Below are 57671 nucleotides of genomic sequence, written 5' to 3'. Positions count from 1 at the left end.
CGGGAGCGACGCCGATCAATAAATTTTTTTTGTCTCCGTATGTATAATATCTCAGGGATTCCTGGTGAGAAGGATCCATTTCCGCGATTTTCTGAGGAATCAACTGTATGAATTCCACCAGGGAAATGGTGGAGATATTCTGAAACCGTAACAGGAAAATCGGCTTCCCCCGATTCTCATTGATGAAAACGGTTTTAAACTGTTCTAAGTCCCCAAAATCGAAAGACCTTAGCCTGAAGTTCTGGGAATTTGTCATTTCGCCTTCGACTTTTATCGCCATAGGAGCGGACGGTTTACCCTATCGCCCGTAGACAGGATTTTAAACGACTGTTGTTTTATGTAAAGCGGAAACGCATTACTTCATTCGAGATTCGATTTTTACCGAATTCCGAAACTCTTCTTTGTCCCTTTCCCGAATTTGAAATAGTTACGTCACCTTCTATCTCTAAAGGAACATCGAAAAGCACATCCCCTTCCACTTTGAGAGAGGTGCAGTGCACCAATGAAGGCAAGCTCAGCATTCTCTCGTTGAAGTCGTTTATCCTCTTATAATATATTTCATCCATTTGCACCACAACTTCTCCAAGGCCCGCTTTTTTTCGTTCCGGAGACATTGTAATGGAAAAATCGGAGTTTAGAGAATACGCATCCGATCTCCGAACGAGATAATCCTCGCATTTTTTTACCGGGGCGAAGCGATCCCTCGGGACTATGATTCCTCTAGCTTTGGGAAAATTCTGGATCGCGGAACCCATAGCGGTTTCCAACTGAAGGACTTCCTTCCCCTCCACTTTCTTAGGATTTACGATAAGAGACAAACGGAAATTCCCCGAATGCAATCTTTCCTTCAACGCATCTAAACGAATCCAAAGGTTATTCGTGGAGAAGCTACGGAATTTACCCAAGCCCTCGAACTCCTGCATGTGCTCCGCCGGGACTTGTGCGGTCTCCAGTAACTGGCAGTTCCGTTTTTCTCCCCCGACGATCCGCCTAAAAATGGCTCCTCCCTTTTTATCCGCGAGAGTCTTAGGAGTCATCTCCATGCAGAAATCCAGGTTTTCCTCCAGCATAAATTGGACTATGCTCGGATGTACCGTCGCTCCTAAATTATCTCCGTTGGAAACGAAGGCGATCTTGTACCCCTTCTCTAACAAGGAATCCAGGATTCCGGTTTCCTGAAGCGTAAACCAAATATCTCCGTGTCCGGGCGGACACCATTCCTCGTTTTTATCTCCAGTCACGGAAAGCGGCTGCAAGGAATCTTTTAAAAGCCGAGGAACCTTATGTTGCAGGAAAGTGCTGGGAAAAGATTGGGAAAAACGGATGCGCTTCAACTCCCGCTGACTCTGTTCGAGCGTGCTGAAACTATCCATAAAGAGAAGCGGAACCTCTATACCGTATTCTTTTCGTATGGTTCCGATTTGTCGCGCGATGATCTCGAGAAAAGACATCCCTTCCTTGATTTCTATTAGGGATTTGGGACCGGACAATCCCATACTCGTCCCTAAGCCGCCGTTTAGTTTAATCACCACCAATCGATTCAGCGCCGAATTGTCGACCCGGGCCTGGGATTCGATTTTTTCCAAAGAGATTTCATCCGCCTCAGGATCCAAATCTCCGACCTCGCTCCAGTCGACCATTCCGGTTTCACCGTTTCGGACCTCGTCCACTTTCGTTAAAAAGTCCGCGATGAACTCGTCCGAAAGTTTCTCACCGGTCATTTTTTCGCGAACCAAGCGTTCCGATTCAGCCTTCATCGAATCCATCGTAACCTTCCTTTCGCATCATACGCTTCGTCGAATTCCCCGAGTATAATCTCGTATTTTTCCTTCGCGGAAGGATCGTAGTAAAGTTTTACCTTCACCTCTCTTCCCTCCTCTCTTCTGACGGGCTTTTCGCCTTCCTCTTCGTACTTGGGAAGAAAGACGAGATAGGTATAGATGTATACCGTCTTTTTGGAAGACTTTCTGTATTCCAAAACGCCTTTGCCGCTTAAATCCCGCTTTACGATTCGGGTAAACGGAACGGGGAAAGTGGAGTTCCAGGTCGAAACCAGAATCTTATCCATCTCGGCGTATCTAGGGATATTCGAGTAGACAGGCAAGACCGCAAAGAGAAAGATTAACAGCGACTTTGTTCGTTTTCCGCACATCGTAGAGTCTACCGGCATACTGCAACAAACCCCGGATACTTCAAGCCTTTCGTATGAAAAAAACCTTTGCACTCGTACGTGAATCCTATTACTTCATCGTGGAGATTTTTTCCCTGATCTTTTCGGTCGCGACCTGTATGATCCCCGAACAGGAAGCGGACGGAAACGAAAAAGTCGACATTTTGATCGTTCCGGGATTTCTTTCCGGGCCTATATATTACAAAAAACTTACGAGAGTTTTGAAGGATGCCGGTTACAACGCGAGAATCCTGAAAATTCCCCCTTTCTTTCGCGATACGAATCGAGCGGTGAATCTTTTGGATTCCCAGTTAAGGAGTCTGCCGACCAAATACCTTGTCATCGCTCACAATACCGGCGGACTCTTAAGCTTATTATCTCCGGACACTTCGAGAAGGAAAATCGGCACTTTGATCACGTTAGGAACCCCGTTTCAAGGTACGAATCTCTTTCACTATTTCGGCCCCAAGGATTTACGATGGAAGTCCCGCCTTTTGGAAAGCCATTTCAATACGTTTCTGTTCATGGACAGGTTCCAACCTCTTGCACCTTGGAAGGAAATGTTCTTTCGTCCCAAAGAATCCTCGGAATTCGGACAAGGGCGGGATCTCTGGTTCGATGTGGTCGGTAATTTCAATCTTGTAAGGGTGGAAGAGAACCTGCGTACGATCCGGGATTATCTCCTAAAGAATTATCCCCCTGCTCCCGATTCGGCAGAAAGCCCGAATCCGAAGGGTGTTCCGACGTCGAAGCCCCGGAAAAAGGCTCCCGGTAAAAAAGGAAAGAAAAACCCGACCGCCAAAAAGAAAGGCCGAACGAGTTCGAAGCGTTAGATCGAACTCCTGAATTGGGAATAGGTATCGTCGTCGGAATCGAATCTGACTTCCGCTGCGGCAAATATGACCCCTGATAAGGATACGATACGCAAACTTAAAAGAAAATCCTGATCTTCGAAAACGATCTGACCCAAGAGAAGGTATTCAGCCCCGGCCAATCTTCCTATGGAGGCGGTCTGATCGGAGAGCACGAGTCCGCTTTCCTGGAAGGTCTGTTCCCCGATCACCCGATTCAAACGATCCCTTTCCAATAGGAGAAAGACTCCGGGCTCGAACAATTCCTTCGTCAAGCGATCGGCCAAAATCGCGCCAAGTCTGGATTTGGATCCGTCTCCGTTGATTATATTCATCATTCCTAATCTTCCCGGAAGTTTTCCGGACTGCGCGGCTATGGAAGCTTTGAATTGACTTTTGAGATCGGAAGCGACGATTTTGACCGCGGAAGGAGGGTCCGACGCTTTCCCTCTTGTTCCTAGGGAGGCGCAGCCCGAAGCGACGAGTCCGAACACTATCCATAAGTAAATTCTTCCGAAACGCATTCCGTACCCTCCTAGAAATATTTAACCAGAGTCACCTGGTTTCCTTTACTGTTGAATTTGACCAAATCGAAAGTGGACAACGTGAGAACGATTCCTCGGCCGTGCATTAGACCTTCCGAATTCAGTCTTTCCATTCCGTTTTTCATGACTCTGGCGTGGTTGAAACCCTTCCCTTCGTCCGTAATTCTTACGCCTATTCGTCCGGAGGAAAGGGAGTATTCCACTTTCACTTTCTTTCCCTTATAGTAAGGATCCTTTTGTCGTTCCTGGACGAAACGGAAATAATTTCCTTCTTCCATCGCCCTGGTCTTTTCGTCGAAACTAATGTTTAAATTCCCATGCTCGATCGCGTTGATGATCATTTCCCGAAAGCAGTTCCGCATGGAAATGATCGCAGTAGGATCGATAAAACGGAATAGGTTTGCCGTAAGTCTCTGACTGAGAAGTTCCGCATTTTGCAGATAATTGTTCGCGACGAAGACCAATTTTTCCTCGTCCACGAATCTCGCCATCAGGTCCTGGTCGGGTTCGTAAGCTCTTCCTAATATTTCCTTTTGGCCTTCGTATTCTAAAACCTGAAACTGAACCTGCAGCTCTTTCGGCTCCCCTAGATACTTCTGAAGGAACTCTGCGAGAAAACGAACGGGCTTTCCTTCCGAAGACAACTCCTCCAGTTTTTCCAGAACGAAGAGCTTTTTGTAGGCGTCCTGGATTCCGCCGGATTTGTATACGAGCTCCATAAAATTCTTGTCGACTACTTCCTGCGACTTAAAACCCAGATGCTTCCCGACGGACCGATTCGCGGCCAGGATCGTCCAGTTCTGATCTATCGAAAAAAGGAAATCCTCTTCCGCTTCGAAGAGACTTCGATACTTGGCCTCCGAAGCCTCGGCTTCCGTCCTGGTCCTATCCAATTCCTCTACGCGTGCACCCAATTCCTCGGAAAGTCTTTTGATCCGATCCGCCAATCCTAGAGATAAGAGTCCTACCTCCATCACCGAACCGATCTGAATTCCGTACAAAGTGACGAAATTATCCGGCAAAAAGCCGAAGGATCTGATCCCGAAGATGAAACTGAAGAAGATCAACACGGACCAAGCCAATAGAAAAAACCGGGCTTCTCTCCTACCTGCAAGAATACATTGCACTCCGTTAAAGATCAGAAATCCCCAGGTCAGAAACATGAGCACCAGACTAGCCATGATGGAAGCGCGGTAATTCAGAAACGCCAGAGAGGAGATCATGCCGAAAATCTGAAGCCCGAAGAGCAGATAATAAACCTTAGCCGTCTTCGGAGTATGACGGGCGGCGTCCAGGAAGGAACGGCCGAAAACGGAAGCGCTCAAGAGACCGAAAAAGATCAACAAAGGAAGACTGAAATTTCCCCATACGACGGAGTCTCTCCAGAGGTATTGGAACGAGAGCCCGTTTAAGGTGAATTGGAATAATATATAACTTAAAATGTAGATTACGTAATATAGGTAACTCCTGTCCCGAATGGAAACGAACAGGAAGAGGTTGTAAACCACCATGATCAACATGGAACCGTAATACATTCCCAAAGCCAATTGTTCGCCAAACGCGTGCTCTGCGAACTTTTCGGGAGAAAAAGCGAGAAAGGGCAACAAAACCGAGCTATTGGAGGAAATTTTGAAAAAGATTTCTCGGCGACTCGTGGGTGTTTCCGAAAAAGAATACGCGAAATTCCTATGCTCGATTTCCCGGGAATCGAATCTTCGCATATCTCCGGTGGAATTGACCGGTTCGTCGCCCTCTCTTCCGAAGTACAGATCCACGTAATCCAGCAAAGGATAATCGATTTCCAAAATCCAATCCCGTGAAACCGCTTTCGGATTGGTGACGACCAATCGGACCCAAATCGCGTCCGTAGTGTACCCTATACTATTTCGTTCGATCGGATGAAAACCGCCCTCTTTGGAGGCGGCGCGAACCTCCCGGAAACTCTTTTTTGCGGAAGGATCCTTTAGGATGCTTAAGTACGGCAAAAGCGAAACCCTACTTAGTCCTTCGCTTACGTCCAATTCCTTGACTGCCGGTTCGGAACCTAATCCTGTACAAAGGAAAAGATATAACGAAAACGCGATAAAAGAACCGAAACGATGAAAAATTTTCCGAAGGCTTCGCATCGAATTCTCCGCTTATTTTCGCCTAACCGCCTAAGATTTGGCCGAAGAACCTGGTAAAAATCTCCGACAGTTTACGGAACAATTCCGCGGTCACGATAAAGGTTCCGATACTGCTCCCGATCTGCGGAAGCATGAAGACCAGGAAGATTCGAATCACGTTGTTTTGCCAATATCCTCCGAATCTTTCGGAGTCCTCTCCGATCTTTTCGAAATCTTCCACCAAAGGCTTTCTCAACCACGATTCGGACAAGGCCGCGATCCATCCGGGCTTGATGACAGGGTTAAAATTTCCGACCGGAGCGGCGATGAATGCGAGAAGTATGGAGATCGGATGCGCTAAGGCGATCAACGCTCCGATCGCCGCCAAAGTACCTTTCACAAGCACCCATCTTATCAAAAAGTCCTGCCCGGCCTGCCTGCCGCCGAAGAGGACCAAAGTGGCGACCAGACTCAGGATGATCGCGGGGAACAAAAAGGGACGAATCTTGTCCCAAGTGCCTTTTTCGGGAAGAACGTCCAGGTGCTCCAAAGAACGGTCCTGTCCGATGTTTTTCATGATCCCCTCTAAATGCCCCGCTCCTACGACCGCAAAAATCCGTTTGCCGTGCTTCGACGCGTCGCGAATCTTTTGTGCAAGGTAGGCATCCCGTTCGTCGATGATCACATTCTTTACGGATTCGTAATGCGAAGGAAGTTGGGAAAAAAGGTCCTTTAACACGTCGTCCGATTTCATTTCCTCGATTTTTTCCGGAGAAATCTCCTCTTTCACGAATAAGGAGGTCACCAGCGCGGAGAAGAGAAGCATCCGATTCCAGAAGCCGACCTTCCACCAAGCCCTTTTTAAGGTCGTGGAAATCTCCCGATCGACGGGAAAAATCTTGGCCCCCGTACGTTCCCCTTCCTCGATCGCCTTTCTCATTTCGTCGCCGGGACGGATACTCCCGTTCCCCATTTTTTTCTGGAAGGAGGATAAGATCAGACTCGAAAGAAGAAGCCACATCTTTCTTTCCTTAAAGACCTTGAATATATCCAGCTTCTTCCAATGATCCGGATCCTTTACCGACCTCATCCTAGAGGAACAGAGTTCCACGCAGACCACATCCGGTTTCTTTTCGGTGATGATACGCGAAACTTCCTCTATACTCTTCTGGCTAATATGGGCCGTACCGAGGATCGTGATCGACGACCCGTTCAGTTCTAGAGTTCGTATCGGTTCGGGTGATGAGGCATTTTGCACGGTTACTATGGATTCCATTTCTATTTCCGGATAGTTTCATCCGATCGCAAAGAGATGAAACTCTATTTTTGTCCCAAATTACGGATTTCAGGCGTGTTTTTTCCTCTTTTCTACGTCTCTTGAAACGATGAGAAGAATCAGATTTCTTTTCAAAAAAATGATTTGAAAGGAATCCTCCCGGGAGCAAGACTAAGCGCCGTTTTCACAAGCTCTCGATTTAAGAAATAAAACCTTCACCTATGCTCAATAAGGACATAAAAATCATCAACGTAGGAATCGCCGATCTTCAGGGGGGGCAATCCCCGTCCGTAATCCGGACCACTCTGGGATCCTGCATCGGGGTCGTACTCTATGCTCCGGACAAGAAAGTCGGTGCTATGGCCCATATTATGTTATCCAAGGATCCGACGGGAAAAGACGTGGTTAAGAACCCTCTCAAATATGCGGACACTGCCCTTCCCGAACTGATCAAAAAGATGGAGGAACTGGGGTGTTCCAAGGGAGAATACCACGCTCGCCTCTTCGGAGGAGCCTCCATGTTCAAAGGGATGAGCTCGAGCTTTCTCCAAAACATAGGAGAACTGAACGTATCCGTAGCAAAGGAATTCTTAGCGAAGGAAAACATCAATCTGTTGGTGGAGGACGTGGCGGGACACGAGGGAAGGACCATCAGTTTGTATTTAGAAGACGGAAGAATCCTGCTAAAAAAAGGCGGATTCGAAAAGTACCTCTACAAGGTCAGGTAGGCGGAAATGAAGGAAAAGATAGATCAACTCTTCGAAAACGAGGCCCAGCTCCCTAAAATCTCCTCCGTAGTGAGTAGAGTCATGGAGATGGTAAGTAAACCGGATGTGATCATCGCCGATCTTGCCAAGGAAATCTCCAAAGATCCGGGCTTAACCGCGGCAGTGATCAAACTATCCAACTCCGCCTATTACAGACCGACAAAACCGGTAAAGACTGTACAGGAATCCTTGATGGCCCTCGGAATCAAAACGGTACGGGAAATCATTCTTTTAACGGAAGCCAAAGGACTCCTTAAAAAAGACCTAAAAGGCTATCAGGTCGATGGGGAATCCAACTGGATGCATTCTCTGACGGTAGCGGAATTGGCGATGCGGATCACCGTCCAAAAGAAACTGAAGTTCGACAAGGACATAGCGTTTACCGCCGGACTCCTACACAATATCGGGAAGGTCGTTCTAGCGGAGTTTTTTCCGAACGTGCTGATACAATTCAGAGCGGAATTACAGAACTACCAAGGACCCTATAAGGATCTGGAAAAAAAGTATTTCGGATACACTCACGAAGAAGCCGGGGCTCGGCTTTTAGCGAAATGGAATTTTCCGGAAGAATTCGTGGAAGCGGCCCACTTCTACACCGATCCCGACCAAGCCTCGAATTTTCCCGAACTCGTCTCCGTAATTCACATCGCCCATTGCGTGGTGATTTTGAGCGGAATGGGAATTGACATCGGAGGCTTACGCACGCCACTCTCCCCCCAAGCACTCAAGATCGTGGGAGTGACGGATAGCGACCTGCAGATGTACTATACGCTTCTTCCCGAGATCGCGAGGCATCTTGCGGAGCTAATCGCTGTTTGAAGAATATCGCGTTGATCGGCCCTAGAGGGGTCGGCAAATCCAAAATTTCCCGAAAGCTAGCCAAGATTACGGGAAGACCCATGGTCTCCACAGACATGATTGCCGTTTACGAGACGGGTGGAATCTCTATTCCAGACTTTATCCAGAGCCACGGAGGCAATTGGGGGCCTTTTCGGAATTTAGAATATGCTATATTAACTAAATTGTCCGGTTCCCGCGGGCTGATTCTAGACTGCGGAGGAGGGATCCTTTTCGATCTGGATTCCACCGGAAAGGAAATTCTAAGCGATCGCAAAGTCCGAGTTTTGCGAGAAAATTATACCGTGGTATCCCTCTCCCGCCCTACATCGGTTTTGGTGGAAAAAATCCAGAACGACCCCACTAGGCCTCCTCTTAGTTCAATTCTTTCTTATAAAACAGTCTTGGAATCGCGATTACCCAATTACAGAGCGCATTCTGATTTTCAAATTGCCTTAGAGGAACGCAAAATAGAAGAGGTCTGCGAAGAAATATTACGCAGAGCCGGCTGGCTTTGATCTAACTAAAGCGATTTGCCTTAACTTTAATCTTTGCTTACGTACTGAAGTTTCTGAAATAAGAAATCACTTTACGGGATTTTGAATTTCTCGAAATCTTCGTTAAACGACCTTGTCCAAGTTCTTTTTTTTCGAGCTTGGAACGGGGTCTTTTTTTAACACAAACACAAATGCGATGATAAAGAAACAGCTAGAGGTTGCATATGTTAGATACGGAAATCCCGAAGAAGAACAAAGCTTCATTCGAGAAACTGATCAAAGTGATACGACAGAGAAACTATAAGAAAGCGACGGAATACACTTACTTAAGATACAATCTGGACTTCCTACTCTTTGCGGACAAACCCGCGGAAAAAGTGGTTACGAAAGACGTCGAAAAATACATAGAACATTTAAAAAAGAGGAAAGTATCCTCCTCTACGATTCAAATCAATATCAGTTCTCTGAAAATGTTCTTCGAAGAAGTCCTGAATATGGACGTTTTCAACGACTTCGAAAGGCCTGCGAGAGAATACAAGGCTCCGAAAGTCCTTACGATACGCGAAATCACCGCCCTATTGGAGAAATCCGCCGACTCTCCCAGATCCAATCTGCTCGTAGGTTTGGCATATTACGCCGGTTTGCGGGTGGGGGAAATCGTACGACTCAAATGGGGACAATTCGATCTGTCTAAGAAAACCTTATTCGTGGATTCTCCTGTTCCGACGCAAAAGAGAACGGTACTTTTAGACGCCGATCTTCTGAAAATCCTAAAACGCTTCGAAAAGGAAGTGGGAGCGGAAAAAGGGACGCATCTCTTTCCGGGAAAATTCCAAGGAAAACCGCTGACTTCCCGAAACGTGGAACGTTTGATCGGAGACCTTGCAAAGGAAGCCGGAATCAAAGCGGTGGTCACCCTTTTTACCCTCAGGCATAGCCGCGCCGTCCATCTATTGGCAGAAGGGGAAACTTTAGAGGACATCCGGGATTTCCTGGGTCACAAAAGTCTCGCCACGACCGAGAGTTACCTGCCCATCCGTAAAAACCTACGGCCCCAGGTCCGCCAAAAACATATCCAAGACGCTTTAAAGGAAATCCGGAAGAAATATAGAAAATGAAATTCCGACTCGAGCGGAGCGACTTGTCCGATAGGACGATTTTGCCCATTTCGCTCTCTCGATCTGATTTCCGGAACAAAATCTTAACGATTTAGAATATTCGAATTTAACGTATTTTTTGCGTATATATCGCTCCGCGATCTTCTCCTTCGGAGAAGCAACGATTGGATACGCTTGTGAGCCGAGTCCGTTAAGGGCATTTTAGAGAAAACCAAAGCCCCCGCGATAAAAAGCGCTCCTACAAAAGGACCGAACAGAAGTGCCAAGTTCCAACCGAGATCGGGAACCTGGTCGGAAGAACCTTCCCGGTATCCGATCGATTGTAAAACGAAACCGAGAGAGGCCAATCCGAAGGCTCGTACCAATTTTGTCGCCATTTTCCAAAAACCGAAATAGGCCCCTTCCTTTTTGAGCCCGGTCACCAATTCGTCGTAATCCACTACATCGGCGACCAAAGAATCGAATAACAGAATGGACCCCGCACAAATTCCTCCGAAAAAGGCGGCGAGCAAAGGCGCTTCGTAGGAGCCGGGAGGAAAAATAGGATAGACGATTACCGTCATGATCCCTAAAAGCAGGCTCCCCCAAAAAGCGGGGGCTTTTTTTCCGTACTTGCCCGCCAAGAAAAGCCAAAGAGGAATGGAAAGAACCAGAAAAAAAACGAAAGGGAGAAGGATACGGACGACCACCTGCGATCCTTCCAACAACAATCGTTGTTTATAATATAATAAACCGATGGAAGAATTCACGGTCCTTGCCAGGGACGCGATCAAAAAGGCGACCAACAGCGGACGAAAATACCGGTTTTTAAGAACGGAGGCCAAGGATCGGAAAATTCCAGTCCGTTGCAATCTCCCGGCAGACCCCTTTTTTTCGTAAGGGAGATCTCTGCCCCGGGTCACGAGATATGACAACAAGGAAGTGACTAACAGAAGACCGCCTATCGATCGGGCGGCGAGACTTCTAGATCGGAGCAAGTCTCCTCCGTCGGCAAAAAAGGCCGGCAACAATAACCCCGACAAAAGTCCTAGATTCGCAAAGAACAACCTCCATCCGAAAATACGGTTCCGAAATTCACGATCGAAGGACAATTCTCCGCCGAGAGCGATATGGGGAACGGCGAGGACGGTCATGAAGGTATTCACCAAAGAATAGGTCGCCAAAAGATACAGAAACTTGGAGGTTTGCGTCTCCAGATTCGGAGGAGAAAAGAGAAAGTACAGGGAGAAACCGAGTAGAAATCCTCCCGCAAGAATATAGGGCCTTCTCTTTCCCCATCTGGATCCCGTACGATCGGAGAGAATTCCCATCAAAGGGTCGCTGATTGCGTCCCAAAGAATCGCGAACATCATGGCGAGACCGAACAAAGCCGGCTTCAGCCCGACCGCGACCACATAAAATTCCAAAAGATAAATCTGGGCCAGCGTCTCTACGGCCGAAATACCGATCTCCGCAGAGGCATAGCCGGCCTTAGTTCCTTCGGAGATCGGCTGTTGTTCGGAATCTAGTTTAGAGAGCATGGCCGGATTCCGAAACCGAATTCGCCTTCTCTTTTAGAAGGGCTTGTAAACGGCGATCGTAGCCGCCAGAACGCCTAAAATCGGAAGTAAGAACCACAGACTTTTGGCGGCGGAGGGTTTTTTATAAAATACGGTAAGCAAGCCCCCGAACAACAGCCAAAATCCGAACTTAGCCATGACCCAACCCGGCCAGGGCCAAATGATCCCCAATCTGGCCAACATTCCGAATCCTCCTAAAAGGATCAGGAAGAGGCCGATCCCGTGAGTCATAGCAATCAGCTTCCGAGGCGCACCTTCCTTCGTGCCTCCGTTGATCGCATGTAAAGCGATTCCTCCGAAGGCCAGGAACAAAAATAGGATTCCGAGAATATGTACGAGTTTGTATACGCTGTAAGAAATCATCCGGGATAGATTCGTTTATCGCCTTTCCTCCGGAAAGTCAAAAACGCCTATTTTTCCAGGAGATGCTGAACTCCCACCCAGTTTCCTAACGGAGGAGTTTCGATATATTCTTGGCATCGTTTTCTGTACAGAATCGCAACGATATCGTCCGGGAACACTTTCAACGCCTGCTCGAAATTCAAAAGCGCTTCCTTGAAATTTCCGACCTTATACAATATGATTCCGCGGGATACCATAGGCAAGGTTGCCTCTTTCAATTTTCGAATATGGGGGTCGTCAGCTTCGAACACTTCGTAGATGATGATCGGTTGGCTCTTTCCTTTGACCACGACCGAATCCACTTCGCGGATGGAGATATCGTCGGCGATCGTCAAACTGGAGAGAGTCTGCTGGGTGATCAGAATATCGGATTTATAGAGACTGGTAAGACTTTCCAAACGGGAAGCCACGTTTACCGTATCCCCTATCACGGTGGTATCCAGGCGATCGGAGGAACCCACCGTGCCTAACATCAGGTTTCCCGTATTGATTCCGATTCCGATCCGAACACCCCTGAGATGCCCTTCCTTCACTTCTTCTTCCAAGTCCCGAACCCTTCGTCTCATGGCGATGGCCGCGTACACTGCTCGGTCCGCTGCGGATTTTCCCACCCATCGGTCCGGAGTTTGGGTCTGCTGTTCCGCGGAAAAAAGAGCGAGAATTGCGTCACCCATGAACTTGTCCACGAACCCGTCGTATTTCTGCACAAGAGGTTCCATCCGGGCCAAGTAACCGTTGATGAAGCGGAAATTCTCCTCGGGGGTCATCTTTTCGGAGATGGTCGTAAACGACCGGATGTCGGTGAATAAAACGCTCATTTCCCGGAGGACCGAATCCCCGAGGTTAACGTCTACGGCGGAATCCTTTCCTAACACGCTCAGGAATTGCATCGGCACGAAGCGGAAAAAGGCGTTCTTTTGTCTCGCCAGTTCCAACTTCTGGTGACTCAACTCTATATTCAAATCTTCTGATTGTTTGTACAGCTCTATGAACCGGTTCGCGAGTATCGCGGTAAGAGATATAACGAAAAGCAGATATGCGAATTGCGTGAACCGGATACCTAACCGGAAAAACACCGAATCCAAAACGTCGTACACCGCAATGAACACGATGACGAAAAGACTGATCGCCATTAAGGATGCGTCTTTCTTTCTCAGATAAACCGCTTTGCCGATAAAATAAAGCAGATACCCCAAGGACGGAATGATCGATAGTTGCCAAAGTCTAAGACTGGTCATTAAGTACGAAAACGGTGCGAATAAGGAAAAAAGGAATATCGTAAAACCCCAAACGCTCATAGCAAGAATCCAGGGATTGGGAAAAGCCCTGCCGTAAAAATAATCATGGAGAAAAAGCAGGAACAAGGGAGCCAATAACGCAACCGAGCCGTATTCTATACGGGTAATGATCGCGGTGTCGGAAATCACCTCGAAACTGAGGGAAGAACGGCTCAGAGAATAAAGAGCCATAAAGATCGAGAAAATTCCGAAATAGAGGTTGTATTTGTCCGAGGACCGCTTCGAAAAAATCAGAAGGTGATATAAGCCGAAGAAAACGTAGATCGTATTTAAGCTCAAGTTCAGAAGGATTCCCGCTTCCCGCGTGAAATCGAATCCGGTGGAAAGGGAATATTCCCCATCCACGTAAAAGCCCAAATCCGGATTTTTAGGCGCGAGCAATTCCGGCAAAGGCACGGCCGGAGCGTCGCCTAACAGCCGGAAAACGAGGGTGTTCGAACCTTGCTTCAACAAACTGGAATCCACGGTAAGCCGCAGTTCCCGGACCGTTCTTCGCTGGACGATCCTTCCTTCCGAAGAAACGTGGACCTCGCTTTTTAATAAGTGACCGTTCAGAAAAATTTCCCAATTCTCTCCGATCGAATTCAAAAAAAGGGAAATCGGTTCGGTAAAGGAGGATTGTTTCGGATCCTCTTCCAATCGGAACCGGGTTTCGAGCGTGAATTCCTTGAGACCGTCGGATACTTTAGATTCGTATAAAGAATTCAGAACGATCGGAAAAGATCCGATTTTCTTGACCCCACCCTCGTTTTCGTCGAATCCGTTCTTGAATTCCGGCGCGAAACCTTCTCGAACGTACCAATCCAACCTTTTTAAATCCAGATTCTTCCAGTCTCCGGAAACGGAACCGACGCCTTCGGCGGTTACCGAAAAAGTCAGGGAGAAATATAAGAGAAAAAGTGAATGAAGGAAAGGGGGAAAGATTTTCGATTTCTGATAAAGCGACATGCGTTGTATATATGTTCCTTTTTCCGGAAAATCCGTCCGGATCGACTTCGAAAAAAAGGAAAATAAAGAGATCCGGCCTTTCCTGATTTTCGAAATTGGGGTATTCTATTGGATGAGCAAAAGCTCGATATTTCAAGTTTTTTACCGTAATTTTTTCCTTTTCCCAAATCGGAAATTCCGTACAACTATCCTGAAAAGAGGAGGAAGAAGGCAATGGTGGATAAATGGGAAGGCAAGAAACTACCCGACGTGACTCTGGAAAGCAGTGACGGGATTAGAGTACATTTACCTAACGACGCCTCCGGTTCCTGGGCTCTCCTGTATTTCTATCCTAAGGACGATACCCCCGGTTGCACCAAACAGGCTTGTTCTTATAGGGACAATCTCGAGGACTTCGGGAAGGCGGGGGCGAAAGTTTACGGAATCAGCTCCGACTCTTTGGAGAGTCATAAGAACTTCATCGGAAAGTTCGGCCTTACTTTCCCTTTGCTCTCCGACCCTCGACACGATCTCAGCGGTCCTTTGGGAGTGTACGGAGATCAGGAATGGCAAGGCCGAGTATTTAAAGGTTTGTCTCGCGACACCTTCCTCTTAGGTCCGGACGGCACGATACGAAAAGTCTGGAGAAAGGTGGATCCCACGAAGACGGTAGCCGAAACCTTGGACGAGATAGTAAAGGCGGCTCGGACCTAAGGGTGGGAGTACGATTTAACTTACACACGCACCTACCGCACCAACACTACTTACTGGTGGAAATGGAAGTCCATCCTAAAAAAAAAGAGACTCTTCTTTCCATACCGGCCTGGTCGCCTGGTTCGTATAAAATAAGAGATTATGCGAAGTCCATTCACAAAATGCGATTGGAAGACCCGAAGGCGGATTGGAGTCTGGAGCAGATCGATCTGGACACTTGGAAAGTCAACTCCAAGGGGCAGCCTTTTAAGGTTTCGTATCTGGTCTACGGCTACGAACATACCGTCCGAACGAATTATTTCACCGGAGAGTTTCTTTTACTTCATCCTCCGGCGACCTTTCTTTATCCCCGCGACGGATTGGATTCGGAAGTCGAGGTTTCCTGGAAAACCCTTTCTCCTTTTCGTTATTGCTATACCGGATTAAGAAAAAAAGAGAACGCTAAACACACATGGAAGGCTGAAAATTTCGACGAACTTTTCGACTCTCCCATTCTGCTAACCGACGAGAAAAGCCTGGATTTCGAAACCGGTTCCTGCAGATTCGAATTGATCGTTTTAGGAAACGTTTCCGGTTCCGATAAGAAAAAAATCGTAGGGGATCTGTCTAACATAGTCGGTACCCAAATCCGACTCATGGGCGGAACGGAAAACCGGAACTATTTGTTCGTGCTCGATATGACCGAGAGCACGTACGGGGGGTTGGAACATATGAATTCCAGCATCAACCAATTCGACCCTGTCGGTGCGTTTAACGGAGAAAATTATCGGACTTTATTGGAACTTTTGTCTCACGAGTATTTCCACCATTGGAACGTAAAAAGGATCCGTCCGATCGCATTAGGCCCCTTCGACTATCAGAAGCCGAACCTGACCAAAGAGCTTTGGGTCGCCGAAGGGATTACGAGCTTTTTCGACGCGTATTTTCTACTTATTTGCGGAATTTATAATCCTCAACAGTATCTGAATAAGATTTGGAAGGATGTACGGGAACTCGAGGATTCCGAAGGGGAATCCTGGATGAGTCTGGAAGAATCCAGTTTTACCGCATGGACCAAATACTACAACAGACCGAGCGATCCCAATTTCGCCAATACCGGCCTATCTTATTATACGAAAGGCGCGATCCTGGCCTTAAGTCTCGAGCTGAGAATCTTCTCGGAGACGGCAGGAGACAAATCTCTGTTAAACGTAATGCGGGAACTCTACGAGGGATATTATTTGGGAAAAGGAAGAGGCTTTACGAAGTCGGAATTCTTCCAGTCCGTCAAAAAAGCCTCCGGTTTGGATCTAAAATTGGAATTCGATCCCTTCATCTCGCAACCTACGCGAATTCCCGTGGAAAAATATCTAAGCCTGATCGGAATCGAAAGAAGTCCGTCCAAGCCGAAATTGGAGACCGGTTTCCGAGTCAAAGAGGACAAAGGAAGGTTGATCGTCAATAAGATCAACCTTTCGAAGTCGATCCGGGAAACCGATCTAAACGTAGGCGACGAATGGATCGCCGTCGACGGGATCAGGGTTCTTCCGGGGAATTTTAAAGATATTCTGAAAAAGTATAAACCCGGACAAAAGGCCGAATTTCTCGTCGCAAGAAGAGGCAACGTATTCAAACGAAAGATCAAATTCGATCAAAAACCTTCCGCCTGCGAACTCTGGATAAACGAAAAAGCGGAGCAGAACATCCTCGATTTACGGAAGAGATTCCTGACCCTGGATCTATCTTCGGAAACGGAAACGAAGAAATCGCCCAAGGCAAATTCTTCGAAAAGAATTAAATCGCGGTGATCCCCCCGTCGATAGCCCAATCCGCTCCGTTGATATAGCCCGATTCCGGTTGGAGTAAAAAAGAAATCACTCTTGCGATCTCTTCCGGTTCCGCGATGGTACCGGACGGAGTCATAGAAACGATTTTTTTCCTATGATCGTCCACCTGATCTTCCCGCACTCCCATACCGGTATTCATGTATCCCGGGCTGACGGAATTGGCAGTGACCCCGAATTTTCCCCATTCCGCGGCGATCGATTTTACGAATCCGACCAGAGCGTGTTTTGAGGAGCTATAGGCGACCGACAACGAACCGCCTTTTCTGGAAAGCGTGGAACCCACGTATACCAAACGACCGTATTTTTGTTCCGCAAGGAACGGAAGAATCTCCCGTGTGATCTGGAACGCCGAGCGGATATTGACGGAAAAAACAATATCCCATTCTTCTAATGAAACCTTAGTGATCTCCTGGTAAGGTCCTCCGTAACCGGCACAATGCACCAAGCCGCAAAAACGGCGCCCCGACATCCCGCCTTCTCCAACGGTGCCCAGAAATTCTTTGCAGGCTTCGCCGATCCTATCGGCGGAAGTCAAATCCGCAGGAAGGAAGACTTCTCCCGGTTCTATGTTTGCGGGCGGATTCCGATCCAAATTCCAAACCCGATATCCTTGCTCGGAAAGATTGTGCACCAGCGTTCTTCCTAAACCTCCGCTTCCGCCGGTAACCAAAATGGAATCGAATTCTAAAGATTTTTTCATCTAGGATATGGGACGAACGAAGCGGAAACTCCGGAGAAAATCGGTTTCCGCATTTCCGAATCGACAAGGAAAGCCGGAGTCGTTTCCCTGTTTGGTATGGAACAGTCTTTGGAACGGGTCAACCATATTCTGGAAGCCCTTCCCTACATCACGAAATACTCCGGCAAGACGGTCGTAATCAAGTACGGCGGAGCCGCGATGGCAAAAGCGGATCTGAAAGAATCGTTCGCAAAGGACGTGGTTTTACTGAAGTATGTGGGGATCCATCCGGTGATCGTCCACGGAGGCGGTCCCGAAATCAATCGCCTGTTGGACACATTGCATATTCCGACGGAATTCGTACACGGCCATCGAGTGACGGATTCGGCAACGATGGACGTCGTAGAAATGGTACTGACGGGAAAGGTGAATAAACAGATCGTTTCGATGATCCGCGCCGCAGGCGGCAACGCCGTCGGATTCTCCGGAAAGGACGGAAATCTCTCGCAAGCATCCAAAACGAAAATCGAAGTGGAAATCGAAGGAAAACCTCCCGAGTTTGTGGACGTGGGCCTAGTCGGAAAGATCGACAAGATCGATCCTACCGTGATCCTTTCCTTATTGGAAAAAGGATTTATTCCGGTGATTTCTCCGGTGGCCGAATCCGCAAACGGAGAATCTTTAAATATCAATGCGGACACTTTCGCAGGGGAATTGGCGGGGGCCTTAAAGGCGGAAAAACTCATCCTCTTGACGGACACGAGCGGAATTCTCATCGACGGAAAGTTGGTGACGGGTCTGAATCGCGCTCTCGTAAAAGACTATATCAAAAAAGGTGATATTACCGGAGGGATGATTCCGAAAGTGGATTGCTGTCTTTCCGCGATAGACCAAGGGGTAAGGAGAACTCATATCATAGACGGAAGGGTTCCCCATTCCATTTTGATCGAAATTTTCACCGATCGAGGCATCGGCTCTCTAATCGAATGACCGGGAGATAATCGGGCCGGAACGTTCGAATGTCCTTGACAAGAGCGAGGATTCGGCTGGAATACAGTTTCTCCCGAACAGAAAATCGTTTATTCGAGAAACCACTAAAACCGATCGCATGAGTTTTAAGCAGCTCTCTCTTTCTTTAATTTCGGATATCACCGCACGCATCAATTCCACGGACGATCTGGAGGAGCTGCTGGGGATCATCATAGAAACTACTAAAGACGTCCTGAATACGGAAGGATGTTCCCTGCTATTGTACGACAAAGAGGAAGACTGCCTGGTATTTCAGGTGGCCAAGGGAGACAAAGGAGAATCCCTAACGGAACTGAAAGTCCCTCGTGGAAAGGGGATAGCAGGAATCGTCCTGAGCGATCTAGAACCGGTGATCAGTAACGACGCCGCGAACGATCCTCGTATCTACAGAAACATAGACCAAGCTGTCGGTTTTACCACCAGGAATCTGATCTGCGTTCCGATGAAGGCCCAGGGAGAAATCCAGGGGGTACTAGAGGCGGTGAATTCCAACGAACGCGCGGATTTTACCTCCAAAGACATTAAAATTCTGGAATATCTCTCGGATCTTGCCGCGATCGCGATCCGAAACCGACGTTTGATCAAAGATTTGCAGGACAGAGCGAGAGAATTGGACTGCCTGTTCCAGATTTCCCAGGCAATTTCGAATATCGCCGAAATGGATCAATTCCTGAACTTGACGGTTCATTCGATTTCGGACGTCTTAGGTGCGGAACGGGTTTCGTTGATCTTCCGAAATCCGCGATCGGGTACGTTCGAGCTTTCCAAGTCGGTCGGATTCGGAATCGAAGAAGAATCCCAACTGGTGGACGAATCCCAGGGAATCCTGAACAAAATACTTTCGGAAGGAGTTCCTCTCTTGGTCCGCGGACAGCAGGATATCGATCAGAGTCTGCTAAACCCGGAAAGATACAAGACAAGATCTTTCGTATCCGTCCCTATCCGTCAGGACGGTAAAATCATCGGAATCCTAAATGCAGCCGACAAAAAGGGAGGAGATAGTTTTTCCCAACAGGATCTCTCCATCCTCAGCACTATATCCAACCAAGTCGCGGAAGCTTACAATAGCCTGCTCGTAAAGAACCAAAAAGAAAAACTGACTTCCATCAAGCGGGATATGCAGATCGCATCCCAAATCCAGTTGAATTCCTTGCCTAGCATTCCTAAAAAAATGCATCTCTTGGAGATCGAAACCGCTTACACGGCTTCCAAGGAGATCGGTGGAGACTTTTACGATCTGATCTACCACAACCCAGACGAAATCAGTCTTTTGATCGCGGACGTATCGGGAAAGGGAATCGCCGCCGCCCTTTTCATGGAATTTTCCAAAACCATCATAGCGGGAGAAGTCGCGAGAAATTCCTCCACGAGCATCAGTCTCATGGGAGCAAACCGGATCATCCAGGAAAAATCCGGATATTTTATGTTCGTAACGGTCATGCTGATCCGTATCAACATGCTGAAAAAACGAATCCGTTATTCCAGCGCGGGTCATAACGAGCAACTTTTGTACAAAGCCAAGGAAAAGAAAGTGGTCCTGCTTTCCGGAAAAGGAATGCCTCTAGGCATCAAGGAATCCGAGATCGAAGAACACGAAGTGGAATACCAGCCGGGAGATCTACTCGTATTGTACACCGACGGAGTCAGCGAGACTACGAACGAGGCGAGGGAAATGTACGGATTGGAAAATCTCGCCAAATTGATCGAACGAAACGGAGAACTTCCCGTGGAAAATCTGAAGGACTTGATCCTGGATACGACGGATGCATTCCGAGCGGATGCGGATCCGCACGACGATTACACTCTGGTTCTAGTCAGACTGAATTAGGATCTGGCGGTCATTCTTGCGGGCTGGCCTGTCGAGGCCAAAAGAGTCCGCCACAAAGTGCTCTTCGTAGGCTGGAGCACTTTCCTTTCCTGAATCGCGAGATCGATCGGCAAGTGAGTGAATACGTTATTCCAAATTCCGATGACCATATCCGTTTTTCCCGCCATACCCGCGTGAACGGCATTCTGGGCAAGGAAGCCGCAAAAAATCGAATCTTCCGGATTTGCGGGAATCGAACGTATGATATAACTGGGATCGATATACTTCACATTGGTGTCTATGTGTTCTCTCTTGAAGAACTCTATGATCTTTTCCTTCAAAAACACTCCAATATCCCCCAGTTTCAGATTTCCGGAAGCGTCTCTTTCCTCGTTTTTTCCGAAAAACTTCTGTCCGGCCCCCTCCGCGACGATAATGACTGCGTGCTTTCTTTTTAGGATACGATCCTTTAATACGTTTAGGAAAGCACCCTCGCCTTCCAAATCGAAATCCACTTCAGGGATAAGGCAGTAATTCACGTTTTGGGAAGCTAGGGCCGCGTTTACTGCGATGAAACCGGAATGTCTACCCATCAACTTCACCACACCGATTCCGTTCGGAGCGCCTTTGGCTTCCACATGCGCACACTCCACGGCTTCCATCGCTTTCGAAAATGCGGTGGAAAAGCCGAACGTCTTTTGCACGTAATTGATGTCGTTATCGATGGTCTTCGGAATTCCGATCACGGAAATTTCCTCTCTCCTCTTTTCGATCTCACGGACGATCGTTTTTACCCCTCTTAAGGTTCCGTCTCCTCCGATACAGAACAGGATTTTGACTCCGTACAAAGCCAGAGTATCGACCATATCCTCGGCCGTCTGATTTCCGCGGGAGGAAGCCAGAATGGTTCCGCCGTCCGCACCGATATGGGCGACGTTTTCCGGAGTCAGTTCGACCGGACGAGTTCCGTATTTTTTTACCAAGCCCTGATAACCGTAAGGAAAACCCAAAATGCGGGTAACGCCGTACCTATAGGTCAGTTCCATCACGACTCCTCGAATCACGTCGTTGATGCCCGGACAGAGACCGCCGCAGGTCACGATCCCGGCGGTCACATTCCTCGGATCGAAATAAATTTTTTCCCTGGGCCCTGCCTGCTCGAAAAAATCCACTTCGGATCCGACATATCTCGTCCAATCTTCCTGGTCTTCGAAAACGGTCCGGAAAATGGATTTGGCTTCCTCTGGAGTATAGTATTCGTAACCTGCCGGACTAGGAATTTTGCATTCACCGAAACTCTTAATTTTCGTTTTCATCCGTTTTAACTCCTTTGTAATATAAATGCATGAGAGCGTTCCGTTTTTTCGACGTAGAGGTCCGATTTTTCATTGGCAGGAGGGATTCCTTCGTCATATATCTTAAATAGAGCACGTAAATGGGAAGTAAGATTCGAAAAAAGAAATTCGCTCCTTCTTTATTACGACCCGCATCCGTATTCTTCCTTTCTTTCTGTTTCGGATTGAGTTTCCTATACGCCGAAAACAACTCCAACTTCCTCTGGGACTCCTTCGGCATCTTTCCTTCCGGACAGGAGCCGACGGAGAAGGCAAAGCTCGGAACCGCGGTGGAAGAACCCAAAGAAAAACCAACCGTCTTCTTTTCCTCTCTTACGTTTAAAAGTCCGTTCGAAGTGAAACTTCTGCACGACCTGATCCCGTCCGAAAACGAATCCTGGAAATCGATCCCCGGGATGGACACCGTTCTCCCGAGACCTCCGCGGATGGTCCGAGGCAGAAGGGAATTCTTTTCGCTCTATCCGTCCCTTGGAAAAGAGGAAGTTTTCGTAATGGCCTTATCTAGTTCTACGCCCAAGGCCGGAAATGGGGAAGCGTACGTAGGAACTTCCACGGAACGTCGGACCTTCGATTCCTTGACGGACATCCGGAGCCAATCCACACCGATTCCGGGCGGAAATCAGAATATCTCGCGCGGGTTGGACAACCAGGCGGGGAACGTATCCGTCGGATACGCGGCGGGAAATGCGGGAATCCAATTCGGTTTGGGAATGAGAATGGCGGGGAACAGCGCCGGGCTCGCGGTCCCGGAATCCGCAAAGTCGTCGATCGGAATCAGTTATTCCTTACTTTCCGGAAGCACCAGTCAAAATCACATGGATTTCTTCCTCCAATTCTCCGGAATCAAACGTTTCAACGATAGAACCCTGCTTTCGGTGGAGACACCCATGCCTTTCAAGGGCTGGCACCAAGGTTATGAATATTATGTGAACCCCGGATTTTCCATTGCGACAAGAAACCTTAGATTCGAGGGACTCGTGCGGGTCCCTCTACACCAGCCGTTTCCCACTACCGACGGTGTGCTGACTCCGGAAATACAAGGACAATTGGGAGTGAAATACAGCTTTTCGGAAAGTTCCCCGAACCTTCCTAAATAGGCCTTCTTTCCCGTTTAGATTCCCTGCTTTTTGAAAGAAAGGGATACATCCAACTTGTTGATCAGATCTTTCTTTCGCGAAAACCGAATCGTCTTCAGATGCCGACGAAGGTCCGGATCATAGACTTCTATCCAGGTTTCGTTGACGGGACAGGAGGAATCTTCACAGGAATATTCCTGAACCCGCAGGCTAGCTCCGACATCACCGAGCCGCTTGCGAATTTCGGAGGCAAGCCAAGGGTGAAAGGAAAACTCGGAACCCGGTTCGCAGACTTCCCGAAACTCGACGTGATCCGACGGTTCTAATCCGTTTTTTGTAGAAAGTTCCGACTTCATGGGCCCTCTTTTTTTAGACTGTCGGAACCGGCTCTTTGGGATCGTAAGAAAGGTTGGGAGAAAGCCATTTTTCGATCTCCTGCACCGATTTGTTCTTACGCTTCGCATACTCTTCGATCTGATCCCGATCGATCTTTGCCACGGCGAAATATTTAGATTCCGGGTGGGCAAAATAGAGTCCGCTAACCGAGCTGGCCGGCCACATCGCGAAATGCTCCGTCAAACGGATGCCGGTATTCTTTTCGGCCTGCAATAGATCGAAAAGCGTGCGTTTTTCGGTATGATCCGGGCTCGCGGGATATCCCGCCGCCGGGCGGATTCCTCTGTATTTCTCTCGAATCAGATCCTCCAAAGGTAGATTCTCCTCCGAAGCGTAACCCCAGAATTCCTTGCGAACCTTTAAGTGCATGTATTCGGCAAAAGCTTCCGCCAATCTATCCCCTAACGCCTTGGCCATGATGGAACTATAATCGTCCAGTTTCTCGTCGAAAGATCTGGCGAATTCCTCCACGCCGTGACCCGCAGTCACCGCAAAGCCGCCGATATAATCGATTTTTCCCGAGTTCTTGGGAGCGATAAAATCGGATAAGCAATAATTAGGCTCATCCTTGCCGTCCTTGGAAATCTGCTGGCGTAAGGTATGAAAGACGGTTAGAAGTTTCGTCCCAGTCTCATCTTCGTAGACTTCTATATCGTCCCCTACACTGTTCGCGGGGAAGATACCGATCACCCCTTTTGCCTGATAGCGCTTATTCTTTACGATATCGTCCAAAAGTCTCTGCGCATCCGCATACAATTCGCGCGCTTGTTTTCCGTAAGTCTCGCTTTCCAATATGGAAGGAAATCTTCCTTTTAATTCCCAAGCCTGAAAGAAAGGGGACCAATCAATGTACGGAACCAGGTCTTCCAACGAAACGCTTCCGTCAAAGACTTTGATTCCTGTCATATTCGGTTTTCGTATCTCCGAAGTTTGCCAATCGGTCTTGAGACGATTCTCCCTTGCGGATTCGATAGACACGAGTTTCCGTTCGCTCCTCGTTCCGAAATAGATTTCCCTTTGCGCCTTTTGGTCCTCGCGGATCTGCTTTACGTATTCCTCCTTCAAGGAAGGATTCAGCAGTTTGCCGACGACGTTTACTACACGGGAGGCATCGATCACGTGCACGACCGGGTTGGCGTACTTCTCCGCGATCTTTACCGCAGTATGTGCGGAACTAGTCGTAGCTCCGCCGATCAACAGGGGCACCCGAAAACCCAGCCTCTCCATTTCGGAAGCGACATGTACCATTTCGTCCAGGGAAGGAGTGATCAAACCGGAAAGACCGACGATGTCCGCGCGATGTGCTTTCGCTTCCTCGAGGATCTTCTCGCAAGGAACCATCACTCCCAAATCGATCACTTCGTAATTGTTGCAGGCCAACACGACGGAGACGATATTCTTTCCGATATCGTGCACATCTCCCTTTACGGTCGCGATGAGGAACTTGGGTTTCTGCGACGCTTGTTCCCGCTTTCTATTTTCCTCTTCCATGAACGGTAAAAGATAAGCGACGGCCTTCTTCATCACTCGGGCGCTTTTGACCACCTGGGGAAGAAACATTTTTCCGGAACCGAACAGATCTCCAACGACCCGCATCCCGTCCATCATAGGACCCTCTATCACTTGTAGAGGGGATTCGTATTTCACCCGTGCTTCCTCGGTATCCTGCTCTATGTATTCTACGATTCCTTTGACGAGCGCGTGTTCGAGCCTTTGTTCCACCGAGCCGGATCTCCACGCGTCCTCTTTCTTGTCCGCTTTTTCGCCGGCCTTCACGGTTTCCGCAAAATCGATCAATCTTTCGGTCGCATCGGGGCGGCGATTCAAAAGAACGTCTTCGACTAGAGTCAGAAGTTCCTTGGGAATCTCCTCGTAAACCGCCAGCATCCCGGCGTTTACGATGGCCATATCCATCCCGGCCCGGATCGCATGATACAAGAACGCGGCATGCATCGCTTCTCTGACCGGATTGTTTCCGCGGAACGAAAAGGAGATATTACTCAAGCCTCCGCTGATTTTCGCGCCGGGACACTGAGCTTTAATCTCGCGGACCGCCTCTATGAAATCCAAGGCATAATTATTATGCTCCTCGATCCCCGTTCCGACTGTCAGAATATTCGGATCAAAGATGATATCGGATGCGGTAAAATCCGCCTTTTCCGTCAGCAATTGGAAGGCCCGGAAGCAGATCCTAACCTTGTCCTCTTTACTCGCAGCCTGGCCTTGTTCGTCGAAGGCCATAACGATGACCGCGGCTCCGTACCTTTTCACTAATCGAGCTTGGGCCAGGAATTTTTCCTCGCCTTCTTTCAAAGAGATCGAGTTTACGATCGGTTTTCCCTGGATGCATTTCAAGCCTGCTTCTAGAACCGACCACTTCGAACTGTCGATCATAAACGGAACTTTCGCGATATCCGGTTCGACGGCGATCAAGTTCAGGAATTCTCTCATGGACGCTTCGCCGTCCAAAAGGGCTTCGTCGAAATTGATGTCTATGATATTGGCACCTGCTTCCACCTGTTGGAGAGCAACCGCTACCGCTTCCTCGAAGTTTCCTTCCAGAATCAGCTTCTTGAATTTCGGGGATCCGGTTACGTTCGTCCTTTCCCCCACCATAATAAAACCCTTATCCTGAGTCAGATTTAAAGGTTCCAAGCCGGAAAGCCGGGTGAAGTCCCGTATTTCCGGAATTTTTCTGGGACCGCAATCCTGAACTGCGGCGGCCGCGGCGGCTATGTGCTCCGGAGTGGTACCGCAACAACCGCCCGCGATATTCAACCAACCTGATGCCGCAAATTCCCCGATAAAGCCTCCGAATTCTTCGGGAGTCTGATCGTAACCCCCGAATGCGTTCGGCAATCCTGCGTTCGGATAACAACTGATGAAACAATCGGAGATTTTGGATAATTCCTCTATATAAGGTCGCATTTCGGAGGCGCCTAACGCGCAATTGATCCCCACGGAAAGGGGGTTTGCGTGACGGATGGAATTGTAAAAAGCTTCTATGGTTTGGCCGGAAAGAGTCCTTCCCGAAGCGTCCGTAATCGTAACGGACAAGGAAACCGGAAGACGAACCTTCAGATCTTCGAAGACGTTTTCGATGGCAAAAATGGCCGCCTTTAGGTTCAGAGTATCTATGTTCGTTTCCGGAAGGAGAATATCGACTCCTTCCTCCACCAAAGCCCTCACTTGTTCGTAGAAAGTTTCCACGAGTTCGTCGAACGTGACCGCTCTAAACGCGGGATTGTTCACGTCCGGCGACAGGGATAAAGTCTTGTTCGTAGGACCGAATGCTCCCGCTAGAAACACCGGACGGGAAGGATTCTTTTCCTTGAACTTCCGAATGGCGGATTTCGCGATCCTTACCGCCGCACGATTGATCTCGTCCACGAGCGTCTCGGTCTGGTAGTCCGCCTGAGAGATATTGTTCGCGTTAAAGGTATTCGTCTCGACGATATTCGCGCCCGCTTCGAGGAATTTCAGGTGGATCTCCTCGATGATTTCCGGTCTGGTAAGGACCAGAAGATCGTTGTTTCCCTTTAAGGAAAAGGAATGATCCGCAAAGCGTTCCCCGCGGTAATCGGCTTCCGTAAGGTTATACCTTTGAATCATGGTGCCCATCGCACCGTCCAAAACGAGAATACGGTCTTTAAGTCGGGAAATCAGTTCTTGGGAGCTCGGATTCGTGTATAAGGAAAATCTATTTTTCATAATGAATTAATATTGCAGGGTTCTTTCAGCAACGGTTGCTTTAAATCCCGGATCATAGGCAACGTCTTCGATTCCAAGTCGTTTTTGCGGATCCAGTCTTTCCAAACCGTAGGAACTTCGTCTTCGGGAAAAATCGCGTCTGCCGGACATTCCTTCCGGCACGCGTTGCAATCGATACAAACCTCGGGATCGATCAGGACGAAATCCTCTCCTTCCCGAAAAGCTTCCACGGGGCAAACCGCGGCACAATAGGTATACTTACAGCCTCTACAAGGCTCGGTCACTACGTATGCCAAGGTTTACCCCTCCTTCGGAATCCGTTTAGTAGCGATAATGCTCGGGCTTATACGGGCCTTCGATGGAAACGCCGATATACTCCGCTTGTTTCGCGTTCAATTTCGTAAGACGTACGCCGAGCTGTTCCAGATGCAAAGCCGCGACTTTTTCGTCCAACTTCTTGGGAAGACGATAGACTCCGATCTCGTATTTGTTGTTCCAGAGTTCGATTTGAGCGAGCACTTGGTTCGTAAACGAGCAGGACATCACAAAGGAAGGGTGACCTGTCGCGCAACCTAGATTCACTAAACGACCTTCCGCCAAAACGATGATCGATTTGCCGTCCGGGAACGTGTATTTGTCCACCTGCGGTTTGATCTCGAGTTTCGTGACCCCTTTTTCGGAGTTCAAGCGGGACATCTGGATCTCCGTATCGAAGTGTCCGATATTACAAAGGATCGCGCCGTCCTTCATGGCTTTCATACTTTCGAGGCTGATGATATCGTCGTTGCCGGTCGCAGTCACCACGATGTCCACAGTTTCGATCACGTCTTCCACACGTAAAACCTGATATCCTTCCATGACGGCCTGCAGCGCGCAAATGGGATCGATTTCGGTAACGATGACGCGGGCTCCGAAATTACGTAAGGACGCGGCAGATCCTTTGCCTACGTCGCCGTATCCGCAAACCAGCGCCACTTTACCTGCGAGCATTACGTCGGTAGCTCTCTTAATTCCGTCCGCGAGAGATTCACGGCATCCGTAAAGATTGTCGAATTTGGATTTGGTCACCGAATCGTTCACGTTGATCGCGGGAATTTTGAGTTCGCCTTTTTTCAGGAGTTTTTCCAGCCCCTTCACACCCGTAGTGGTCTCTTCCGAAACCCCTTTGATCTCTTCCAGAAGCTTCGGATATTTCTCGTGTATGTACATGGTCAAATCCCCGCCGTCGTCGAGAATCATGTTCGGCCCTTTACCGCCTTCGAAGAAAAGGGTTTGTTCCACACACCACCAATATTCCTCTTCGGTTTCGCCTTTCCAAGCGAATACGGGTACGCCTGTCTTCGCAATGGCGGCGGCCGCATGATCCTGAGTGGAGAAAATATTACAGGAGGACCATCTTACTTCCGCTCCCAACTCGGTCAAAGTTTCGATGAGCACGGCGGTCTGGATCGTCATGTGGAGAGATCCCGCGATTCTTGCTCCTTTCAGAGGTTGCTTGCCTTTATATTCCTGACGAATAGCCATTAATCCGGGCATTTCTTTTTCCGCTAAAATTATTTCCTGACGCCCCCAATCGGCGAGGGAGATATCTTTAACCTTATAGTTTAAACCTTTTTCTTGCGCAGCAGTGGACATTATAGTCCTCCTTTTTTCTTAGCTTTTATGATCAATACTTTGAAGTATTTCTGAGTTTCTATCTCTTCTATGGAATCTATTCCGAAGCCCGAATTTTCCAGCCATTCGGATACGAGTTCCGGTTCGAATCCGAGCCACAAATCCGCAAAACTATCCCTCATAAATTCCTGAGTGTGCTTTTTCAGATCCACGATGATGAACGTTCCGTCCTCTTTCAGGGCTCTGTGGATTTCTTTCATCGCTTTGGGAGGATTCGAAATATGGTGTAAAACCATCGATGCGACTGCGGCATCTGCGGACGAATCCAACTCCGAAGGCAACAGTTCGAGATCGGAGGCGATGAAACGAACATTAGGATTATTTAAAAAAGAATCGCCCGCTTCCCGAATCATACTTTCCGAAGAATCGATCCCTACGATCTCGCGACTCTTGGTCAGAAGATACGGAATCAGCCCCCCCGGACCGCAACCCATATCCAAAGTCCGACCCAAAGAGTCCGGTAGAAGTTGCAATATTTTCTTTCTATACAAAACCGGGTCCAAGACGTCCCTTTGGAGGGTTTCCCAATTTTTCGCGACAAAATCGAAATAGCGTGCGGTCTTTAGGCCGCGCTGTTTCAGAATCTCTTTCGCTTTTTCCGCGTCTTGTACGGAGTGAGTCAGTTGTTTTTCGTAGCGTCCGATCACCGAAAAAATCTCGGCGGGAAAATGCTGTGCGACTCCGTCGTCTTTGACCTTGTAATACACCCAAGAACCTTCCCTCTGCGAATCCAGGAATCCGGCATCCAGGAGGATTTTCAGGTGTCTCGAAATCCTAGATTGTCCCATCGAAAGAACTTCCGTCACTTCCTGGACATTCAAAGGTGCAATCGACAGAACGAGTAAGATCCGAATCCGAGTTTCATCGGAAACCGCTTTCAAAGCGGCTAGAACATGTTTTGAGGAAAGCGCCTCTTCCTTGGTTCTAATTTCGGTTTTGGCCCCAGCAGCTTGCTGGAAATCCAGAATTTCTCCCGTTTTCGCCACTTTTTCTTGATATCAAGATATCTTGATTTAGGCAAGCAAAAAAGAAGGGCGACTCCCGCTCCTGCGGGACCGCGCTATTCCGGGCTCCGCTTTCGCTCCGGTCCCAGCGGGTTTCGACTTTCCGGAGCGGCTTCCGTCTTTCTAAGGCTGGGACTGCTTCGCACCCTATATATCGCTGTCGCTATCCAAGGCAAAAAATCCGCCGACTTCCCTAAATTTTATTCCCGAAAGCCGAGTTTCAGGACATGGAATCTAAACCGAGAGAGGGCTGGGTGGTTTTGGATCAAATTTGCACCGTGGACCAGTTCCGCTTAACCAAGAAACTCGGTAAAATCGAATCCAAAACGATTCACAAGATCAAACAGATCCTCCAGGAAATGTTGGTAGCTATTTGATCCCCGACTTTGTGGATTCCAGCAATTGCTGGTTTTTCAATTTCTGTTCCTTTAAGAGTTGGTAATTTTCATCGCTCAATCTTCTGAACTGGTCCATGACTCTCATTTTTTCCTTCATGAACTCCGCCAAGGGTTGCTTCAAAAGTCCTTCCTGCGACTGGACCGCTTGTTCGTTCGCATTCAGGGAAAAATCTCCGCCTCCGGAAGAGAAAACTCCGACCTCCCCCTCTTTGACAAAAATCCCGTCGGGAATATCCGAGTGTTCGTGAGCCTGGGGGTTATTCCCTTTCGGCTCTTCGCTGATTACGAATTGCGTTCCGCGGACCCCGGCAGTGTACGAGGCGGAAGTCACGGTAAAATTCTCTTTGCGGGGGCTCTTATCCACTTTCGCGAATATCTTTCCGGAAACCAATTCCACCGTGGAGGAATTGTCCTTAGAGGTCGAAGATAATTCGGAAATCTTAATTTTACTGAAAGGGGCCACACGGATCACGGCGCTGGAACCTACCTGAAGATCCACCCTTCCGTTCGATGTGTCCAACGTATCCTCTTTGCCCAAAACGAGATGCTTCGAAACTTTTCCTTTTTTTCCGTGTTGGGAATAAGACGCCTCGCCTGTAACGAACAGAACGACAGCTACTTCGTCCGCCGCTTCCATTGCCGAAGATCCGATCGACAATAGGAAAGTCATTATAGTCAATATCTTATTTTTGCGGTCCAACTTCTTAAACCTCTCATTTCGGAGGAATTTTAAGTACCGATCCGCCGGAAAAAAGCAAGTAACTTCGGAGTTACCCGCTTTTTTTTCCGTTTTTAGGTAGAAAAGGAACGTATCCGATCTTACAGACGGAAGGGTCGAACCATTCGATTTTGACGGGCTTCTCCCATTTCAGTTTTCGTTCCTGGTTCGTAACGACTCGGACGGAATAAAATTCGTTCAGATAGGCGGGTGTTCCCTTGGCCTTACGACGAAGAGATAAGAAGGAAAGATGCTCATTCCACCTCTGTTCGAGCACTTCCTTTGCGACCCCGACGGAATGATCCATTCTTCTTTTTCCCATCTCCAGAATATCGGATTCGATTTCAAAGCCTACGCTGTTCCTTCCCGCGATCGCCGCAGCCAACGAAGTCGTTCCCGTCCCAAGAAACGGATCCAAAACAAGATCTCCCTTGATCGAAAACATATTGATCAATCTATATGCGAATTCCAGAGGAAACGCAGCGGTCCGGGTTCTGGAAGTTCCAAGATCTTTCGCGACCTGTCGTTCGCCTTTGATCTCCCAGATATCGGAAAACCATTTATTTCTTTCTTCCCAAAAGAAGGCGCTCTCCCGTCTGGACTCCGATTCCGCTTTGGAATATTCCCTCTTGCCGCCTTTTCTCAAAAGCAGAATATATTCGTGTTCGTAAGTGACGTACGCGCCGACCGGGAACATTCCGGAACCCATGAATTTGGTCGGAGAATTCGTCTGCTTTCTCCATAATATATCCGGCATACAGGAAAAACCGTATTTCAAGCAGGATTGAAGGATCCGAGAATGATTGGAATAAAGTCGGAACTCCTGCCCCAAATTTCTTGTCGCATCGCCGATATTGACGGCCATGATGCCGCCGTTTTTCAGGACCCGAAAACATCCTTTCCAAACCTTATCCAACTGCAAATGCATTCTCTCGAAGGCGAGTTTCCCTTCTTCCCGATTCAGATAATCCTCGGTTTGCGAATCCCAGCTTTTGAATAGACCGTCCCACATCTGTACCATGGGATAAGGAGGAGAAGTCACGACGAGATGGACGCTTTCCTTTTCGAGTGCGTTCATCTTCCGCGAATCTCCGATGATAAACGAATGCGATGTTTCCTGGAACGGAAAAGAATCCAACTTCAAAAGAGCGACTTACTGCTTCCTTTCCCGCGACTTTTGATCGATGACTTTGTTTAACAGGTCGGCAAGTTCCTGGAACTCGTCTCCCTGGCGCAATCGGATTTTCTCGACCTCTTCTCCGGCCAAAAAGGCTCTTAGGTTCTTTTTGATATTATAAATCGGACCGGCCATCCTGTGGGAATAGACGATCACGAAGGCGGCGGACATGAAAAGATACAATAGCGAAAACAAAAGGATCCCTTTGAATTGGATCGTAAACATGTCGAGGCTATGATCGTAGTCGGGCAAGGCGATCTCCCGTTCCACGAATTTCTCCTTTTCCTCTCCGTCCTTGAACTCGAACCCTTTTTGGTATACTTTTACGGTATCTTCCCGCAGGCGAAATACGACACCCTTATCGTATTTGGTGGAGTGGGTCCAAAACAGAAAGCCCAGAGTCAGAAGTAATCCGAAAAGAAAGAGAAGCGAAAAATTCAGAAAGAATCGTAACTGAAAATCCTTATCGATCAGGTAGTTGGCAAGATGCCTTTTGTATTTCTCTGGTTTTTGAGACGGATTCGGGGTTACTTCCGACATGACATTTCCCTTAGTTAGGTAGCTTCCTGGAGAAATTGCCTCTTGTCAAAAATATTTCTGGTCTATCGGACTTGAATCACTTCCTCGACGCTATCCCGAGGAATTCGAATTTCCTTTTCCAAGGTTTGGAGATACATAAATTCCCCGTCCATATCTATGATGACTCCTTCCAAGGAGGTTTTATCCGTCATAATCACCCTTTCCAATCGTTGGAATTCCTTGAAAAGCTCTTCCCTATCGGAGAAAGATCTGTTCGGGTCTCTCGGAATATCCTCCACCTTCAGACGTTGGAATTCCGTTTCTAATTCCGCCAGCTCGGAAGAGGAAAGAAAAGATCTTTGAAAACCCTTATTGCTCAATCGGATCCTTTGCCCGGGTTCCAATACTTGTTCCCCGCTATCTCCGCCTTCCTTCCGAATCGTTGCTACCCTACCTTCCAACACGGAAACCTGAGTTTCGGTTCCTGCGATTTCCGAAACGGAGAATTTCGTTCCTCGGACCTCTATGAGTCCGTTCGAAGTGAAGATTCTAAAATCCTCTTTTTTCAGATTCTTATGCAGATGGGTGAAGGCGCTTCCGGAATGGAGATAAAACGATTTTTTAGGATCGTTGAGAACTTCGAATCTCGTCGCCGACCCCAACAGAATTCCTTCCCCTTTCGATACGGAAAGGAAAACGGAAGAATCCTTGTCCGTAAGAAGGATCTGTCCCTTGCCCACGGTCTCCCCTTCGTTCAAAATCAATCGATCGGTCGATCCCGTCGCGGAGAGATATACCTTACCCGTGATTTTCGTGACTAAGATGGAGGACTTAGAAAGTGTCGGATGAGTGGAAGTTCCGAACTTAAATACGTACAGAATCGGTGCGATAAGAACTAGAGCGGCGGCCAAACCGAGCCACACACGACGGTTCAACGGAATAACACGGGAACGAACCGCCTTTTCGTACAAGTCCTCGAAGGAAGGCCGATCCGAATCGGGAACGGGCCAAGACTTTCCGATCAGGGAATGCAAGGACTCGATCGGCCCGGAAAATTCGTTAGACTTCCCTTCGATCGCTTCCTTGATCTTATTTTCCTGTTCTTCGTTCATCCCCGTAAACTCATCGATCCCTTTCCCCCGACTCAATTGCCGGGAAAGATCTGTCTTTCTTTTGCGATTTCCAGTAATTTTCCCGTTGCACGAACCACCAAACGCGAGGCGGTCGCGACGGAAATTCCCATAACCTCGGCGATATCCGCCAGAGTGTAGTTCTCTATATTCTTTAAAACGACCGCGTAACGTTCATCTTCCGGTAAAAAACCCAAGCATTCCTTTAGCCTGGATTCCAAATCCGATAGTTCCGCCTTGCGAACGAATGTCGGTCCCTTTTCCTGAAACACTCCCATGTCCTCCGCTCCGGTTTCCCGAACGGTGGAGAATTTTTTAGCATGATTGATCGAACGATTGCGCGCGATCGTATACAAAAGTTTTAGAGACTGTTCGCGATTGAGATCGGAATCGGCGTATTTCTTGAAGAAATTCAGGAAAGTATCCTGCATTAGGTCGGAGGCGACTTCCGGATTCCCAGTATACTTGTATAGGAAATCGAAAATTCTCCCGCTGGATTCCCTATAAAGAGTTTCCATAAAGTCTCTCCGGGATGCCATTCAGCAATGTTCCCATCCGGAAAACCGAATTCAAGTCATTTCCGGAAGACGAACGCTTTCCGCTCCTAATCGCCGCTACCCCCAACTTTCGACGGTCTCGTAAAATCTAACATCCGGTACTTCCCGTTTTTCCACGGAAGGGAGATTTTTCCCGAAAAAAGATTCTTCAGGGCAAGCGATTTAAATTCCAGTCGTAATCCTTGAATTTCACCTTCGCGTCCGCAGGAACCGAAGCGCCCGCATTCCGGTTGTAGAAATCGATCGGCCCGATGCCGGCTCCGATGAAATCCTCCCGGAACCAATCGAAAATTTTGGACAAGTACAGTACGTTTGCGCCGGAATCGTACTCGTTCTTACGCTTATCCTTTAAAAAATCCTTCGTCACTCGAGCTAATTGCTCGGAAACCTTGCCCGGCCGAAACGACTCGTTCAGGATAGGCGGACAACCTAGAGAAGCGCAATTGATCGCAAAATGAATCCTGGGCTCGCGAAATTCTTTTCTCAACTTCGAGTGCTCTATCCAATCCAGATTCCTAGGTCGGCCCAAGAGTTCGAAGAATTCCCGCTTCCACGGGCTCTGCAAAATGCTTCCGATATCCTTAATGCTTTTTACGGGATAATGATCCAGTATCAACTTTATCGTGAATGCGTTGTAAGCGTTGATCAAAAAACAGAGTTTCTCTTCCCGGGAAAAAGTCGCATACTCCGCTTCCGTGACTAGGCTAAAGGACTTCAAAACGCCGTCCAACCCGACGCTCTCTTTCTTGAACGAGACATAATCGACCAGCCCATTCTTTACATTGCGTTTTAGTAAAGTATTCCAAGCGGAATACTCCTGATCGATAGAGAAAAGATCCGACGGAGAAGCCCAAGAGAACGCGATCGAGAAAAGGAAAAGAAAAACGGAAAAGCGACGGTTCAAAAACACGAAATCACCTCGAAACGACCGATACTATACCAGGCCGGAAAACATGGAATCCAGAATGCGACAATACGGGATTTTCACGTGCATGATTTTACTCCTCAGCTTCGGCACTCCGTCAATCGCAAAGCCGAATTTTCCGGGAGAAGAGCCCGAGTCCAAACCGTTACTTCGGGTTCTACCCGCCTTCCGGCAGGAAGAATGCGAGTGGGCGATCCGATGGGACGTTTGCCTAAAATGCGTTCGACAAGGGATTCGTTACGCTCAAAGGATCCATTTTTATCCCTCCGGCGTTTACCGGGAGCACGGATGTTATACGGAGGAAGAAGGGTTTTTTCTATTAGAAAATCGTTGAGAAAAAGAGGAAGGGTCCCTCGGGCGCCCCGAAAAAGAGCGTCCGAAGGCGGAGGAAAGATTACTTCTTACAAACCGCGAGAGCTTGGATATCTTTTGCGGACTTCAAGCAACCCAGTTCGTATTTACCGGACATACATTCTTTTAACAGCATGGGCGATAAGGAAGGTCTGAGCGAATTCAATTTTTCGATCTCTTCTGCGGACTTGCCTTCGGTGAGATTCTTGAACAGATCGTTCACCACGGGCTCGCATTCCGCTTGGCTAACCTTCGGACCACCACAGGAAACGATCACCGCTAGAACAAGGGCAGGGAGAATAGCGAAGGATAGTTTTTTCATGGAAACCTCTGAATTTTGGTCTTTAAAATATGGAAACTCCGCCATTTTACCCTCTCCTATCCTTCTGAAAAGTTATTTTTTAGAGGGCAGAACGGTAATACCGTAATGGGAAATCCCTTTTTCCCCCCGAAAGAATAGCGTTCTAGACTTCTTATCGAATTTGAAGGTGCCCGCATTTACCAGCACTTCGAACTCGTTTTTATAGTGGATCTCAGGCAGGAAAATCTCCGCGCTCGGAATCTCCTTGCCGTCTTCACGGAAGGAATATTTGAATAGTGAAGTCTGCATGTCGAAACGGATAGCTTCCGGAACCCCTTTCGTCCGAATCGGATAAGGACGGGAAAACGCTCTGACCGCCCTTCCTCCGTCGGAATCCACTTCCTGCGGTGTGTCTAAAGAAAACAAAGAAAGGTCCTCTTCGTTCCATCGATCTCCTAGACTATGCGTGTTGTCCGGAGTATAATTCCATAACGTATAATGTACGAATTGTTTTTCCAAAGGAACAAGCATCCGGTCCAAGGCCGACTCCAAAGGAGCATAATTCTTATCCAGGAAGGCGGTTCTTCCGTTCAGATCCATAGGAATCCCGGTCTCCCCGATTACGGTGGGACAGTTCCTCATCTTTTTCAAAGAAAGATCCTTGATCATCCGAACCGTATCCTCGTACGCCGCCTGGATGTTTTTACGTCCGAAAATCGGCTTTTGTTTGAACACATGAATCCCGAACCAAGGTATGAATCTCTTTAACATCAAAACGGAAGCGTCGTACCAATGCGTCGCATTTACGACTCCGGACACTCCGGGTCGGTCCTCCTCTCTCCATTCCAGATCCAAACCTGTAGGATCGCTTTCCACGAAAATGAAAAATCTCTTTTGAACCGTCTGTATGTTCTTCTTGAACTTTTGGAGAAACGGAAGCATGTACTCGGAGTAGAATTCGACTTTCCGGCCGCGGTATTTATAAAAATAATCCGCCTTCAAAAGCATCGGAGCCCCGTTCGGATCGTAATCCCAAACCCCGTGGTCCTTCCAAACGCACCCCTTACCCTCTTTCCAGAGCCGTACCGAATGAGCGTTAAGCCTCGCTTTTCCGAAATTGACTCCGGCAAAACCTAGCATATACGATAGGTTCGCGTTTACGGATTTTCCTTCCGACAAGAACATTTCCTGGAACGGAGAAGTCGTCGTAACTTTGCCGAAACCGAAACCGGAGAACTCGCCTAGATTTCTCTTTCCGATCCAACCGGGCGAAGGCTCGTTCAAGGAATCGAAGCCTATTACGTTTTTATATTTTACTAAACGTTTGGCCAACTTGCAAACTGCGGCTATGTACTGGTCCTGTAGGAAGTCCTGAACGTTCTTTCCGCGGATCATCAAATGAGGGGCGAAGGTCCTTCCCCCGAAAAATAGGGAAAACATCGTGGCGCAGGCGTACTTCTGGTAATTTAACGGCCAGGACATTCTTCTATAATTTCTACCTTGGTGGTGGTGAACGATGGCCGTATCGGAATCCCGGATCCTGGAGATATCCATTCCGATTTCTTCCAAGGTCCATCCCGGAGCTCCGTCTCCTCCGGTAAAACGGGACCAAACATCCTGATGCGGGTCTATGAAGATATAAAAACCTTTCTTTTCCGCGAGAGCGACCAGGCGCTCCACGTATTCCAGGTATTCCTGGTCGTACTTGCCCGGACCTTTGTGCTCTATCGCCTCCCAGGTGACCAGAAAACGCAGAAAGTTGAACCCCCATTTTTTCAAACGGTCTAGATGCTCTTTTGCCTCCGCTTCTTCCAAGGGTCTTCCCACGAAGGAAACGTTTCGGTGATCGTAAAAGGTCAAGGTCTGATCGAAGTGAGTCGTTCCGTCGGGACGAAACGGAACTTTAGAACTTCCGGAAAGATTCACTCCCCGCAATTGTAAAAGAAAACCCGCGGAATCGTAAAAATTCCCGTTTAAGGAGTGCACAGGCAGCATTCTTTCCTTAATCCTCTCCGTACTGGACTTTGGCGTCTTCATAACCGCGGCTGATCAAATAATCCGCTTGGACCTGGGAAAAATTCAGAATACTCCCGAATCCGAGAGAGGTTCTAGGACCGATGACTCGAATCCTAATTTCCGGATTTTCCTTTTCTGCAAAGGAGTAAATCGCCTCGCGAAAGAACCCTTTGGGGGACCTTCTTCTTTTTTTCCTTTCGTATTGTAGATTGGACATCACAGTCTGAAAGGAACCGATGAGGGATAGTTCAAACACCCGTTCTAAGCCCTCCCTTCGACTCCTCGGGAGAGGCATATTCACTCCCCCCACCGGGGAAAGAAGGACGACCACGATATCCGTAGCTCCTCGTTCCACCGCAGGCAAGATGGGAGTGTTGGCCATGATTCCCCCGTCCCAATGAGGTTTTCCGTCCACGTACTGCCAGGGAAAAATCAACGGAATCGCGGAAGATGCCATTACGTGTTCGATATCTATGTCCTTATTCCGAAAAAATACCAACTCAGCCGTTAATATATTCACTGCGGTAATGATGATTTGGATCGGATTTTTGCGAAGCTTGCGAAAATCCAAATGGGAATAGAGCAGGTGTTTTAGCGGAGTCGTATCCGCCAAGGGAGAAAATCGTCGGAAGACAAGATCCAGAAAATCGTTCCAGACGGAATACTTCATGACCTTTTGAACTTCTATGGATTTCCAAAGTTCTACGATCTGCCTCGCATCCAGCCCGCAACCGATGGCCGAAGCGGTAATCGCTCCCACGGAAGTACCGCAGACGATGTCGGGCTTGTATCCGATTTCTTCCAGATATCTTAAAACACCTGCCTGGTAAGCTCCTCGAGCCCCGCCACCGGATAAAATCAAAGCACGCTTCATTCTGGAAGATCCGTTCGCCAGTTTTCGATCGGAGGAGGAATTTTCAAAGCCGAATATTCTACTCGGTGCGGCGATTCGGATTCTTTCGGTTTCGAAACCCTTTCCATTCGGCCAGGAAACCTTCGCCCGCCCGAAACGGAAACTTCTCTTTGGTGATCGGATTTCGATCGAAAATGAAATTGAAAAAGGATAAGGAAGGAAACTAAAACCTTCTGAGCGTCTGCATCCGCTCGGATATTTTTGGTACCCGAATAGAGCCCGAAAGTGACCAATTTTCGGAGCTCAGAAAGGCCAGTGGTCTGATGGTATTGCAATAGGTCCCAAAGGGCCTTTTTTGCAAGCGGCTTGGGCTATTGCTCAGCCACCTCACAGGTCAATTTCTTGCTGCAACTATCGCTACTCACTAAACCACCTCCTTTACGTGTGGCCAGAACGTATTCTGTCTCTTAAAAAAGTCAAGAAATGTCCGAAATTTTTTGCAAAATCCAGATGACATTGGTACAAGGTCGACCGTCTTAAGAAACGATCCGTACTTTACGGGAAAGATACAATCCAATTAGGTTGAATCCGACTGCAAGATAACCGACGATATCGAATCGCGTAAACGATCCGTCGGGCTGGGTCACCAGAACAAAGCCCGCGATCGTCGCTCCCAGGCCGGTGGCAATGCTCTGGAGTCCAGAGCTGACGGACATAAAACTTCCCCTCAGTTCCGGTCGGACTGCCGAGGTCATCAAGGCCATCGCCGGAATAATTCTTCCGGAAACCAAGACCATAAAGCTGGTGGTAACTAGCAAAGCGAGAGGCAAAGGCACTTTCGGCAAATGGGTCAACACGATGATCGGCACGATCGCAACGAGAACCATGTTTAGAAAAACCTTATGCTTTCCGTATTTGTCCGCCATGATTCCGATAAAGCGGGAGGAGAAAAACGTGCAAAGCCCTCCGATCAGATAGATCAGCTGGACGTCCTGTTTGGAAAAGCCCACATTTCTTTCCATATAAACCGCGATCGAGGTGACTACCACGAATCCCCCCAAGATCACGGACATAAAAAACGCGATCGCCTTTAGGTGATTCCGATCGGAAAGGACCGCAATCAATTGGGAAAAATCCCAAGCGCTTGTCTTGGCCTGCTTCGAAGGAATACTAGGCAGGTAGACGATCGCCGTTAGCAGGATCGGAAGACTCAATGCAACCACGAACCCGAACGTGTAATTCCAGGAAAAGGCATGAGCGATCCAGAGTCCGATGGGAACCCCCGCGACGGAAGCCACGGAAAAAGCTCCCATCACCGCGCCCATAGCTCTTCCCCTTCTTTCGATCGGAAGTACGTCTCCGATGATGGAAAGCACGATCCCCCCGATCATACCGCCGAAAGTTCCCGCGATGATACGAGCCGCCAACAGAAAATAAAAGGAATCCGCGACCGCACAAAGTGCCGTTCCGATAATGAATCCGGAATATAGAAAGATCGCCGCAGACTTGCGATTGAAACGATCTATAAAGTTCGCACCCAATAAGGCGGCTGCCGCGGCGGCATAGGAATAGGACGAAAGCACGAAAGAAAACACGCCGGTATCGATCGCGAACTGCTTTAGAAAATAATCCTGGAGCGGAAACATGATCATGAAATCCATGATATGAGTGAATTGGATGCTAGCCAAAAGAAAGATCAAAAAGGGCTCGCTCAATGCGACTTTATTACGGGGGGCGGTGGCAGTTGACTCCATAATACAACCAGCCTTTATAAGATTCCGAAGAAAGGGAGAAAATTTTACTTTTAGAAAGAAACTCGTACTAAAAAATCCAACTTTAGAATCCATATCCCTAGTATGACTAGAATTTAGTCTAGCGAGTTTTCCATCCTAACATGAACCAATCATTTACCACTGCCGACCAAGCCCTATCTTCCGTCCGGTCCAACGATCGCGTTTTCATTCATAGTGTCTTTGCGGCCCCTCCGCTTCTCATCCAAGCCCTTGCCAATCGATCCCGAGAACTTAAAAATGTGGAAGTCGTCCACATTCATACGGAAGGGGAAGCTCCCTACAGCTCTCCGGGCATGGAAGAAAGTTTTAAAATCAACGCTCTTTTCGTAGCGGCGAATATGCGCAAAGCCGTGGAAGAAGGTAGGGCGGATTACGTTCCCGTTTTCTTAAGCGAATGCCCTTCCCTATTCCGAAAGGGAATCCTCCCGATAGATGTCGCTCTGATCTCCGTGTCTCCTCCGGATAAGCACGGATTTTGCTCTTTGGGAGTTTCCGTAGATATAGCAAAGGCGGCGGTCGATACGGCGAAAATCGTGATCGCACAAGTGAACGCAAATATGCCGCGTACCCACGGAGACGGGATCCTGCACGTAAGTAAAATCCACTCCATCGTGGAGGGTCACACTCCGCTTTTGGAGGCCGCGGCTTTTCCTACTAGCGAGGTGGAGACATTGATCGGAAAGCATGTGGCGGGACTCGTCGAGGACGGCGCAACATTACAAATGGGAATCGGAGCGATTCCGAACGCGGTACTTTCCTGTTTGTCGAATCACAAGGACCTGGGAATCCATACGGAAATGTTTTCGGACGGAGCGATTCCCTTGATCGAAAAAGGAATCGTCAACGGACTGAAAAAAAAGAAACATCCGGGAAAAGTGGTGAGCGGGTTCGTTATGGGAACCAAAAGATTGTACGACTTTATAGACGATAATCCCGAAGTTCTGCTACTGGATATAGGTTATGTCAACGACACTTCCGTGATCCGAAAGAATCCTAAGGTCACCGCAATCAATTCCGCGATCGAAGTAGATCTTACCGGACAGATTTGTGCGGACTCCATAGGCACTCGCCAATTTTCGGGAGTGGGAGGACAAATGGATTTTATCCGTGGCGCCTCCTTATCCGAAGGGGGAAAACCGATCATCGCCCTCCCATCCACAACCTCCAAAGGAGAATCCAGAATCGTGGCCACCTTAAAACCGGGAGCGAGCGTCACGACCACTCGAGCCCACGTTCATTACATCGTTACAGAATATGGAGTGGCGGATCTATACGGAAAAAACCTACGCCAGAGGGCGAACGAGCTGATTCGAATCGCTCATCCGAATCATAGGGAAGCATTGGAGCGTTTGGCGGCGGAAAGATTCAAAGGGTTCTGAAAAATCGGACGACGTCCTTTTACCTTTTGCATATGGGACGAAAGGGGAAACATTTTTCTTTCGCTCCATTATTAAGAAAAAAATTATAAAATAGTGGCCCGCTCGGTGCGATCTAAGTGTAAAATCCGCGACGATCATCCGTCTATGAATCTGATCGGCCATGAAACTCTGGGACTATATCAACGAAGATCTGCTTAGGGCAAAATCCTCCCAAATCAGGGAGATACGCGCGTTAGACAACGGTAAGACCGTGAGAGTACTCTGTATCTCTTCCATCCTGATCTCCGCTCTATTGATAGTGCAATTCGCGGTTTCGCCCGGATTGCCGGAAGGAAGCATAATACAATATTTATACATTCTCACATTCGGAGCAATAGCCGTCTTTTCCGTCGTTTGGTATTTTCTGCTAAGCGCAATCTCCGATACGAAATCCTTGCGAATCCTTACGTACGTTTACGCTGTCGGGGCGACCCTTTTGACCACGTCTCTCACCCTCGTAGACTTGGCGCACATGACGGATTATTCCGCCTATTGTTTCGGCCTTCTTACTCTGCCTTTATTCGTGCGAACGAGCATCATGACCTACGTACTGATCGTAGCGGTGAATTTTTTCTGGTTTCTGGTCGGATACGAATTCGTGTTAAACGAAAAAATAGATTTCAACACCCTCGCTCCGATCATCGCATTCAGTATCGGAAGCCTGTTTTCTTCCGTGATCGTGGAGACAGCTCGGCTGAAGGGGAATTTTCTCCAACTACAATTGGAGGAATCGAACCGTAACCTACTCGAACTTTCGCACAAGGACCAACTGACCGGATTATACAATAGGCGGCACTTAATGGAGGCAATGAACACCATGCTTTCCGCGTCGAAACGTTACGATTTTCCGGTTTCGGCCCTACTCTTGGATCTGGACAATTTCAAGAAGGCGAACGACATGCTCGGTCATTTGACCGGCGACCGGTTACTTGCCCGAATCGGAGGATTGCTGTTCGGTCTAGTACGGGACTGCGACGTAGCGGCCCGATACGGAGGAGAAGAGTTTTGCATCATCTTAACGAATACGGGCAAAGACGGCGCTCTCTTCGTTGCCGAAAGGATCCGGAATAGCATAGAATCCGAAATTTTCGAGGGGGTTCCGTGGCGAGTCACGGTAAGTATAGGAATCTCCACTTTGGAATCGGACCAGAATACCGAGGATTTTCTTAAGGTAGCGGACGAAAAACTATATCAATCCAAATCCACAGGTCGCAATCGTGTTTCCGCTTAAGCATCCTTCGGGGATTCCAACCGGGAAATCGGAAAATATAAACCGGTCCATTGTCCCAAAAAACTGATCGCTAATCCCGGAAGAGACGCAGGAAGCCAATCCGGTCCGAAAAGTTTAAAACCGATCCAGGCGATCATACCCCAAAACATCGCGAAGATCGCTCCGGTCGCATTGGATCGTTTCCAAAAAAGGGCGGCGACAAGAGGGACGAAGAGAGAAACCAAACTGATGGACGAGGAATCGGCGACTAATTGATAGATGTTCGTTTCGCTTAACGCCATTATGGTAGAAACTGCGGTAACGGACAGTACGGACAAACGTAGAGTCCGCAGCAAAAGAGCCTCGTTCGGATCTTTCAAAAAAGGTCGGATGAGATTTTCCCCGAGTACTGTCGCCGGAGCAAGGATTGCCCCGGAGGCCGTACTTAGGATAGCGGAGAGTAAGGCTCCGAAAAAAAGAATCTGAATCAAAAGACCGGAATGGACAAGTACTACCTGCGGTAGGATCATCTGATTGTCGCCGACCGCGATATCAGGATAGACTTTTCTTGCGAAATATCCGGCCAGTAAAGGCAGGAAGGCCACGGTCAGATACATGAGGGCACCCAGATACGAGGAATATACCGCCACCTTTTCGGATTTGGAAGACATCACTCTCTGGAAAATATCCTGCTGGGGAACGGAACCTAACCCGATCGTAATCCACGCCGCTATATAGGCCAAAACGGCGTCCAATTTCGGAGGGGGAAGAAAATCGAAAAATCCGGGTCTAGAATCGGAAGTCAGGGTCTGAATCCCGCCCGCCTTTCCCATCAGATCCCAAACCAAAACGCTTAAGCCCAATACGATCAGAATCGTCTGTGCAAAATCAGTGATCGAAATCGCCCACATTCCTCCCACATACGTGTAGATCAGTACTACGACCGCGGCGATCAGAATCCCGACGTATATTTCGAAATCGAACAAGGAATTCAACACGATTCCCATCGCCACCAATTGCGCGGCGATCCATCCGAAATAAGAGGGAATCATAAAAAGGGAAGAAAGAAACTCCACCTTCCGGCCGAATCGATTTCGATACAAATCTCCGAACGTGAGGATGTTCATCCGATACAACGGTCTTGCAAAAACGAATCCGACGAGGAAAAGACAAAGAGCCGCACCGAAAGGATCTTCGATTACGGAAAGAATCCCTCCGTCCACGAATTTGGAGGAAGCCCCCATCAACGTTTCCGATCCGAACCAAGTGGCGAATAACGCGGAAGACGCTAGAAAAAGCGGAAGCCTTCTTCCAGCAAGAACGTAGTCCGTGGAGCTACGAACGAATTTGGAGGCGAAGGCCCCCACAAGGATAGTGATCAGAATATAAAAGACTACGAAAAAACCCAGCAAACCTAAACTTCTCCTTCGAGAACCGTAAGACTCATTCTACGGCAAGAACGATCAGCGTAATATCGTCCTGGACGGACTCTCCGTCTAGAAATTCCTGCAACGAATGAATGATCTTCTCGGCTTGCTGCTGCGGCTCGAAATGCGTCGTCGACTTGACTGAATCCAAAAACCGGCTTTCACCGTATTCGACCTTATCCACGTCGAACTCCTCGAAAACTCCGTCGGAAAATAAATAAAGACGATCCCCGGAACGAAGCGGCATCCCTTCGGTCTTATACGGATAATCCTTCATAAAGCCCAGGATGGCGCCGGTTTTGGAGAGTTCGCTCGCCTCGCCGTCGCGTATCAGGTATTGGGAAACGTGACCGGCGGAGGCGTATTGCATTTTCATTTCGTTCAGATCCAGGTCGGCGAGCACGGCGGTAAAGTAAAGAGTTTTATATTTCATTAAAATTGCATTATTTAATTCGGATAACAATTGCCCGGGGTCGTCGAATTTGAATTTCAAATTCTCGTATTCCCCTTTTATGGCCATCGTTACGAGCGCCGCCTGGACCCCGTGACCGGTCGCATCCGCTAGAAAAAACCTATATTTGCCTTCCTTCACCTTGGATAGGTCGTAGAAATCCCCTCCCACCTCGTCCATGGGATGATAATTCACCGAATACCTCAATCTCGGAAAGGTAAAATGCTCCGGAAGAATACTCCGCTGGATCCGTTTGGAATAGATCATATCCTTCCGAATGATCTCCAGGGATTGCTCCAATTCTTCCGTACGTTCCGCGACTTTCTTTTCCAATTCCGAATTCATGGAAGTGATATCTTCGTACAGTTTTGCGTTTTCTAGGGAAATGACGGCCTGCGCGGAAAGGATCTCCAAAATCTCCAACCGATGTTGGTCGAAAATTCCGGAAGTAAGTCTGTTTTCCAAATACAGAACGCAAAGAGTACGCCCCTGTTTCGTGATCGGCATGCATAGAAGCGATTTCGGCTTACTCCTGCGAACATAGGAATTTACGGAATACAACGGATCCTTGGACGCGTCCGCCAAAAGGATTTTCTGCCCGGAGCGGAAACAAAAGTAGATCACTTCGGTCGGGAGCAAGTGTCCGGCTTCGTCCAAGCCGATCGACTTCGGCAAGAATCCTGGCTCTTCTATGTCCGATCCTGCCCTAAGATAGAGTTCTTTTCCGACGGGCAAAACCAAAAAACCTCTGGTCGCCGCGGCGTTTTCCACGATCGTACGTACCAACTGTCTCAGTAATTCGTTCAGCTCGATCACGCCGGAAATGCTTTGCGAAGCCTTCAGCACCGTACGCATATCCAAGTTGTAGGAAGTAAGAGTCGAATCCGAAAGAATCCTTCCTGTGGAACGTTTTCCTCCGTCGGAAGTCCTTAGCAATTCCTCGAATTCCTCCCTCAATCTTTCGGCAAGAACCCTAGCTCCCCAGTATCCGTAAAATCGGATCGAATTTTGCAGTAGAAACCTTCCGTAACCTATGCGATCCTGTTTTATATTCCACCGCGCGGCGTGCTCGAATACGATCGCCTTTCTTAGGTCGCTGGATTCGACTTCCAATTCATGGATCGCCGATTCGAAATAAAAATTCGCAAGATCCGACTTGCCCTTGTATTCGGCGAGTTCCGCCTTTAGCACCGCGGAATACGTACGGAAAGCGGAAGGGTAGATCTTCTCCCATCTCGCGAACAGAAAACGGGAATTTCTCAGGAAAAATCTTTCTCTTAGGGTCAGATTCCTCCCCTTTTCGGACATTCTGATCAGAAGCAGAGATTTGTAAAATCTGAATTCGGAATATAAGAAAAGGATTCTGGACTTTTCCACGTCGTCCTTGTATTTTTCGAAAATCCTCTCCGCCTCGCTGTAATTCTGAGCCAAGTACGCCGACGATCCGATCAGAGTCGAATACCAGGAATTCGCGGTTCCGTTGCCGGTTACGTCCAAAACTCCGGATTCGAAATCCGGATAACTCAGGATCGAACCCTTGAATTTGACCGTCTCCACCGACTGTCCTTCCAATCCTTCGAGATAAGACTCCGATATATGGAAGAAAATATTTAGAATATCATAATTTAGTTTCGATCCTCTGGCGATATTCTCCCGTATCTTTTCCCTATACGATAGGGACGTTTCGGAGGAATACAACTGGTACATATTCTGCGAAACCAATGCGAATCCCGCCCACAGATAGTCCCCGTATTGAAGGCATTTTTGATAGGCTTCTTCCGCAAAATCCACGATCGATCGAAAAGGATGCCTGAAGTAATCCAGCAGAATTGTTCGGCCGAATATATACCTCCCATAAAGGTGATCCGCACCGAAACGTTCCAAAACGGCTTCGGCCAACTGCCAATATCGAAGCGAAAGTTTAAAGTTTCCCGTCCCGGCCAGAATCACGGAACCGAAACCAGCGTATCCGAAAAAGCTAGGAGGAGAATTACCTTCCTTTAAAGTGAGATTGATCAATTTCAGATAAAGATACGCCATTACGGTCTCGTCCATATGCTTTCCGTAATTCAGTAGGTTGACTATGATGTTGACCGCCTCCACCTTATGCGGATCCTTGTTTTCCTTCGCATCTACCAACTTCTCCGGACTTCTACCTCTGGAATAGATCATCATCTTCAGGAATTCCCAAGAAAGATCCAAAACTCCCGGTTTTTCCCTGAATCGGATTCCGAGACATTCCAACGCATCGACCCCGATACGATAAGCGGTTTCCAAATCGTTATATACGTTCATCACCTCCAACTGCATGAGGTAGATCTCCGCTTTTTCGATCGCGCTCTCCGCTTGATTCAATAATTCCTGAACGATCCGTTCCGCTTCCTCTTTCTTAAAAAGATAATAGGCGGACTCTGCCAGAGACTTCATGATTCCGAAAGCGGTCTTTCTCTCGGAATTCCAATGTCTTTTTTTCAGGTGCGATGAAAGAAGACTGAAAATCGAATACGCGGATTCGTAAGCGGCTGCGGCTTTGGAAGCGTTTCCGGCGAGTACCATATAACGGAAAAAATCCTCGCTGTTTTCCTCGTCTTCGTGCAGCTCTTGGGAACGGACCAGATGACTCGCGATCTCTAGGACTAAGGAGGAGGTTCCGTTTTGTTTTTGTTTTTCTATGAGTATCAGAGCCAGACGTCTATGGATTTTTCTACGCTCGATCGGATCGGTGGCGTCCGAGATTCCTTGGCTCATTCTATCGTGGGAAAAACGAAACCGAACTTCCGATAGGGAGGAAAGTAATCCGGAATCCTCGATTTTTCCTTGCGTGATGTATTGCAAAGCGGGAAAGAGCATGGTTCCCGCCTCCTGGTACAGAAGAATCCCTTCCCGAACGCTTTCCCGGATTCCTCTCACGAGAAGATTCGGGGAGTCCTTAAAATAATCGTAAAGTAATCTGAGGTCGAATCTAGCTCCGATACAGGCCCCTACCCTCAAAACCAGGGCGGTCTCCTCGGGAAGTTTCAAAATTCTCTCGAAAACGAGATCAAGAACGTTTTCCGTGACCGTACGATGCACGATACGCTCCCATTCCGGAACGTATTTACCCGTGGACGTATTGAACGTTAGACAGGCATCCCGGAACAACGACCTCAGAAATTGATGCAGGAACAGAGGGTTCCCGTCGGTCTTGGCTACGAGTATGTCCACCAATCGGTTCGCATCCTCCACCTCAATGTAAAGACTATCCTGGACGTACTTACGGACGCTTTCTCTACTCAGGGGAGAAAGTACGATTTCCCGAATTCTTAGATTAGGAGCGATCTGTCTCGCCTTAGGATCGGAAAATTCCCCTTCTCCCAATCTGTTGGTCAAAACGAATAAGATCCCTTCCCACTCCTCGTTTTGTAAAAAATATTCGATCAATGCTTGGGAGGCGGAATCGGCCCACTGCAAATCGTCCAACAGGATTATGCCGGGATTCCTCCTATCGAAACAAAGATTAAGGAATCGCAACGTTACCGCGAATAAGGTTTTTTCGTCCCTGGCTTTTTTGCGTTCCTTCCTTTTTTGTCCGACCGACAAAAGATCCACAAGCTCGGGAAGTAAATGTGCGAGGATCTCGAAACTTTCACCTAACGTTTCCTTAATATAGGTTTTTAATCTTACGATCTCTTCCTCTTTTCTCTCCAGAACGGTCCGAAGAAGGTCGCTCATGATCTGACGGAACGCGAAATAGGGAATATCCTGTTTATCCTCTTCGAACTTTCCCCTGATGAAATGTACGGAATATATGTCCAGATAGGATACGGCGTTTTCGACGAAGGTCGTCTTCCCCGTGCCGGACTTCCCCTGAACGAACAGAATCTCCCGCTTTCCGCGGGCGGTCTCGACGAGCGCCGATTCGAAAATCTTTCTTTCCTGTTCGCGATCGTAAACTCTTCCCGAGTCGCGAAATCCGATCCTTTCTTCGTAAACTCCGGGTATGAATTGGGAAAGCCTCCTTCTGGAATGCAACGAATCCCTGATCCCTCTCAGATCGAAGACGAGACTCTCCAGAGATTGGTATCTTTCCTCCGGCATTTTCGAAAGCAATTTACCTACGACATCTGATACCGCCTGGGGTATATCCTTGCGCAACTTCGTGAGGGGAACGGGCGACCTGGCGATATGATAATGGATCAGTTCCAACGGATCGCTCGATCGGAACGGGGGAGTTCCGGAAAGGATTTCGTAAAAAAGAGCTCCTAGGGCGTATCCGTCCGAGCGGGAATCCACGGCCCGGTTCAATCTGCCCGTATTTTCCGGCGAACAATATGCGAGAAGGTCCAGAGTGTATCTCTGAGGAACATATCCTCCTTTGTCCGAGAGAAGAAAAGATCCTCCGCTCAGCCATGCCAGTTTGGAAAGGCGCGAGGATTCGTCGTAAAAGAAAGCGTTCGGAGAAATCTGGTTATGAACGATCCCGACAGTATGCAATTGCAGCAGATTCTCCGAAAAGGAGATCGCCATTTCGAGGAACTCCTCCATCTCCACGAAAAGTCCGCTCTTCAACCGTTCGGTCAACAATCCGTACGGAAGGTTTTCGTAGACGAGGCACATCGTTTCCGACACGTCCAGCATGGATTCGGGGCGAAGGATTCCGGAACTAGAGATCAGCTTTCCCAATTCGAATTCGTTTACGAAATAAAAAGCGGAAGCTTCGCGCCCTTCCGCTTTTTGTACACGGATGATCTTCGGATTCCGCTCCACCCCCAAAAAGCCCCGGTACGCGATCGAAACGGAATCCTCGAAAATTTCCTCTCCCAGCTCGTATGGGATCTTTTCGGACTTCGCGTGAACCATGATTCGTTAGTGGGAGCGTTTAAAACCGATCAGGTAGTACGAATCTGCGATAAAGCAAAGCACACCGAGAGTCAAAACGAAGTATTCCTTCGGAAAGTAGAGAAAAAGAAAAATCGTAAAAAATCCGTTTCCCACCAGCTTGGCCCAAGAGACAGGATAGGAGAACAATGCCGGATCCTTCATCTTAAAGAACAGAAGAGGATACAGCCCCGAAATGAACAAATTCAGAATGTAAGCGGAATTCGAACCGGTAAACAGATCATACCCGCCCGCGTGGAATGTGTAAATGAGCACACCCCAGGAAACGACCAAAAAAGCCAAAAGAATCCTGTAAGCGGTATCACTCATAGGAATAGAAATCTGTTTTTTGCCATATCGGATCACGTGGGAGAAAATGACGATATCCAATAAAAACGCCAGCCTGTATCCCCACAAAAGAACGGCGCCCATGGGCTCGGTGATTACGAAACCCCAAAGGAATTCCCAAATGATGTTTCCGCAGGCGATAAAGACCGGCATTTCGACAAAATGCGTTTTGAACGGAGCGATCGCGAGTTCCAGATACATATACGCCCAGAACGCGACCCCGAGGAAAAGAAGAAGATTCTCTACGGGCGTATACCTACCCAGGTATTCCGGATTCGTCCAAATCGACTGCCAAAAATCCATCCCTTAAATCCCCCAGTTTCCCCTGAGTGACGGCGGAATCCAAAATCTGGCTTTCTTACCGTCGTAATAAAAATGATCCATCGAGAACAACAATTTCGTCGCGAAATAAGAGGAGAGCTTGCTGAAGCCGCTGCCATCGTCCGCTTTCAGATCCAAATCCACAAAAATCTTTTCGATAAAGGTCCCCAAATCATCCTTAGGCGGCCAGGGCAATCCCAGTGCTTTGGAAGTCTCTTCTCCGGTATAGATCTGAAGGAAGTACAGAGGCAAATTGTCGAATATGTTTCCGGGGAGCATGTATTCCATAAAGTCGATCAAAGACCGGGTCAGGATCTGACCCGCCTCCGAAGCTTGCCTTTGGTCCAAAAAAATGGATTCTCCAAGGGCGTACGCCGCATCGTATCCTTCGGGACAAAGCTCCGGCTTTACGCCTAGAATATGTCCGACCACTCTCCAAAGATGGACAAAGGAATCTTTTTCTTCGGTCGTTAATTTGATTCCGGAAAGATCCAATCCTTGTAGAACCAGGCTCGAAAAAGACTGCAACGTTCCGGCCATATCCTCCTGGTTGATCGGACTTCCCCATTCCGGATTCCAATCTCCTCCTTGCGCGAGAAAATAACGGATCGATGCGTGCATCAGCCGGACCTTTTGGGCGACTCTCACTCCTCGTCCGTCCGGCCCGAGTCCGCCCGACTGCAATATGGAGATCACGAATTGGGTCGTTTCCATCAGGCGACGGTTCACGCCGGAAACGGAACCTTTCTGCTCGACCAATCTTCCGGTTTTCAAAAGAACTTGCGCGCCGTTTCCGCAGGAGTAAGCCATCGGTAAGGACTTAACGCAAAGCATCATCAGGATCTGCGGTCCAAAGCGACTAAATATATCCTGTGCTTGAGCGATCCGTTGCGGGTCCGTCCAGTCCGGTAGAACTTCCGACTCCTTGAAATAGTCTTCGAAGTAAGGAGGAAGACCCGGAGGGATCGGATTGGAATTCTTTGCTAAGAAATCAAAGAAAAATAAGGTTTTAGACCTGTCAAACGAGGACTCTTGGAAATATTTTTGCACGACTCCGTCGGCCAAAGGATCCGTTTCTTGCCTCAGGGATCTGAGTTCGTTTGTATTCATCCGTATCAGCTCCTTCCCGTTCTTAGCGTCCAGGATTCGTCAATGTAATAACCGGATTATAAAAAGAAAGCACTTGTAAAAAAATCGCGTGCGAAATCATTATTCCAATGCTCTACGCGAAGCCTCGCAAAATCTTCCCGCTTTTTCCGATAACCCTGCTTCTTGGAATCGCGACCCAAGATATTATTTCCGTAGGGATCTTTCAACCTTCTCACAACGCTCGGTACGGCGGAATGGGCGGCACAAATCTAGCGATAGGCGGATCTCCTATGGATATAGGAACGAACCCCGCAAATTTAGGCCTGAGTTCCAAAAAGGAACTGGAATTCGGAGTATCTTTGCCTTACATCCGTTCCACTTATAAAGATCAATTTCTAGATTCCGACCCGAGTCTTGCCTATGAAAATTCTCAAAAATATAATGTACTAGCCCCCCTTCCTTATATAGCCCTCAGGGTACCCCTATCCGAGCGATTGACGTACGGAGTCGGAATATACATTCCGGGAGGTGGGAACGGGAACGTAAACCAATTATTCCGCGCAACACCGACCGGACAAAGTTTCCAAAATTGGTCCGGCTTGAATATTTCCGGTCCGATAGGTGATTCGAAACGGATCAAGGAATCCTATTCCAGCACGTTTTATGTAGCTAAAAACACTCACGCCCTCTCCTACAAGATCGGGAATCTTCTCATCGGAGCAGGCTTAGAGGTGATCTATGCTCACCAAATCGCGGAGCAAAAGTACTACGATCCTACCGGAACCTTCCAACTCCAAGGACAAGGATTTTACTACCGAAGCCAAAACGCCTTTTCTGCCGGAGGAATCTTCGGTCTTACCTACCGAATCTCCGACTCGGTGAAAGCGGCATATTCTTACCAAACCTCCGCAAGATTGCCTTTGGACGGGGACATGCAAGTGGGAGCCAACCCCGGGCGAACGGGAGTCTCCGCTTCCTTTTTTCTTCCGGAAAGACACGGACTCGGATTCTCTTACGGAAAGGAAAATTTCCGGGTCGGAGTGGACTTTCTATATTACAATTATAGCTCCTACGATACCACATACAAACAGGTATTGGCTTCCTCCTGGTATCCGACCGTTTTCGGGACCACGAATACCGTCCCTCAAAACATAGATTATCACGATTCTTGGGCGGCCGGCATAGGAGGAGAATATGAATCCGACTCCTGGATTTACCGAGCAGGAGCCAGGCATAACGCCGGAGTACTTCGATCCGACGGAACAAACGCTCTGCAAGCAGGAATCATGGTGCAGGATCTAGCCTCCCTCGGGCTCGGATACAAATCCGGAAAGTGGAAGTTCGATATGACGTTCTTGTATTATTTCCCATTGCAAACGAAAGGCAAAACCTCTAGCGATTGGACCTTGGCTCATTCCGTCTTTAGCGCGACGGACGTTCGCATACAGGAATTTAGACATTCCTTGAAATCGGATATTCCGGCGCTAATGTTCGGAGCCAGCCGCACCTTCGATTAACCGATCCGACGACAAGCGCGGCCTTAGCGGAAATTTCTCCGTAGGGCCCTCCGGCATCGGTAGCCTTCTCCTATCCCTCCGAATCCGATTTTTTCGCACCCTCGTCGAAAAAGAGACGTTTTTACTTGACTTTTAAATATACCCACCAGGGTATTATTCATATATAATACCTATGGGGGTATATGTATGACAACATCCAAAAAATGGCACCTCGAGAGGCTCCTCTTCCTTATAGCGGGGTCCTTCTCTCTTATCGGATTATCCATCGGCTTTTTTATAAGCCCTTGGGGATACGCTCTCAACCTTTTAGTGGCGGTAAATATGATCCTGAACGCGACTATCGGATTCTGCCCGATGGCGATCCTTTTGAAGTTCTTGGGAGTGAAAAGCTGCGACTACCGTCTTACGGGCGGGAATTGACATGAAGGTCGCGTTTTCCGTATCAATTTCTCTGATCGTTTTTATAGGACATTCGTCGCTTTTCGCGGAGGAATCGAAACTCGGATTCGCGGCCCTTTGGGAGAAAGTAAGAACAAATTCCCCCGCCGTTAAAGCCAAGGCTCTGGAAGTTCGGGCGGCCGAAGTCTCCAAGGAGAACTCCGAATACCATTGGATTCCCAGAGTTTATACGGATTTAAGGAATTATAATACGAACGACCCGGGACTCAATTTCCAAGGGAAATTGGGACAGCGTGCCGCAAACGAAGGGGATTTTTCCACCGCCAGCGTGCGACAACGTCCTTCCAATTATCTGGACTCCAATAACCTTCCCTATCAGAATCTGAACCCGAATTCCTTGAATCTCGCCGCTAAAGACACTTTGAACCATCCCGGAAGCAATACGTATTCGAGAGGAACCTTAGGAGTGGATTTGGCCTTGTACGAAGGCGGAGCAAAGAAAAACTCCACGAGATTGAGACAAAAAAACCTGGAAGGAAACAGATTCGAGGAACAATACATTCTAAAAAAGGAATATTACGAAACTGCAGTAGCGTTTCAAACGATAGAAAGCTCCCGCGAGGTGGAGCGTAAAATCGAGGAATTGATCAAAAAATCGGATCGCTTTATAAGATCCTACAGGATCGGAGCGTCCGGAAATCCCTTGGACAAGTCCGGAGCGCTGGCCTTACAATCCTTGAGATTAAAATTAGAATCGATGAAATCCGATTTTTCGGCTCGAAGACAAGCCTCCGAGGAAATCATACAAATGCTCAGCGGGACCCCGTTCGAAAGGGATCCGTCCCGAAAATGGGAAGGCGGGATCCGATTTGCGGAACTCCATCTGCCTCTTCCCGATCGCAAGGCGGGAGGAAAAACCCCTCTCTCCGAAGCGTACTCCGCTTATGCGGAAGGGGCGGAAGTCGCGGTGGATTTCGAAAGATCGCGTTTTTTACCGAAAGTGGGCGTTTATGCGGAAGCTTACGCCTACGACGGAAGCAGGAGTGCCGCAACTTCGTATAATACCGGAATTTATCTGCAGATGAATTTGTTGAATCCCGGCGACATCGGCGCTGTTAAGGAAGCGAAAAGCAAATCCGCGGCCGCTATCAAAAAAGCCGAAGAGATCCGCGCTAGGGAAGCTACCAATTTCAGAGTCCTCCTTTTGCAGGAAGAGTCGCTAAAAAACGGTCTTACGTTGACCTCCGAGGCTCTGAAAAACCAGGAAGAACAACTCGAAGTGAATCTGGGATTGTTCCGAAGCGGAACCTTGCAATCCGTTCAGATAGCTGAAGTTTTCGGTCGGACCGTCGACGTCCTGCGGGAAAAATACGTTCTCGAATCCGAATACCTTAAGGTAAGGGCCGGACTCAATATGTACAATAATTTAGAGAAATATAATGAACTATGAATCTAAAGATCCGAAACCCGGATTCGCGGGAAGAGTAGCCTCCTCTTTCATACGATCGAAACTTACTCCGGTCTTTTCGATCGCGAGCGTCCTACTCGGCCTGTTTGCCGTGGCCATGACTCCGAAAGAGGAGGAACCCCAGATTTCGGTTCCGATGATCGACATACGGATCGCAAGTCCCGGATTCGGACCGAAAGAGACGGAACGCAACGTCGTCGAGCCCATCGAAAGAGCCGTTTGGGGGTTGGAAGGAGTCGAATACGTTTACTCCTCCAGTTCGGACCACGGAGCGCTCGTCACAGTACGTTTCAAAGTCGGCGAACCGCTGGAGCCGTCCTTGGTAAAAATCCATCATAGTCTAATGGAGCTCCGACCTTCCCTACCTACCAACGTCCGGGAACCGGTGGTTCGCTCCTACACGATAGACGATGTTCCTTTTTTGGCCCTAACGTTCAGCTCGGCGGAAAGAGACGATTTCTCCCTACGTACTGAGATTGCTCCGCTTGCCAGAGAATTGTCCAGCACTCCCGATATAGCCCGTACGGAACTGTTAGGCGGAAGAAAAAAATCGATCCGCGTAGTGGCGGATCCGAATCGGATGCGCTTACACGGATTAAGTATCTCCGAAATAGCGGAAGGGATCCGGGCGAACGATGCCTTCGTCCTTTCGGGCAAAAATTGGGGAAAAGATTTTCTATACGACGTAGAGGTCGGCACTCCCATATCCGATAGGAAACAGGTCGAGGCCACTCCGATTTCGACGAGAGGAGGCAGGGTCATCCGTGTTAGCGATGTGGCGGAAACGAAGGAAGGACCGGAAGAAAGAATCCGCGAATCCGTACTCTTGGATAAGAAATTAGGCCCCGAACCGAGAAACGCCGTCACCCTCGTTTTCTCCAAAAGAAAAGGGACGGATATAACGAATCTTTCCAAGGAATTGATTCGTAGAGCGGAGAATTTTACCAAAGGCCTTCCGAAAGACGTTTCATTGTCGGTATTGCGGGACTACGGCTCGACCGCGGGAGACAAATCCAACGAATTGATAGAACATTTGTTGATCGCCACGTTTTCCGTCGCCGCTCTGATCGCTTTGTGGATGGGGCTACGCGCTTCGTTTATCGTTTCCATTTCCATCCCCGTTACTCTGGCCCTGACCTTATCCTTATATTATTTTTTGGGATACACACTGAATCGAGTTACCCTCTTTGCCTTGATCTTCTCGATCGGCATCCTCGTGGACGATGCTATCGTGGTTCTGGAAAATATCGAACGGCATCTAAAGTCGAATCCTAAAGGCGAATTCCTGAGCACGATCCTTCGCGCAGTGGGAGAAGTGGGAAATCCGACGATATTGGCGACCTTTACGGTGATCGCGGCAATCCTTCCCATGGCTTTCGTACGAGGACTCATGGGTCCGTATATGAAACCCATTCCGGTTGGAGCAAGTCTTGCGATGATTCTATCCCTCTTGGTCGCTTTCGTAGTGACCCCGTGGGCCGCGAATCGCTTTCTGAAAATCCATTCCCATCGGAACGATAACGTTAAAACGGAATCGAAATTGAATCGGATCTACGAGAACACGACCGCATGGCTTTTGCATTCCCGAAAGAACGCACTTTTATTCGGACTCGGAATTTTGATCCTCCTACTGAGCGCCTTCTCCTTGGTCGGATTGAAATTAGTAAAAGTAAAGATGCTCCCTTTCGACGACAAAGAGGAATTTCAGATCTTGATCGACTACGAACCGAGAACCACTCTGCAGGAATCGATGAGATTTTCCCGCGAACTCGCGGAAACCGTAGCTTCCGATAAGAACGTGGAAAAAGTACAGATTTTCGTAGGAGACTCCGCACCTTTCTCCTTTTCCGGAATGGTCAAACACAGTTTTCTTAGGAGTAAGGAATCGCAGGCGGACCTTCACATCGTTCTAACTTCCAAAAAGGAAAGGAAATCGACTAAGATGATCGAGTTTCGAACTATGATCCCCGCTCCGGCGATGAACCCGATCATAGAGGTGGCCGTAAAATACGCTCCGGTGATCCAATGCCCGGGTAGGATTCCTATCAACGATATGGGAATGGGCGCCATGATGATCAACGGGATCATGTAATCCTGAAACCATCCCAGAACCAATAGATAGATGATCACCATTACGACGGCGAACGCGATTCCCAGATCTCTGAACACTTCGTAAGTAATGAACCATTCTCCGTCCCATTTGACGATCGATGATCCGTCGGTAGGAGGCGCTTCCAGCGTGGCGGTCGGATATTTTACCTTATCCGAAAGATTCAGGATTCCGTACACCGGAGCCTCCTCCTTCCCCGTAAATTCCGCCGTAACGTATTCCAAGGATCTTAGATTTTTCCGATGCAGCGTCCTATTGTTTCGAACGTTCGAAGGCCTCACCGTCTTCTCCGCGGATACGATTCCGCTTTGTATGGTGGAGAGGTTCAAGCCTAGGAAAGGATTTTTGGAGCTTCGGGCGGAATCGGAAAGGGAAAGAGATACCGGTATTTCTTCCGGAGAATCCGTATTCGAAAGGGATAAAAGATCCGTTTCGCTAAAGACCAGATTTGCGTTCCGAGCTAGGGTGGAAGCCTTTACTCCTAAGGCTCCTGCGGCTCCGTAATCGAAGGGATACAGGATACTGGGTCTCTGGAATCTGAGACTCGAATCGATATCTGCGGTTCCTTTTTGCCTCCGGAGTAGGTCCAGGAGTTCCGATGCGATATTACGACGGATTTCTTCCGTAAAACATTTGTCCATATACGCGTGCATGTACGCTTCCCCGAACTTCTTCAAAGCCTGGCTTGATGCCTT

The 57671-nt window shown here is 48.3% G+C and carries 47 protein-coding genes and 2 pseudogenes (1 of these 49 running past the window's edge); 18 read left to right on the top strand and 31 right to left on the bottom strand.

Annotated features, from left to right (window positions below; translation table 11 throughout):
• The 3 genes in view from EHO61_RS05555 to EHO61_RS05545 are tightly spaced (at most 55 nt apart) and all read right to left on the bottom strand, a layout consistent with a single transcriptional unit that may run on beyond the window.
• Nucleotides 1-280, bottom strand: partial view of an EAL domain-containing protein gene (locus EHO61_RS05555; protein WP_425460333.1) — the start only. 1094 nt of this gene lie to the left of the window's left edge; only the first 280 of its 1374 coding nucleotides appear in the window; its start codon is at nt 278-280; its stop codon lies off the left edge, out of view.
• Nucleotides 281-335: 55 nt separating this feature from the next.
• Nucleotides 336-1766, bottom strand: a complete 1431-nt coding sequence (locus EHO61_RS05550) for a UTP--glucose-1-phosphate uridylyltransferase (protein WP_135812652.1) — start codon at nt 1764-1766, stop codon at nt 336-338.
• A complete protein-coding gene (locus EHO61_RS05545; protein ID WP_135812651.1) occupies nt 1754-2152 on the bottom strand; it encodes a hypothetical protein in 399 nt (132 codons plus the stop codon). Before EHO61_RS05545 ends, EHO61_RS05550 begins: the two co-directional genes overlap by 13 nt.
• A gap of 53 nt (nt 2153-2205) precedes the next feature.
• Between EHO61_RS05545 and EHO61_RS05540 the strand changes: the two genes are divergently transcribed.
• A complete protein-coding gene (locus EHO61_RS05540) occupies nt 2206-3003 on the top strand; it encodes an esterase/lipase family protein (RefSeq protein WP_135812650.1) in 798 nt (265 codons plus the stop codon).
• Here EHO61_RS05540 and EHO61_RS05535 read toward each other — a convergent pair.
• The 3 genes from EHO61_RS05535 to EHO61_RS05525 are packed head-to-tail and all read right to left on the bottom strand — an operon-like array spanning nt 3000 to nt 6947.
• Nucleotides 3000-3545: a CsgG/HfaB family protein gene (locus EHO61_RS05535; protein WP_135812649.1), complete on the bottom strand. Its 546-nt coding sequence runs from the start codon at nt 3543-3545 to the stop codon at nt 3000-3002. The two genes, EHO61_RS05540 and EHO61_RS05535, sit on opposite strands and share 4 nt — an antisense overlap.
• A gap of 11 nt (nt 3546-3556) precedes the next feature.
• Nucleotides 3557-5692 (bottom strand): 7TM diverse intracellular signaling domain-containing protein, encoded by a 2136-nt coding sequence (locus EHO61_RS05530; protein ID WP_135812648.1) that lies wholly within the window; start codon nt 5690-5692, stop codon nt 3557-3559.
• A 22-nt stretch (nt 5693-5714) separates the two neighbouring features.
• Nucleotides 5715-6947: a TraB/GumN family protein gene (locus tag EHO61_RS05525; protein ID WP_135812647.1), complete on the bottom strand. Its 1233-nt coding sequence runs from the start codon at nt 6945-6947 to the stop codon at nt 5715-5717.
• A 221-nt stretch (nt 6948-7168) separates the two neighbouring features.
• Here EHO61_RS05525 and EHO61_RS05520 point away from each other — a divergent pair, with 221 nt between their 5' ends.
• From EHO61_RS05520 to EHO61_RS05505, 4 genes are all read left to right on the top strand, one after another.
• Nucleotides 7169-7675, top strand: a complete 507-nt coding sequence (locus EHO61_RS05520) for a chemotaxis protein CheD (protein WP_135812646.1) — start codon at nt 7169-7171, stop codon at nt 7673-7675.
• Between the two features lie 6 nt (nt 7676-7681).
• Nucleotides 7682-8533 carry an HDOD domain-containing protein gene (locus tag EHO61_RS05515; RefSeq protein ID WP_135812645.1) on the top strand — a complete coding sequence of 284 codons (852 nt, stop codon included), beginning with the start codon at nt 7682-7684 and terminating at the stop codon, nt 8531-8533.
• A complete protein-coding gene (locus tag EHO61_RS05510; RefSeq protein WP_135812644.1) occupies nt 8530-9069 on the top strand; it encodes a shikimate kinase in 540 nt (179 codons plus the stop codon). The genes EHO61_RS05515 and EHO61_RS05510 overlap by 4 nt, the downstream gene beginning before the upstream one ends.
• 203 nt (nt 9070-9272) lie before the next feature.
• A complete protein-coding gene (locus tag EHO61_RS05505; protein WP_135812643.1) occupies nt 9273-10166 on the top strand; it encodes a tyrosine-type recombinase/integrase in 894 nt (297 codons plus the stop codon).
• An 83-nt stretch (nt 10167-10249) separates the two neighbouring features.
• On the opposite strand, the gene EHO61_RS05500 is transcribed toward EHO61_RS05505, so the two are convergent.
• From EHO61_RS05500 to EHO61_RS05490, 3 genes are read right to left on the bottom strand one after another with little or no spacing between them, the layout of a single operon-like run.
• Nucleotides 10250-11686 (bottom strand): MFS transporter, encoded by a 1437-nt coding sequence (locus EHO61_RS05500; protein ID WP_135812642.1) that lies wholly within the window; start codon nt 11684-11686, stop codon nt 10250-10252.
• 33 nt (nt 11687-11719) lie between these two features.
• Nucleotides 11720-12088 carry a hypothetical protein gene (locus tag EHO61_RS05495; RefSeq protein WP_135812641.1) on the bottom strand — a complete coding sequence of 123 codons (369 nt, stop codon included), beginning with the start codon at nt 12086-12088 and terminating at the stop codon, nt 11720-11722.
• Nucleotides 12089-12135: 47 nt separating this feature from the next.
• Entirely contained in the window at nt 12136-14373 is a 2238-nt protein-coding gene (locus EHO61_RS05490; RefSeq protein ID WP_135812640.1) for an adenylate/guanylate cyclase domain-containing protein, read from the bottom strand.
• 213 nt (nt 14374-14586) lie between these two features.
• Here EHO61_RS05490 and EHO61_RS05485 point away from each other — a divergent pair, with 213 nt between their 5' ends.
• Together EHO61_RS05485 and EHO61_RS05480 are read left to right on the top strand one after the other, a co-directional pair.
• Nucleotides 14587-15066 carry a peroxiredoxin gene (locus EHO61_RS05485; RefSeq protein WP_135812639.1) on the top strand — a complete coding sequence of 160 codons (480 nt, stop codon included), beginning with the start codon at nt 14587-14589 and terminating at the stop codon, nt 15064-15066.
• A gap of 2 nt (nt 15067-15068) precedes the next feature.
• Nucleotides 15069-16853 carry a M61 family metallopeptidase gene (locus tag EHO61_RS05480; RefSeq protein ID WP_167884813.1) on the top strand — a complete coding sequence of 595 codons (1785 nt, stop codon included), beginning with the start codon at nt 15069-15071 and terminating at the stop codon, nt 16851-16853.
• Here the strand turns inward: EHO61_RS05480 and EHO61_RS05475 are convergent.
• A complete protein-coding gene (locus EHO61_RS05475; RefSeq protein WP_135812638.1) occupies nt 16840-17592 on the bottom strand; it encodes an SDR family NAD(P)-dependent oxidoreductase in 753 nt (250 codons plus the stop codon). The two genes, EHO61_RS05480 and EHO61_RS05475, sit on opposite strands and share 14 nt — an antisense overlap.
• A 96-nt stretch (nt 17593-17688) precedes the next feature.
• Between EHO61_RS05475 and argB the strand changes: the two genes are divergently transcribed.
• Nucleotides 17689-18561, top strand: coding sequence for an acetylglutamate kinase (gene argB, locus EHO61_RS05470; RefSeq protein WP_135812637.1), 873 nt, complete (start codon nt 17689-17691; stop codon nt 18559-18561).
• 118 nt (nt 18562-18679) lie between these two features.
• Nucleotides 18680-20428: a SpoIIE family protein phosphatase gene (locus tag EHO61_RS05465; RefSeq protein WP_135812636.1), complete on the top strand. Its 1749-nt coding sequence runs from the start codon at nt 18680-18682 to the stop codon at nt 20426-20428.
• Here EHO61_RS05465 and EHO61_RS05460 read toward each other — a convergent pair.
• Nucleotides 20425-21723, bottom strand: a complete 1299-nt coding sequence (locus tag EHO61_RS05460) for an ATP-dependent 6-phosphofructokinase (protein WP_135812635.1) — start codon at nt 21721-21723, stop codon at nt 20425-20427. The genes EHO61_RS05465 and EHO61_RS05460 overlap by 4 nt on opposite strands.
• A gap of 119 nt (nt 21724-21842) precedes the next feature.
• Between EHO61_RS05460 and EHO61_RS05455 the strand changes: the two genes are divergently transcribed.
• On the top strand, nt 21843-22859 hold the full coding sequence (locus EHO61_RS05455) for an LIC_20087 family outer membrane protein (RefSeq protein WP_135812634.1): 1017 nt from the start codon (nt 21843-21845) through the stop codon (nt 22857-22859).
• A gap of 14 nt (nt 22860-22873) precedes the next feature.
• Here EHO61_RS05455 and EHO61_RS05450 read toward each other — a convergent pair whose 3' ends face one another.
• From EHO61_RS05450 to EHO61_RS05430, 5 genes are read right to left on the bottom strand one after another with little or no spacing between them, the layout of a single operon-like run.
• Nucleotides 22874-23194 (bottom strand): hypothetical protein, encoded by a 321-nt coding sequence (locus tag EHO61_RS05450; RefSeq protein WP_135812633.1) that lies wholly within the window; start codon nt 23192-23194, stop codon nt 22874-22876.
• 13 nt (nt 23195-23207) lie between these two features.
• Nucleotides 23208-26945 (bottom strand): methionine synthase, encoded by a 3738-nt coding sequence (gene metH / locus EHO61_RS05445; protein WP_135812632.1) that lies wholly within the window; start codon nt 26943-26945, stop codon nt 23208-23210.
• Entirely contained in the window at nt 26942-27241 is a 300-nt protein-coding gene (locus EHO61_RS05440) for an indolepyruvate ferredoxin oxidoreductase subunit alpha (protein ID WP_135812631.1), read from the bottom strand. The genes metH and EHO61_RS05440 overlap by 4 nt, the downstream gene beginning before the upstream one ends.
• A gap of 25 nt (nt 27242-27266) precedes the next feature.
• Nucleotides 27267-28580: an adenosylhomocysteinase gene (gene ahcY, locus EHO61_RS05435; RefSeq protein ID WP_135812630.1), complete on the bottom strand. Its 1314-nt coding sequence runs from the start codon at nt 28578-28580 to the stop codon at nt 27267-27269.
• A complete protein-coding gene (locus EHO61_RS05430) occupies nt 28580-29548 on the bottom strand; it encodes an ArsR/SmtB family transcription factor (protein ID WP_167884821.1) in 969 nt (322 codons plus the stop codon). The genes ahcY and EHO61_RS05430 overlap by 1 nt, the downstream gene beginning before the upstream one ends.
• Nucleotides 29549-29850: 302 nt before the next feature.
• On the opposite strand from EHO61_RS05430, the gene EHO61_RS05425 reads away from it, so the two are divergent.
• Entirely contained in the window at nt 29851-30000 is a 150-nt protein-coding gene (locus tag EHO61_RS05425; protein ID WP_135812628.1) for a type II toxin-antitoxin system PemK/MazF family toxin, read from the top strand.
• Here EHO61_RS05425 and EHO61_RS05420 read toward each other — a convergent pair.
• The 6 genes from EHO61_RS05420 to EHO61_RS05395 form a co-directional block, all read right to left on the bottom strand.
• Nucleotides 29993-30658, bottom strand: a complete 666-nt coding sequence (locus EHO61_RS05420) for a FecR domain-containing protein (RefSeq protein WP_425460332.1) — start codon at nt 30656-30658, stop codon at nt 29993-29995. The two genes, EHO61_RS05425 and EHO61_RS05420, sit on opposite strands and share 8 nt — an antisense overlap.
• A gap of 133 nt (nt 30659-30791) precedes the next feature.
• The gene (locus EHO61_RS05415; protein ID WP_135812626.1) at nt 30792-31817 is read right to left on the bottom strand and encodes a DNA-methyltransferase; all 1026 of its coding nucleotides are present in this window, start codon (nt 31815-31817) and stop codon (nt 30792-30794) included.
• 75 nt (nt 31818-31892) lie between these two features.
• Nucleotides 31893-32456, bottom strand: a complete 564-nt coding sequence (locus tag EHO61_RS05410; RefSeq protein ID WP_135812625.1) for a methyl-accepting chemotaxis protein — start codon at nt 32454-32456, stop codon at nt 31893-31895.
• Nucleotides 32457-32518: 62 nt separating this feature from the next.
• Nucleotides 32519-33547, bottom strand: a complete 1029-nt coding sequence (locus EHO61_RS05405) for a FecR domain-containing protein (protein ID WP_135812624.1) — start codon at nt 33545-33547, stop codon at nt 32519-32521.
• A gap of 32 nt (nt 33548-33579) precedes the next feature.
• Complete coding sequence (locus EHO61_RS05400) at nt 33580-34104, bottom strand: RNA polymerase sigma factor (protein WP_135812623.1); 525 nt, start codon at nt 34102-34104, stop codon at nt 33580-33582.
• A gap of 166 nt (nt 34105-34270) precedes the next feature.
• Nucleotides 34271-35032, bottom strand: coding sequence for a DUF547 domain-containing protein (locus EHO61_RS05395; RefSeq protein WP_425460331.1), 762 nt, complete (start codon nt 35030-35032; stop codon nt 34271-34273).
• 148 nt (nt 35033-35180) lie between these two features.
• On the opposite strand from EHO61_RS05395, the pseudogene EHO61_RS05390 reads away from it, so the two are divergent.
• A pseudogene (locus EHO61_RS05390) lies at nt 35181-35381 on the top strand (hypothetical protein); the annotation flags it as partial.
• Nucleotides 35382-35441: 60 nt separating this feature from the next.
• On the opposite strand, the gene EHO61_RS05385 reads toward EHO61_RS05390, so the two are convergent.
• From EHO61_RS05385 to EHO61_RS05370, 4 genes are all read right to left on the bottom strand, one after another.
• Nucleotides 35442-35765, bottom strand: a complete 324-nt coding sequence (locus EHO61_RS05385) for a TIGR04454 family lipoprotein (RefSeq protein WP_246032024.1) — start codon at nt 35763-35765, stop codon at nt 35442-35444.
• 27 nt (nt 35766-35792) lie between these two features.
• Entirely contained in the window at nt 35793-37694 is a 1902-nt protein-coding gene (locus EHO61_RS05380; protein WP_135812621.1) for a glycoside hydrolase family 5 protein, read from the bottom strand.
• Nucleotides 37695-37701: 7 nt separating this feature from the next.
• Entirely contained in the window at nt 37702-38589 is an 888-nt protein-coding gene (locus EHO61_RS05375; protein WP_135812620.1) for a patatin-like phospholipase family protein, read from the bottom strand.
• Between the two features lie 515 nt (nt 38590-39104).
• Nucleotides 39105-40322 carry an MFS transporter gene (locus EHO61_RS05370; protein ID WP_135812619.1) on the bottom strand — a complete coding sequence of 406 codons (1218 nt, stop codon included), beginning with the start codon at nt 40320-40322 and terminating at the stop codon, nt 39105-39107.
• A 140-nt stretch (nt 40323-40462) separates the two neighbouring features.
• Here EHO61_RS05370 and EHO61_RS05365 point away from each other — a divergent pair, with 140 nt between their 5' ends.
• Both EHO61_RS05365 and EHO61_RS05360 read left to right on the top strand, forming a co-directional pair.
• On the top strand, nt 40463-41740 hold the full coding sequence (locus tag EHO61_RS05365; RefSeq protein WP_135812618.1) for an acetyl-CoA hydrolase/transferase family protein: 1278 nt from the start codon (nt 40463-40465) through the stop codon (nt 41738-41740).
• Between the two features lie 160 nt (nt 41741-41900).
• Nucleotides 41901-43010, top strand: coding sequence for a GGDEF domain-containing protein (locus tag EHO61_RS05360; RefSeq protein WP_135812617.1), 1110 nt, complete (start codon nt 41901-41903; stop codon nt 43008-43010).
• On the opposite strand, the gene EHO61_RS05355 is transcribed toward EHO61_RS05360, so the two are convergent.
• Genes EHO61_RS05355 through EHO61_RS05340 form a run of 4 tightly spaced genes read right to left on the bottom strand, consistent with a single transcriptional unit; the run spans nt 43007 to nt 51503 of the window.
• Entirely contained in the window at nt 43007-44401 is a 1395-nt protein-coding gene (locus tag EHO61_RS05355; protein WP_135812616.1) for a high affinity choline transporter 1, read from the bottom strand. The genes EHO61_RS05360 and EHO61_RS05355 overlap by 4 nt on opposite strands.
• 31 nt (nt 44402-44432) lie before the next feature.
• Nucleotides 44433-49706: a trifunctional serine/threonine-protein kinase/ATP-binding protein/SpoIIE family protein phosphatase gene (locus EHO61_RS05350; protein WP_135812615.1), complete on the bottom strand. Its 5274-nt coding sequence runs from the start codon at nt 49704-49706 to the stop codon at nt 44433-44435.
• A gap of 6 nt (nt 49707-49712) precedes the next feature.
• Nucleotides 49713-50375, bottom strand: coding sequence for a transmembrane-type terpene cyclase (locus EHO61_RS05345; protein ID WP_135812614.1), 663 nt, complete (start codon nt 50373-50375; stop codon nt 49713-49715).
• Between the two features lie 3 nt (nt 50376-50378).
• On the bottom strand, nt 50379-51503 hold the full coding sequence (locus EHO61_RS05340; protein WP_135812613.1) for an oxygenase MpaB family protein: 1125 nt from the start codon (nt 51501-51503) through the stop codon (nt 50379-50381).
• Nucleotides 51504-51610: 107 nt separating this feature from the next.
• Between EHO61_RS05340 and EHO61_RS05335 the strand changes: the two genes are divergently transcribed.
• The 4 genes and pseudogenes from EHO61_RS05335 to EHO61_RS05320 all read left to right on the top strand — a co-directional run.
• Entirely contained in the window at nt 51611-52999 is a 1389-nt protein-coding gene (locus tag EHO61_RS05335) for an OmpP1/FadL family transporter (protein WP_135812612.1), read from the top strand.
• 186 nt (nt 53000-53185) lie between these two features.
• On the top strand, nt 53186-53419 hold the full coding sequence (locus EHO61_RS05330) for a YgaP family membrane protein (protein WP_425460330.1): 234 nt from the start codon (nt 53186-53188) through the stop codon (nt 53417-53419).
• A 1-nt stretch (nt 53420) separates the two neighbouring features.
• Nucleotides 53421-54848: a TolC family protein gene (locus EHO61_RS05325; RefSeq protein WP_135812610.1), complete on the top strand. Its 1428-nt coding sequence runs from the start codon at nt 53421-53423 to the stop codon at nt 54846-54848.
• Nucleotides 54838-56805, top strand: a pseudogene (locus EHO61_RS05320) (efflux RND transporter permease subunit); the annotation flags it as partial. The gene EHO61_RS05325 and the pseudogene EHO61_RS05320, both read left to right, overlap by 11 nt.
• Here the strand turns inward: EHO61_RS05320 and EHO61_RS17325 are convergent.
• Nucleotides 56766-57671 (bottom strand): efflux RND transporter permease subunit (locus tag EHO61_RS17325; RefSeq protein ID WP_246032023.1); only part of this gene is annotated, 906 nt, incomplete at its 5' end. The pseudogene EHO61_RS05320 and the gene EHO61_RS17325 sit on opposite strands and share 40 nt — an antisense overlap.

It is taken from the genome of Leptospira fluminis, from assembly GCF_004771275.1.
In the GTDB taxonomy this organism is placed as follows: domain Bacteria; phylum Spirochaetota; class Leptospiria; order Leptospirales; family Leptospiraceae; genus Leptospira_B; species Leptospira_B fluminis.
This window is presented reverse-complemented; position numbering and strand designations above follow the sequence as displayed.

What these genes read in the sequence shown, in the direction of transcription:
- EHO61_RS05550 (WP_135812652.1), bottom strand. Translation starts at nt 1,766, where the DNA reads ATGGATTCGATGAAGGCTGAATCGGAACGCTTGGTTCGCGAAAAAATG.
- EHO61_RS05545 (WP_135812651.1), bottom strand. Translation starts at nt 2,152, where the DNA reads ATGTGCGGAAAACGAACAAAGTCGCTGTTAATCTTTCTCTTTGCGGTC.
- EHO61_RS05540 (WP_135812650.1), top strand. Translation starts at nt 2,206, where the DNA reads ATGAAAAAAACCTTTGCACTCGTACGTGAATCCTATTACTTCATCGTG.
- EHO61_RS05535 (WP_135812649.1), bottom strand. Translation starts at nt 3,545, where the DNA reads ATGCGTTTCGGAAGAATTTACTTATGGATAGTGTTCGGACTCGTCGCT.
- EHO61_RS05530 (WP_135812648.1), bottom strand. Translation starts at nt 5,692, where the DNA reads ATGCGAAGCCTTCGGAAAATTTTTCATCGTTTCGGTTCTTTTATCGCG.
- EHO61_RS05525 (WP_135812647.1), bottom strand. Translation starts at nt 6,947, where the DNA reads ATGGAATCCATAGTAACCGTGCAAAATGCCTCATCACCCGAACCGATA.
- EHO61_RS05520 (WP_135812646.1), top strand. Translation starts at nt 7,169, where the DNA reads ATGCTCAATAAGGACATAAAAATCATCAACGTAGGAATCGCCGATCTT.
- EHO61_RS05515 (WP_135812645.1), top strand. Translation starts at nt 7,682, where the DNA reads ATGAAGGAAAAGATAGATCAACTCTTCGAAAACGAGGCCCAGCTCCCT.
- EHO61_RS05505 (WP_135812643.1), top strand. Translation starts at nt 9,273, where the DNA reads ATGTTAGATACGGAAATCCCGAAGAAGAACAAAGCTTCATTCGAGAAA.
- EHO61_RS05500 (WP_135812642.1), bottom strand. Translation starts at nt 11,686, where the DNA reads ATGCTCTCTAAACTAGATTCCGAACAACAGCCGATCTCCGAAGGAACT.
- EHO61_RS05495 (WP_135812641.1), bottom strand. Translation starts at nt 12,088, where the DNA reads ATGATTTCTTACAGCGTATACAAACTCGTACATATTCTCGGAATCCTA.
- EHO61_RS05490 (WP_135812640.1), bottom strand. Translation starts at nt 14,373, where the DNA reads ATGTCGCTTTATCAGAAATCGAAAATCTTTCCCCCTTTCCTTCATTCA.
- EHO61_RS05485 (WP_135812639.1), top strand. Translation starts at nt 14,587, where the DNA reads ATGGTGGATAAATGGGAAGGCAAGAAACTACCCGACGTGACTCTGGAA.
- EHO61_RS05475 (WP_135812638.1), bottom strand. Translation starts at nt 17,592, where the DNA reads ATGAAAAAATCTTTAGAATTCGATTCCATTTTGGTTACCGGCGGAAGC.
- argB (WP_135812637.1), top strand. Translation starts at nt 17,689, where the DNA reads ATGGAACAGTCTTTGGAACGGGTCAACCATATTCTGGAAGCCCTTCCC.
- EHO61_RS05465 (WP_135812636.1), top strand. Translation starts at nt 18,680, where the DNA reads ATGAGTTTTAAGCAGCTCTCTCTTTCTTTAATTTCGGATATCACCGCA.
- EHO61_RS05460 (WP_135812635.1), bottom strand. Translation starts at nt 21,723, where the DNA reads ATGAAAACGAAAATTAAGAGTTTCGGTGAATGCAAAATTCCTAGTCCG.
- EHO61_RS05455 (WP_135812634.1), top strand. Translation starts at nt 21,843, where the DNA reads ATGGGAAGTAAGATTCGAAAAAAGAAATTCGCTCCTTCTTTATTACGA.
- EHO61_RS05450 (WP_135812633.1), bottom strand. Translation starts at nt 23,194, where the DNA reads ATGAAGTCGGAACTTTCTACAAAAAACGGATTAGAACCGTCGGATCAC.
- metH (WP_135812632.1), bottom strand. Translation starts at nt 26,945, where the DNA reads ATGAAAAATAGATTTTCCTTATACACGAATCCGAGCTCCCAAGAACTG.
- ahcY (WP_135812630.1), bottom strand. Translation starts at nt 28,580, where the DNA reads ATGTCCACTGCTGCGCAAGAAAAAGGTTTAAACTATAAGGTTAAAGAT.
- EHO61_RS05425 (WP_135812628.1), top strand. Translation starts at nt 29,851, where the DNA reads ATGGAATCTAAACCGAGAGAGGGCTGGGTGGTTTTGGATCAAATTTGC.
- EHO61_RS05420 (WP_425460332.1), bottom strand. Translation starts at nt 30,658, where the DNA reads ATGGAAGCGGCGGACGAAGTAGCTGTCGTTCTGTTCGTTACAGGCGAG.
- EHO61_RS05415 (WP_135812626.1), bottom strand. Translation starts at nt 31,817, where the DNA reads ATGAACGCACTCGAAAAGGAAAGCGTCCATCTCGTCGTGACTTCTCCT.
- EHO61_RS05410 (WP_135812625.1), bottom strand. Translation starts at nt 32,456, where the DNA reads ATGTCGGAAGTAACCCCGAATCCGTCTCAAAAACCAGAGAAATACAAA.
- EHO61_RS05405 (WP_135812624.1), bottom strand. Translation starts at nt 33,547, where the DNA reads ATGAACGAAGAACAGGAAAATAAGATCAAGGAAGCGATCGAAGGGAAG.
- EHO61_RS05400 (WP_135812623.1), bottom strand. Translation starts at nt 34,104, where the DNA reads ATGGCATCCCGGAGAGACTTTATGGAAACTCTTTATAGGGAATCCAGC.
- EHO61_RS05385 (WP_246032024.1), bottom strand. Translation starts at nt 35,765, where the DNA reads ATGGCGGAGTTTCCATATTTTAAAGACCAAAATTCAGAGGTTTCCATG.
- EHO61_RS05380 (WP_135812621.1), bottom strand. Translation starts at nt 37,694, where the DNA reads ATGCTGCCTGTGCACTCCTTAAACGGGAATTTTTACGATTCCGCGGGT.
- EHO61_RS05375 (WP_135812620.1), bottom strand. Translation starts at nt 38,589, where the DNA reads ATGAAGCGTGCTTTGATTTTATCCGGTGGCGGGGCTCGAGGAGCTTAC.
- EHO61_RS05370 (WP_135812619.1), bottom strand. Translation starts at nt 40,322, where the DNA reads ATGGAGTCAACTGCCACCGCCCCCCGTAATAAAGTCGCATTGAGCGAG.
- EHO61_RS05365 (WP_135812618.1), top strand. Translation starts at nt 40,463, where the DNA reads ATGAACCAATCATTTACCACTGCCGACCAAGCCCTATCTTCCGTCCGG.
- EHO61_RS05360 (WP_135812617.1), top strand. Translation starts at nt 41,901, where the DNA reads ATGAAACTCTGGGACTATATCAACGAAGATCTGCTTAGGGCAAAATCC.
- EHO61_RS05350 (WP_135812615.1), bottom strand. Translation starts at nt 49,706, where the DNA reads ATGGTTCACGCGAAGTCCGAAAAGATCCCATACGAGCTGGGAGAGGAA.
- EHO61_RS05345 (WP_135812614.1), bottom strand. Translation starts at nt 50,375, where the DNA reads ATGGATTTTTGGCAGTCGATTTGGACGAATCCGGAATACCTGGGTAGG.
- EHO61_RS05340 (WP_135812613.1), bottom strand. Translation starts at nt 51,503, where the DNA reads ATGAATACAAACGAACTCAGATCCCTGAGGCAAGAAACGGATCCTTTG.
- EHO61_RS05335 (WP_135812612.1), top strand. Translation starts at nt 51,611, where the DNA reads ATGCTCTACGCGAAGCCTCGCAAAATCTTCCCGCTTTTTCCGATAACC.
- EHO61_RS05330 (WP_425460330.1), top strand. Translation starts at nt 53,186, where the DNA reads ATGACAACATCCAAAAAATGGCACCTCGAGAGGCTCCTCTTCCTTATA.
- EHO61_RS05325 (WP_135812610.1), top strand. Translation starts at nt 53,421, where the DNA reads ATGAAGGTCGCGTTTTCCGTATCAATTTCTCTGATCGTTTTTATAGGA.